The following is a 57671-nucleotide window of genomic DNA, read 5'->3' on the forward strand; positions in this document are numbered from 1 at the left end:
CTCCGGAATCGGTCGGGCCCACGAGACCCCCCGACCCGGTCGCGTCCCGCGAGCCTGCCCGCTTCGGGTCCGTCGTTCCCGTGCCTGCCGACCCCGGTTCTGCCAGCCCTGAGTTCGGCTTCCCCGGCTTCCCCGCCTCCGCCGCCGACTCCCACGTTTCCGCCCCGTCGCACCTCCGCCGGGTCGTTCCACTCCCCCGCTCGGCCGCCTCGGGGCCCTGCTCGGCCGCCTCGGGCCCCTGCACGGCCGGCGCGTGCCCCTGCCCAGCCGGCCCGTAGCCCTGCCCGGCCGCCCCGCTCCCCTGATCGGCCGCTCCGCTCCCTTGGGCAGCGGTGTTTCCGGCCGGTCCTGCCCCACATGCCGAACCGTGCGACTCGGGGCGCGTCCAGGGGCGTTCGCCGATGAGCGTCAGGCCCGTCTGGGCCAGGGCCGTCAGGTCACCGGTGCCGATCCCGCCGTACTCGTTGACGGCCGGGTGGACTCCCAGCCGAAGGGCGTCGGCGAGGGCGTCGATGAAGGCGGGCTGGATGCCGGAGCCGCCGGCGAGCAACTGGTTGGCGCGCACCGCGAGCATCGCGCGCACCTGGCGGGCGGGAAGCAGGGCCCCCGCGCCGCCCGCGTGGCTGCGCAGGAGGCGCAGGCCGTGCGCGGTCTCGTCGTCCTCCTCGACCGGCACCGAGCGCTGCGCGCCGACACCGGTGCCACGGCCGTACAGCCGCCCAGAGGCGGCGAGGCGCTGTGCGGTCCGCCAGGAGCGCTCGGCCCGGTCGCGCGCCTCGGGGGCGACCGTGGGCACGACTTCGCCGTCGGCGAGCGTGAGCAGCTCGACGACGGTGAGCCTGGTTCCGTCCAGGACGACCTGGGCGCCCTCTCGATTCGGGGACACCCGGGTCGGTCCGTTTGCGGTTGCGGTGACGTCCAACGGATCAGCAGTCCAGCGGTCCGGCAGCGAAGGAGTTCGGCGGCGGTAGCAGTGTGGCGGCGAGCGGCTCGGCGGTCCCGCAGATCGGCCGACCGGCGTATGGCTGATGCAGTGAGCCACTGGATCAGTGAGCCGCTCGGTCAGTGACCCACCGAGCCAGTGAACCGCCGAATCAGTGAGGCACTGGAACGGCGAACCTCCGGAACGGTGGAGCGCTCAATCACTGGCTCGGATCCCGAAGTCGGCCGATCCGGCCGATCCAGACCCGACCGACCCACCGGTCCAACCGACCCACCGGTCCAACCGACCCACTGGGCCGACGGACCCACTGGGCCGACCGACCGGCCGAGCCAACCTATCGCCCGACCTACCGACCCGACCGACCGACTGCGGAGTCGCGGAACCTCAGCCCAGGCCGGCCGACTTCAGCCAGGCCTTGGCCACGTCGAGCGGGTCCTTGCTCTGCAGCTGCACCTGGGAGTCCAGGTCGAGCAGGGTCTTCGTGTCGAGCTTGGCGGAGACGGCGTTGAGCGCGGCGACGCCGTCCTGCGAGAGCCCGCTCTTGTAGACCAGCGGGGTCACGTTCGCGAAGCCGAAGAGGTTCTTCGGGTCCTGGAGGACGACGAACTTCTCCTTGATGATGGTCGGGTCCGTGGTGAAGATGTCCGCGGCCTGCACGGTGTCCTTCTTCAACGCGGCCTGGGTCAGCGGGCCGCCCGCGTCGAGCGCCTTGAAGGACTTGAACTTCAGCCCGTACACCGAGTCGAGGCCGAGGAGTCCCTGCTGGCGGGTCTGGAACTCGGGGGATCCGCCGAGGACCAGCTTCGGCGCGACGTCCTTGAGATCGGCGAGCGTGGACGTCGCGGTGAGGTTGTACTTCTCCGCGGTCGCCGCGTTGACGGTGACGGAGTCCTTGTCCTCGGCCGGCGACGACTCCAGCAGCGTCAGCTTTGAGTCGAGCTTGGCCTTCACCGCGGCGTTCACGGTCGCGAGCGAGGTCTGCTCGGCCTTCGCGTCGAGGTAGGCCAGCAGCGAGCCGTTGTACTCCGGCAGAACGGTGATGGAACCGTTCTTGAGCAGGCCGTACGTGGTCTCCCGGCTGCCGATGTTGGGCTTGTAGGACACCTTGATGCCCTTGGCCTTCAGAGCCTCGCCGTAGATGTCGGCGATCAGGATGCTCTCGGCGAAGTTGTTGGAACCGACGACCACGGTGTCACCGGCCGCCTTGTCGCCGGCGAGCGGGTCGGAGGTGTCGTCGGATGAAGAGGAACATCCCGCCAGCAGGGCCGTCATAGCGGCGAGGGCGACGGCCGCCGCACCGGGGTGGTTCCTGAGGGACCTGCTGCTGTGGGCGTTGGAAGTCACGGTTCCCGTTCCGGCTGTGGGGTTGATGAGAACTCAAACACTCTGACCCGATCCAATCCATCCGCTTCTTGATCAGTCAAGAGCAGCAGGATCACCGATTGGCTTCGATCCGTGATCACTTGTGTGCGGATCGGGAGATCACCTGTGTACCTCCCGGAGATCGACGGAAGGGGGTTCGTAAGCCGCTTCGTAATGGATTCTTGACGTGGGACGACACGCTCGACCGTTCGGATAGGCGATAGTCTCGCCGGAGTTGGCCTCCGCCACAGCAGTCGGCGTCGGCCACAGCGGTGTACGGGGGCCGCTCCAGTGTCGTCACGCGAGGACACATGTGTGCGCAAAAATGCACACATGCGCGACCCCCTTGCACGCTTGCAACGCCCTCTCGAAGGAGGCCCGGTGTCCACGAAAGAGGTGGACGCGCCCGCCCGGTCGGCACCCTCGGCATCGTCCTCCGCCCGTCGGGGGCTGCGAGGCTTCGCCGACCGATGGCCCTTCCAGCGCAAGCTGAACGTACTGGTCGGTATCCCGCTCACGGTGATCGCCCTGCTGCTGACGTACCTCATCGTCGACCTGGTGCAGGAGTCCAACCGCGCGGAGGACGCCGCCCAGCTGGTGCGCGACAGCACCGAGGTCGCCCAGCTGGTCGCCGATCTGCAGGACGAACACCAGCAGGCGATCCTGCTCTCCGTCCGGCACGAGGCGGCCTTCGACTCCGGCACCCCCTCCAGCGACGGTTACCGGCAGGCTCAACTCACCGTTGACGCACAGGTGCAGAAGGTGCTCGACGCCTTCGGCGACCGGCTGCCGGCTTCGGAGGTCCAGGCTCTGAAGGAGGTCCAGGGCCTGGCAGGGCTGCGGTCCACCATCGAGCAGGGTTATCTTCCCGCGGACAACATCGACCCGGCCTACTCGGGAACGGCCGACGGTCTCATCGACGGTCTGAACCTGGACCGCAACTCCGCGCTGGCCACCACCTTCACCGGCAACCTCCTCGACTCGCTGCTGCGCGCCGACGCCGCGCACGGCGCCTGGGAGACCGGCGTGTTCTCCGCGCGCACCGGCGACAGCAACGCGCTCATCGAGTTCACCGGCGCGGTCGGCTCCTACGAGCTGTTCACCTACCAGGCGGAGCGCTTCGACCGGTTCGCCGACGAGGCGCAGTCCGAGGAGTTCGGCGGCATCGAGCACAACTCCTCGCAAGCGTCGATCAGCAAGGACTACGCCGAACTGGCCGTGGATCCCAGCGCGTTGCAGGCGGAGTCGAAGGCCGCGATCCGCGCCTCGTTCCGGGACGCGCTCGCCTCCTACCCCGACTACAGCTCGCAGGCCGCGGTCCGACTGAAGATCACCGCGTCGCTTATCGACCAGATCGCCGACCGGGCGGACGACACCGCTTCCAGCGCCCAGTGGCGCGCGAGCCTGCTGCTCACTCTGGCGCTGCTCTGCTTCGCCGTGTGGATCGCGTTCTCCATCCTGGTCCGCCGCTCCGTGGTCCGTCCGGTGCTGGCGCTGACAGGAGCCGCCCAGGAGGTCGCCGACGTCGCGGGCCGCGAGCTCGCCCGGGTCGCCGACGACGACGCCGAGGAGTCCGGCTCCCCGCGGCTGCGCGAGCTGCCGGTCACCGCCGACGACGAGATCGGCGAACTCGCCGAGGCCTTCAACAACGTCCAGACGACCGCGGCGGCGCTGCTGGAGCGCCAGGTGCTCAGCCGGCGCAACGTCGCCGAGATGTTCGGCAACGTCGGCCGCCGAGTCAGCAACCTGACGACACGTCAACTTGCCCTGATCGACGCGGTGGAGCGCGGTGAGACCGACCCGGCGCTGCTGGCACGTCTCTACTCCATCGACCACATCGCGGTGCGTCTGCGCCGCAACGCCGACAGCCTGATGCTGCTCGCGGGCATCCGCGAGACCGTTCTGGACGCCGGACCGACCGCGCTCACCAACGTCGTGCGCGCCGCCCTCGGCCAGATCGAGGGCTTCCAGCGGGTCCGGCTGCGGGCCGCGACCGACACCATGGTGGAACCCGACATCATCGGCGACCTGACGCTGATGATCGCCGAACTCCTGGAGAACGCGGTGTCGTTCTCGCCCGAGGGCAGCCCCGTCGAGGTGGTCGTGGGCGCCGACGACGACGGCGCGTCCATCACCGTCTCCGACCACGGCCTGGGCATGAGCGCCGATCGCCTCGCCGAGGAGAACGCCCGCCTGGTGCGCCGCGAACGCCTCGACGTCGTCCCGACGAAGGTCCTCGGCCTGTTCGTGGTCGGCGCGCTCGCCCGCCGCTGGGACGTCGACGTCACCCTGTCACGCACCCCTGGCGGCGGTGTGACGGCCGAGGTGATGATCCCCTCGACGCTGCTGGTGACGACGAGCGAGGTGGAGGCGGCCGGCAGGCCCGGCGCGCTCGGAACGTCCGCCGCCCGGTCCGCCGTCGCGCCGGCCGCCCCCTCGGCCCCCGCGGCCGGTCCCTCCCCGTCGGCCTCGGTCCCCTCCTGGGCCACGCACGAGGACGATCCGGCCGCGCTGCCTCGCCGGGTCCCCCGCCGTGACCCGTCCCCCGCCGACCGGGAGACCGAGCCCTCACCCACCGCGAAGGCCGGCGCCGGGGACCCGACGACCGGTGCTTCCAGCGCCGAGTCCCCGGCCCACCCGCGCACAGCAGAGCGCGCCGCCCACCCGCGCACCGCCGTGCCCTCCGCCCACAGCCGCACGGACGAGGCCGGGGAGCCCGCGCGCACGACCGAGGCCGACGACTCCGCTCGGGCGGCGGGCCGGTCCGAGACGGTCGCTGCTCCGAACCCGTCCGACGCCCGGATCGCCACCACGTCCACCGCGTCCACCACTTCCGTCACTTCCGTGCCGTCCGCCAGCGCCACCGCCGCCACCGCCGCCGACCCGAGTGAGGCCCCTGCCGAGCGGGCGACCGGGCCGCGAGGCGGGACACCCGGGCACGGCGTCCCGGCGCCCCGCACTCCCGAGTCGTCAGTCCACCGGCGCGCGGCGGCCGACCCGGCCGAAGTCGCCGAACAGGCCGAACTCGCCGAGCGAGCCGATCGGGCCGATCGGGCCGATCACCGTCCCGCGGGCCCCACCGCCCCCAAGGCTCCGATCGACACTCCCGCAACCCCGGTCGGCACTCCCACGGCCCCGTTCGGCGCCGCCGCATCCCGAGCGGTGTCCGAGGCCCTGGCGGCGGGGCCGTCCGCCCGCGCCGGCGGCGACGCGCCGACCGGCGGCGGCGACGCGGCCCGTCCCCTGCGGCGACGGGTACGCGGCGCCACGCTGCGGACGACCGCCGAGGCCGCCGCTCAGCAGACGGCACGCCGGGCGGCCCGCCCGGCCGACGCGGACGCCGTGCGCAGCGCGCTGGAGGAGTTCGAGGCGGCTGTCGCCCGGGCGCACCGGGACAGCGCCGGGGACACCGGCGAGCACCCGAGCCCCGCCGGCATCCGCGCGGACGCCCACCCCGTCGCCCCCACCGAAGACGCGGTCGGAGGCCGGACCGACGGCCGTCCCGACCATGGCGCCGATCAGCGCCCCGGCGTTCAGCCCGACCGGACCGACCGGACAGAGCCGTCCGACCCGTCCGACCCGTCCGACTCGCCCGACTCGCTCGACCGGACCGATCGGACAGTGCCGTCCGACCCGTCCACGCCGTCCGACCGGACGGACCCGATGGCCGACCCGATCGCCGTCCGGGACACACCGCGCCACCAGAACCACCTTCCGGAAGGAGCCGAGCAGTGAGCACGTCGACAGGTGAGACTCCCGCCGGAGACGCCAGGCCGACCGATCTGCGGGCCGCCGCAGCCGACTTCACCTGGCTGCTCAACCGTTTCGCCACGGAGACCGCAGGGGTCGTGGACGCCATCGCGGTGTCCTCCGACGGGCTGCTGATCGCCGTGTCGGAGCTGCGCGAGCACGCCGACTCCGAACGGCTGGCCGCGATCGTCTCGGGCATCACCAGCCTGGCCGCGGGCGCCTCCGGCAACTACGGCCTGGGGGGCCTGAACAAGGTCATCATCGACCTGGAGGGCGGTCACGTCCTGGTCTCCGCGATCGGCAGCGGCGCCGTGCTCGGCGTGGTCACCGACAAGGAGGCCAAGCTGGGCAACATCGCCTACGAGATGACGGTGTTCGCCAACCGCGCCGGCACCGCGCTCAGTCCGCAGCTCGTCCTGGAGCTGAAGAACAGCGTCGGCGTCACGCGTACGCGTTGACCGCGTGCCACCGTAGAGAAAGCGAACACCGATGGCGGACGGCCGCACCCCGCGCGGGGCCGGCGAGGACGGCGTCGCCCCCGTCGGGCCCGCGCCCGCCGTCCGGCCCTTCCTGGTCACCGCCGGACGGGTCGCGGGCGGCTCGGGCGAGGCGTCGTCCGGCCGGTCGATGCCCGTGGAGACCCAGTTGGTGGCCACCACCGACGGGATCGACGCGCTCGACCGGCTCTCGTTCGAGCAGCACGACATCGTCGCCGCCTGCCGCGTCCCGCAGTCGATCGCGGAGATCGCGGCCCGGCTGCGGCTGCACCTGAACGTGGTGCGGGTCCTCGCCGAGGACCTGCGGACGGCGGGGCAGCTGTCCGTGCACGTGCCCGACTCCGGCGTCACCCACGACGCGTCCGTCCTGCGCAGGGTTATCGATGGCCTGCGGGCCATCCCCGACTCCCGGGGAGTACTCCGTGACACCGACTGAACCGCTGGTCCGCGCCTCGGCCGGCCAGTCCGCCGTACGGCCGCCGCTGCCGGTGAAACTGGTGATCGCGGGCGGCTTCGGCGTGGGCAAGACCACAGCCGTCGGCTCGATATCCGAGATCGAGCCGCTGACCACCGAGGCGGCGATCACCGAGGTCGCGGCGGGTGTGGACGACCTCAGCCACACGCCCCGCAAGACCACCACCACCGTCGCGATGGACTTCGGCTGCATCACCATCGACCCGACCCTGAAGCTCTATCTGTTCGGCACGCCCGGACAGGAGCGGTTCGGGTTCATGTGGGACGACATCGTGGAGGGCGCGGTCGGCGGGCTGGTCATCGTCGACACCCGCCGACTCGACGACTGCTACGCCGCCGTCGACTACTTCGAGCACAAGCAGATCCCGTTCGCCGTTGCTGTAAACGCTTTCGACGGTCAGGTGGCGCACACGCTGGAGGATGTCCGCTGGGCCCTCGACGTCTCGGACGGCGTTCCGCTGCTGGTCTTCGACGCGCGCGAGCGCGGCTCGGTACGGGACGCGCTGCTCGTCGTGCTGGAACAGGCTCTGGCCCGTTCGGAGCGCTGACGAGGCGAACGCGCTCCGCACAGCCACATCAGAGCGATCGGAGCGATCAGAACGATCATCCCGACAAGCCCGAAGACAACGACAAGCCCGAAGACAAAGACGAGTACAACGAGTACGACGAGTACGACGAGAGCTCGTCAACGGAACCGCGGTGCGGGGAAACTCCTTTCCCCGCACCGCGGTTCCTCTTAGTTGCTCCTGCGCACCCCTGGTGAGACGGCTGCCTTGGTGGCCGCCCAGAACAGCGCGAGCGTCACCAGTGCGAGACCGGCGACCAGGGCGGCGCCGCCCACGACCTTCTCGTAGTCGTGCTGGTAGAGACCGTCGACGATGTAGCGTCCGAGGCCGCCGAGGCTGACGTACGCGGCGATGGTGGCCGTGGAGACGATCTGGATGGCCGCCGAGCGCAGACCGCCGAAGATCAGCGGCAGCGCGACGGGCAGTTCGACGCGCAGCAGGACGTCGGTCTCGCGCATGCCCATGCCACGAGCGGCGTCCACGGGCGACGGGTCGACGGAGCGCACCGCCTCGTAGGTGGTGACCAGGATCGGCGGGACGGCGAGAATGACCAGCGGGATCATCACCGGCAGCATGCCGAACCCGAGCACGATGGTCGCCACCACCAGCAGACCGAAGGTGGGCAGCGCGCGAGCCGCGGTGGCGACCAGAGAAAGGACGTTTCCGCCGCGTCCGTAGTGGCCGGTGACCAGGCCTACGGGGAGCCCGATGGCCGCAGCGAGTGCAAGCGCTTCCAGGGAGTACTGGACGTGTTCCCACAGGCGGGTGGGAATCCCGTCGTAACCGTGCCAGTGGGCGCTGTCGCTGAAGAAAGCGCTGACGAAATTGAGTACGTTCACCGGGCTGCGTCCTCCAGGGCTGGCACGGCCGTCTCTGGCCGGACGCCTGTGCCCCTGGACCTGCCGGCGCTACGACCGCTCGGCATCCACGGGGTGAGCAGGACGCGCACGACGACCAGGAGGGCGTCGGCCAGGACCGCGAGGGCGGCGCTGGTGAGCACGGAGTTCCAGGCGAGTTCGGGCCGGTTGTAGATCTGCGCGTCGTGCAGCAGGTTGCCGAGCGCGCCCTGGTTGCCGATCAGCATGCCCACGCTGACGAGGCTGATGCTGGACACCGTCGCCACCCGCAGACCGGCGATGATGGCGGGCACCGCGATCGGCAACTGGACCTGGACGTAACGGCGTACGGGGCCGAAGCCCATGGCGGTCGCGGCGGCCAGAGTCTCCTGCGGCACCGAGCGGACGCCGTCGACGATCGCCGGCACGAGCACCACGAGGGTGTAGATCGTGAGCGGGATCATCACCGTGAGCTCGGTCTGCCCGGTGTAGTCGATGAGGACGACGAAGAAGGCCAGGGACGGAATCGCGTAGAGCACGGTCGTCACCCACAGCACGGGCGGGTACAGCCAGCGCAGCCGCACGCACAGTTGCGCCAGCGGCAGCGCGAGCAGCAGTCCGGCCAGCACCGGCAGCAGGGCCTCGCGCAAGTGCAGCCCGATCAGGCCGAGCCAGTCGTGCTGGAGGTCGCTCGGGATGTCGAAGAAGCGGTTCACCGGATGACCTTCTGGACGCCGGCTCCGGTGCTCCGCGGTTCCTCGCGGCCTTCCGCGTGGGCGCCGCGGATGGCCTCGGCGATGGAGGCCTGCGAGACGACTCCGGCGGCCCGGCCCTCGTCGTCCACGGCGACGGCCCAGCCGGTGGGCGACAGGACGGCGCAGTCCAGCGCGGCCCGCAGCGAGTCCTGCCCGGCGACGAAAGGCCGCCCGCACGGCAGCAGTCGGCCGACGTCGATCTGCCCGGCCGTCAGCCGGTCTGGCTCGCTCCACCCGAGCGGACGGCCGTCCAGACCGGTGACGAGGGCGTAGGGGGCCTCGGTCGTGCCGCGGGCGGCGATCTGTTCGGCGGTGGCGTCGATCGCCACGACCGGGGCGGTGAGCAGGTCCAGGCCGGCGGAGGAGAAGAACGACAGGCGCCGGATGCCGCGGTCGGCGCCGAGGAAGTCCTCGACGAACGCGTCGGCGGGGTCGGAGAGGAGCTCGGCGGGCGGCGCGAACTGGGCGAGCCGTCCGCCTGTGCGCAGCACGGCGACCATCGTGCCCAGCTTGACGGCCTCGTCGATGTCGTGGGTGACGAAGACGATCGTCTTGCCCAACTCTGCCTGGATGCGCAGGAGTTCGTCCTGCAGGCCCTTGCGGACGACCGGGTCGACGGCGGAGAAGGGCTCGTCCATCAGCAGCACGGGCGGATCGGCGGCGAGCGCCCGGGCCACGCCCACGCGCTGTTGCTGGCCGCCGGAGAGCTGGTAGGGGTAGCGCTTGGCGAACGAGGCGTCGAGCCCCACCCGTTCCATCAGTTCGCGGGCCCTCGCGCGGGCCTTGTCCTTGCTCCAGCCGAGCATCCGGGGCACGGTGGCGATGTTGTCGACGATGGTGCGGTGCTGGAAGAGTCCGGCGTTCTGGATGACGTAACCCATGCCCCGGCGCAGGGTGTTGACCGACTGCTGCCGGCTGTCGACGCCGTCGATGAGGATCGCGCCCACGCTGGGCTCGACCATCCTGTTGATCATCCGCAGGGTGGTCGTCTTGCCGCAGCCCGAGGGGCCGACCAGGACGGTGATCGAACGGTCCGGTATGTCGAGGGAGAGCCGGTCGACCGCCACCGTGCCGTCCGGGTACCGCTTGGTGACTGAATCTATCCGTATCAAAACGCCGAATACCCTTCGGGTCTGGCAATTTCCGCCCGTACTCGACCGATCGAGTCCGAGTCATTGCGGGGAGAGTCTAGACCGCTTACCAGATCAGCAGTCCGCCGCCGACCCGACGGGCGTACCGCGCGCTCGCCCCGATGCCGTCCAGCCGGGCTTCGATGTGACAGCGGTGTTTCCGGTCCGTCCGATCGGACGGACAGGTCTGCTCCGCGAGCCCCTCGCAGCAAGCGCTACACCTGGGTGCGCCACGACTCGGGACCGGCCAGATCGGTCCCTTCGGGCCGCCCGTCCCGTTCCCCCGTCAGGATGTCGAGGGCTCCGCCTTCTCCCACCAGGAAGATCTCACTCGTCAGACTCACCCGAGCAAGGAATCACGTCGCCCATGCCGTGTGAACACGGTTTCCGCCTGTGCGCGACCTGTGAGTCCGCTGAATCTCACTCTTCCCTCAGGGACGGCTCAGGGTTCCCCCAGACAGGCCCCCGATCGTCAGGGCCATGAACGAGACGAAGGCGAGAGAGGTCCGGCAGCGCTCGGTCGAGGTCGTGGCGCCGGCGTCCGACGAGGCCCCTGCCCTCGCCGACAGCATCGGCCGTCTCCCCATCCGCCGCCTAGGGGCCAACACCCACCTGGAGTACGCGTCATGACGACCCTCGCCCCGCCGCCCGCTCCCGTCCGGGAGGACGACCACCGCCACCGGGCGGACCCGCCGTCCGGCGGAGGGCTCGCCTCCCGTGCCAGGCGTCTGCTCACCGGCGCTCCCGAGGACCCCCGCTGGGCCCGACCGGCCCTGTGGGCGATCCTCGTCCTGGCCACGGCCCTGTACGCCTGGAACGTCTCCTCGATCACCGGCAACACCTTCTACGACGCGGCCGTCTACAGCGGCACCAAGAGCTGGAAGGCGTTCTTCTTCGGCGCCCTGGACGCCGGCAGCTTCATCACGGTCGACAAACCGCCCTTCGCCCTGTGGGTGATGGGGCTGTCCGCCCGCGTCCTCGGCTACGGAACCTGGCAGATGATGCTGCCGATGATCGCCGCAGGTACCGGTTCCGTAGCCCTTCTGTACCGGCTGATCAAGGGGGACTTCGGCGCCGTGGCGGCGACGCTCTCCGCGCTGGCGCTGACCTTCACCCCCATCACGGTCGCCCTCACGCGCGACACCAACCCCGACCCGATCCTCGTCCTCCTGATGTTGCTGGCCGCGGCCGCGTTGCTGAAAGCGGTACGCACCGGCCGGCTGATGCCGCTGGTCTGGTCCGGTGTCGCCATCGGTTTCGCGTTCAACACGAAGATGATGCAGGCGTACGTCGTCCTGCCGGCGTTCTTCCTGGTGTATCTGTGGGCCGCACGCGCCTCGCTGGGCAAGCGCATACGCAACCTTGCCGTGGGCACGGTCGCGCTGCTCGTCTCCAGCGCCTGGTGGATGGTGGTCGTCGACCTGATCCCCGCCTCCTCCCGCCCCTACATCGGCGGCTCGACCGACAACACCGTCTGGGACCTGGTCATCGGCTACAACGGATTCGGCCGCATCTTCGGCGCGAGTTCGTCCGTGGGACAGCAGGGCAACGGTGCGAGCTTCGGCGGCGAGGCCGGCCTGTACCGGATGTTCAACGACATCATGGGCGGCCAGATCTCCTGGCTCATCCCCTTCGCGGCGATCGCCCTGCCCGCGGGACTGGTCCTGCGCGGCCGGGTGCCCCGCACCGACGCACGACGGGCCGCACTGATGCTGTGGGGCGGCTGGTTCGTCCTGCACTACCTGATCTTCGCCCTCGCCGAGGGCACCTTCCACCCGTACTACGTCACCGCCATGGCCCCCGGCATCGCGGCCCTGACCGGCGCGGGCGGTGTGATGCTCCACCAGGCCTTCCGGGACGGCGCTGCGGTGAGGTGGGGCTGGGTGCTGCCCGCCGCGGTCGCGGCCTGCTCGGTGTGGGCGGTCGTGCTGCTGCAACGGGTTTCCGGCTCCGGGACGCCGTACACGGTGGCCGAGGTCGTGGCGGGCGTGGCAGGCGCCGCGGCGGTGATCGGGCTGCTGGTCGGCCGGTTCACGAAGCGGCAGGGGCTGACGGCCGTGGCCGCGCTGGCGGCGATCGTGGCCCTGCTCGCCGGGCCGGCCGCGTACTCCGTCTCGGCCGCCACCTCCGCCACCAACGGCACCAACCCGACGGCCGGCCCGAACACCGGTGGCGTGGGCAGGATGGGCAGCATGGGCGGGGGCGACCAGCGGCCCAGCGGCACGAACGGCGACCCTGGCACGAACTCCGGCGAGATGCCGAGCGGTTCGGGCGACGGTGAGGCGATGGGCGGGCCGCCGTCGAGCAGCAGCGGCTCGACGAGCGGGAACTCGGCCACATCCGGCACGGCGGAGTCGGGCTCAACCGGACCACGTTCAGCCGAGGCCGGTTCACCCGAGACCGGTCCAGCCGGGTCCGGTTCGGCCGAGGCCGGGGCCGCTGACTCCGGGGCCGCTGCATCCGACGCCATTGAGTCCGACGCCACGGAGTCCGGGACGGGCGCATCCGGGACCGCCGACGGCCGCACCGGGGGCGGCATGGGCGGTGGCGCCGAGGTGTCGTCCGCGATGATCACGTTCCTGATGAAAAATCAGGACGGCGCGACCTGGCTGGTGGCTGTGGCCACCGACCAGACGGCCTCTTCGATCATCCTGGAGTCGGGTCAGCCGGTCATCTCTATGGGCGGCTGGTCCGGCAGCGACAACGCGATGACGCTCGCCAAGCTCAAGAGCCTCGTGACCGCGGGCAAGCTGCACTACGTCGTCATCGACGACAGCGGTCAAGGCTCCGCCGACTCGGGGATCTCCACCTGGGTCAAGGCGAACGGCACGGCCGTGTCCGACTACAGCGGTCTCTACCGCCTGGACGCCTCCGACGTCAGCTGAGAACCCCGGGTACGGAACGGCCGTACGCACAGAGGGCGGGTCACCGGTGTCACCGTCGGCCCGCCCTCCCTCCACTGGTGTCCAGGCGCTCCTGCGGTCCACTGTCTGCCGTGCGCTGCCCGCGGTCGGGATTCTGGCTGCTGCCGCAGCCGCGCCCGAGTGAGCCCGGCGCGGTGGCAACTCCTGGAAACCGGGCACTGAACGGAGGGGAACCGAGTGGACCGCAGACGCAGAAACAGCGCATCTGTGGGCCGCCGCATCAACTCCGCTCAATGGCAACGGCGTTGACGCGGTGGGGGCCGGCGTCCTCGGCCCGAGGTCCAGGCGACGACGGCCGCGCCCCATCCGAGGAGCCACACGGCCGCTCCCAGCGCCCCCGCTGCGACGCTCACGCGGCCGCCGCGTCGGCCGTCGGGAAGCCGCCGCTGCGCAGTACGCGCCCGCCGGGCAGTACGGCGTACACCTCACAGCCCTCCTGCGCCGCCGCCCACTCGACACCATCCGCGCCCAGGGCGAAGGCGGCCGTCGCGACGGTGTCGGCCTCGGTCAGGGTCGGGGCCACTACGGTGAGGCTGTCGATGCCGGTGACCGGCCTTCCGGTGCGGCCGTCGAGGATGTGGTCGCCGCGTTCGTAGCGTGCGGAGGTCGCGACCGCGGCGTCGGTGAGGTCGAGGACGGCGCACAGCCGGTCGGCGAGCTCGGGGTGGCGTACGCCGACCCGCCAGGGACCGCCGGAGACCACCACGTCACCGCCGGCGTTGAGGCAGAACCGGCTGAGACCGGCGCTGGTCAGCAGCTCGGCCGCGCGCTGCACGGACCAGCCCTTGACCACCGCGCAGGGGTCGAGTCCGCGGCCGGGCAGCCGGACGTCGAAGGCGCCGCCGGTGGCCGCCCGGTAACGCTCGCAGATGTCGAGGACGTGCACGAGGTCGGCGCTCAGCTCGTCGGCCGCCAGTTCGCCCCGGTCGTACCGGGACACCTCGCTGTCGGGCTTGAAAGGGCTGAACCGTTCGTCGACCGCGCGCAGCCAGGCGAACACGGCGTCCCCGGTCGCCTCGGCGGTCTCCTTGGCGGTCTCCTTGGCGGTCTCCTTGGCAGTCTCGTCGGCGACGACGGGGTCGTCGATCCGCAGGGAGACCGGGAACCCCATGACGTGCTCGACGCGCTGCACGTCAGGCGCCCTTCGCGTCGATCGCCGCCTGGAGGGACTCCTTGTAACCGTCGCTGGTGAGGGTCGCGCCGGAAACGGCGTCTATGTCCGCGCTCTGTGCTGTAAGCGTTTCCGCAATCAGTTTCGGCACCGCGGCCGTCGTCTGCGGATGGTTCGGCTGCTTCAGCATCTTCACAGCCGTGATCTTGTCGCCGTCGTAGGTGACCTGGACCTGCACGTCGCCCTTCTCCGTCGTCACGGTCGTGCCGGTGAAGACCGGCGACCCTGAGGCGGAGGTCGAGGACGAGGACGAGCCGGAGGAGGACGCGGGGGGCGTCGAGACGGCCTCGGTGGTGGAGGTCGTCCCCGTCGACGGCGCGTAGCGCCAGACCGGGATGAGGCCCGCCACGGACAGGACCAGGACAGGCAGTGCTCGCTTCACGTTGTCTCTCTCATCCCGCCAGGCTGAAGCGCTCGAAGTGGATCTGCGGCTTGGGCACGTCGAGCTCGCGCAGGGTGCCGAGGACCGCGTTCATCATCGGCGGCGGCCCGCACAGGAAGACGTCGCGCTGCGCGATGTCCGGTACGAGCGCGGCCAGTTCGCGAGGCGCCAGCCGGTCGGGGGCCGACGGCCCGGTGACCAGGTGGAGCTCGGCGCCCTTGGCGACCGCCAGCTCGCGCAGCTCGTCGTAGAGGACGGCGTCACGCTCGCCGGCCACCCGGTAGATGACGACCGTGTGCCCGTGGATCTCCTCCAGCAGCGCCCGGATCGGGGTCACGCCGACGCCGCCGGCGATGAGCACGGCCTCCGGGCGGGTGCGGTGCATCGCCGTGAAGGCTCCGTAGGGGCCTTCGGCGAAGACGCGGGTGCCGGGCGCCAGGTGGCGCAGGCTCGCGGAGCCGTCGCCGGCCGCCTTCGCGGTCAGCCTCAGCCGGGTGCCGTCGGGCGCGGCCGACAGGGAGAAGGGGTTCGCCTGCCACCAGCGGTCCTTGGTCAGGAACCTCCAGAGGAAGAACTGGCCGGCCCGGGCGGGCATCCGGTCCAGGTCGCGTCCGGTGATGTACACGCTGACGACGTTGTCGGCCTCGGGCACGACCGCCTCGACGCGCAGCTGGTGCCGCCAGTTCCGCCACAGGGGCAGGACGAGGCGGCCCAGCAGGACGGAGCCCAGGGCGACGCCCCACACCGCGTACCAGTAGGCCGTGGCCGCGGACGACGCGGTGAACGTCGTCCCGGCCGCGATCTGGTGGGTGAAGGCCAGCACCACGGCGACGTAGGCGTACAGGTGGATGAAGTGCCAGGTCTCGTAGGCGAGCCGGCGACGGGCCCAGCGGGCCGAGGCGCCGCCGATCACCAGGATCAGCCCCATCGCGACGACCGCGCGGAAAACGCCTTCGACGGTTTCGGCGAGGTCGACGACTTGGCTCACGGGGTTCATCGAGGAGGACTGGGAGTAGCCGAAGGCGATGAAGACCACGTGTCCGACCAGCGTCCACAGCAGGCCGAAGCCGGTCCAGCGGTGCCAGTTGGTCAGCCGGTCCATGCCGATGCGGCGGTCCAGCCAAGGCAGCCGGGCCACCAGCAACAGCTGGAACGCCATCAGCAGGGCGGCGTACAGGCCGGCGAACCGGCCGGTGACGACCAGTGCGTTGGAGGCGAAGCCCGCCTGCACGGCGAACCAGGTCACGACGGCGGCGTTCGCGGCCAGCACGGCGTACAGGCCGGTGCGGGCCACCACTTTCGGGCGTATCGCCGTGGGGGGCGCGGGAGGCGATTGGACGGTCGTCACGGACGGAAACTCCTAGATCGGGGCCTCATGACTCAGAGCTTCTCCGTGCTTTGCTGTCGTTTTCCTGTCGTACAACTTTCAAGAGCATATCGATGCGCGCGCAGGGCGGACGCGGGTCTGGCGCCGTGCAGCGGGTGGCGCACTATGAGCGGGTGGAAAAAGTACGACTCCTCGTCGTGGACGACGACCCGCCGATCGCCGACCTCGTGGCGACGGTCGCCCGTTACGAGGGCTGGGACGCGGTCACCGCGAACTCCGGAGAGGAAGCGCTGCGTCGCGCCGCCGACTTCCATCCTGACATCGTGGTGCTCGACCTGATGCTGCCCGACCTCGACGGCTTCGGGGTGCTCGACCGTCTGCGACGCTCGGGCACGATGGTGCCGGTCGTCTTTCTCACGGCGCGCGACGGGGTCGCCGACCGCGTGGCCGGGCTGACCCGGGGCGGGGACGACTACCTGGTGAAACCGTTTGCTGTGGAAGAGCTGATGGCGCGGCTACGCACCGTGCTGCGGCGCAGCGCCGGGCCCGGCTTCCAGCGTTCCGTGCTGCGTGTGGCGGACCTCGTCATGGAGGAGGACACCCGGGAGGTCCGGCGCGACGGAAAGCTCCTGACCCTGACCCCCACCGAGTACGAGGTGCTGCGCTATCTGATGCGCAAGTCCCCGAGCGTGCTCACCAAGGCGCAGATCCTCGACCATGTCTGGGAATACGGTTTCGGCGGGCGTTCCAACGTCGTCGAACTCGTCGTCAGCCGGTTGCGCCGCAAACTCGACGCGACGGGCGACGATCCGCTGATCCAGACGGTACGCGGTTTCGGATACGTCATCCGGCAGGCGGCCGAGTGATCGCCTGGCCCAAGCAGTCCTACCGCGGGCTGCGGCTCGGCACGCGGCTGGCGCTCGGTCTGGGCGCGCTGTCGCTGGTGGTGTTCGCGGTGGTCGGAACGGCCCTGACCACCTACATGCGCGACTATCTGTCGGCGCAGCTCGACGACCAGCTCGCGATCGCCCAGGTCGCCCAGTCCAAGAGCCTCGTGGACTCCGGCTCGCTGGCCGGGAAGAAGTACTGGGGCTGGTACTACGCCGTCTACGACGTACGCGCGGGCGAGCCCGTGCTGCGCAAGCCCGAGGAACCCGGTGACGTGCCCCAGGACGTCGACGAGCTCACCGCCCTGGCCAAGGCGCAGACGACCGCCGACGCCGAAATGCTGAGCACCGCGCACATCGCGGGGCAGGGCGAGTACCGACTGCGCGCCTGCGAGGTGGAGCCCGGGGTGGTGCTGGTCAGCGGCGCGCCCATGGACGATCTCGAAGACACGGTCGGTCAGTTGATCACGATCCAGGTCGTCACCTTCGGCCTGGCACTGCTGACGCTCGTGGTGTTCGGCCGGGCGCTGCTGCGGCGCGGGCTGAAACCGCTCAGCGACATGGCGCACACCGCGCACGGCATCGCCTCCCACGACCTGACCGAGTCGGCGTCCCGTGTCCCCCTGCGCGCCGACGCCCCCGGCGGCGGCCCCGAGGTGGAAGAGCTGCGCACCGCGTTCAACACGATGCTGGAGCACTTCGACGACTCGCTCGCCGTGCGCGCGGAGGCCGAGCAGCGGCTGCGGCGTTTCGTCGCCGACGCCTCGCACGAGCTGCGCACCCCGCTGATGTCAGTACGCGGTTACGCCGACCTTTTCCAGTACGCGGCCGCCAACGCGCCCGAGGAGCGTGACAAGCATCTGGCCCGGCTGCGCGCCGAGGCCGCCCGGATGGGCTTTCTGCTGGACGATCTGCTGTTGCTGGCCCGTCTGGACGCGGCCGAGGTGGAAACGCCGCTGCGGATGGAGAACGCCGACCTGGTGGAGCTGGTCGAGCATGCGGCCGACGCGTTTCGCGCGAGCCACCCCGGCCATCCGCTGACCATGACGCCGGGCCCCGCCGCCGTCCCCCTGCGGATGGACCCCCACCGCATCCGTCAGGTGCTGGACAACCTCCTCACCAACGCCGCCGTGCACACCCCGGCGGGCACGCCGGTCCACGTCGAGGTGACCGTCTCGCCGGACGCGGCGCGGGTCCACGTGGCCGACCAGGGCCCCGGCATACCGCCCGACGATCGTGACAGCGTTTTCGACCGTTTCTACCGCGTCGACAGGGCCCGCAGCCGCGACCGCGGCGGCAGCGGTCTGGGCCTGTCGGTCGCCCGCTCCCTGGTCCAGGCGCACGGCGGCTCGCTGGAACTGAGCCCCACGGCGAAGACCACGGTCTTCACGGTCACGCTGCCCCTGTGACGGGGGCGCGGCGCCGCCGGCTCCCGGGGCTGGGCCGGGTGGGCTTCGTCGGCTCCCGGGGCTGGGCCGGATAGGCGTCGTCGGCTCAGTGACGGGGGGGGCGCGGCGCCGTCGGCTCGCAAGGCTGGGCCGGGTGGGCTTCGTCGGCGCCGCGGGGTGAGTGAACGTCGGCGAGGGCCTGGGATGAACCGCGGGGTGCGCGGGCAGAAATGACACAGTCTCACCGCGCCCCTGCGTCACCGCTCCGCGGTCGCCCTTCGGCCCGCGCTCCGTCGGCTGCCGGACACCGCACCGTCACACCGGAGGGGAACCACTCCCCCGTCCCCTCCCCGGACTCGCCCTCGATCCGTCACGCCGCCGCCGCGCGGTCACGACGCGGAAGGACGACGTGCGCCGTGTCCCTGCTGCCCCTGGACGAGACCGCGTCCCCGCAACACCCGGTCGCGGACGTCCGCCGCCCCACACCGGGCGCGACCGCGGCCCGCCGCGCCCTCCGCCTGTTTCCGCTGCTGCTCCTCGCGGTGTGGGCGGCACTCGACTGGCGTGCCGTGCACGACGGCGCCGCCCGGCTCGCAGCCGCCGACCCTTGGTGGCTGCTGGTCGGACTGCTCTTCACCTACCTGGGTGCGGTCGCCGCCGCCTGCGTCCGTCAGGGCGCGATCACCGAGCGGCTGCCGCCCGGCCTGCTGGTGGCCTCTCAGATCGCCGCGGGCGCCGCGAACCACGTGCTGCCCGCGAGCATCGGCGCCCACGCGGTCACCGTCCGGTTCCTGACGCGCCAAGGCGTCCCGCTGCCCCGGGCCACTGCCTCGATCGCCCTGTACTCCCTGGTCAGAGCGGTGGCGAAGACGCCAGTGGTACTGATCTTCGTGCTCGCCGCACCCGCCGCCGCGCCCCCTGTCCGGCTTGTCCCGGAGGGTCGCACGCTGGTCCTGGCCGCCGTCGGCCTCCTGCTGGCGCCTGCGGCGGCCGCGGGGCTCTACGTGCTCGTGCGGCCCCTGCGCCGACCCGCCCTGGACTTCGTCCGTACGGCGCTCACCGACGCCCGGCGCCTGCACAGCCGTCCCGCCCGCTTCCTGCCCCTGTGGGGCGGAGCGGTCGCGGCCCCGCTGATCCAGGCGAGCGTGGTGGCCTCGGTGGGAACGGCGCTGGGCCTGCCCCTGTCGTGGCCGCAGCTGCTGTTCGCGTTCCTCGCGGCGAGCACCGCGGCCGGCGCCGTGCCCGCGCCGGGCGGCATCGGCCCGGTCGACGCGGCCCTGGTCTTCACCCTGGCCGGCTACGGAACCCCGTTGCCCCTGGCCACGGCGACGGTCATCGGCTACCGGGTGCTGACGGTCTGGGTGCCGCTGCTGCCGGGGATGCTGGTGCCGTCGGCGCTGGTGCAGCGAAAACTGCTGTGAGCGCCGACACCCGTTGAACGTCAGACATCAGCGGTCAGACATCAGCGGTCAGACGGCAGCGGTCAGACGGCGGCGTTCAGACGTCAGCGTTCAGCCGGTACCGAGACCCGTCGTCGCCGCCGTCAGCCTCCGGACGTCCACCCTCGGCTCTGGGCGTCCGCCCTCAGCTCAGGACGTACGCCCTCGGCTCTGGACGTGTGGCGTCAGCTCCGGTCGTCCGGCGTCAGCTCTCGCTGTCCAACGTCAGCTCTGATCGTCCGCCGCGAGCCTCAGCGAGATGCTGTTGATGCAGTACCGCTGGTCGGTCGGGGTCGCATAGCCCTCGCCCGCGAACACGTGTCCGAGGTGGGAGCCGCAGCGGGCGCAGCGCACCTCGGTGCGCACCATCCCGTGCGTGCGGTCCTCGATCAGCTCCACCGCGTCGGTGTCCTTGGGGTCGAAGAAGGACGGCCAGCCGCAGTGGGACTCGAACTTGGTGTCGGAGGTGAACAGTTCCGCGCCGCAGGCCCGACAGGAGTAGACCCCCTTGGCCTTGGTGTCGGTGTACTCACCGGTGAAGGCGGGCTCGGTCGCCGCCTGACGCAGGACGGCGTACTCGGCGGGCGTCAGCTCCGCCCGCCACTGCTCGTCCGGCTTTTCGACGTCGTACGACATGAGCCTCAGCTCCTCACTGCGAAAGACGGTCCAGGATGCGCGGGCCCAGGTCGGTCACATCTCCCGCGCCCATGGTGAGAACGAGATCACCGGCCTTCGCCATTCCCGCGATCACGGACGGCGCCTCGTCCTTGTCGTGGACGGCCGTCACGTCGGCGCCCGCCGCGCGTGCCGCGTCGATGATCAGCTCGCTGGTCACGCCCGGGATCGGGTCCTCGCGGGCCGGGTAGATGTCGAGGACGACGGAGGCGTCCGCCAGGGCCAGCGCCTGTCCCATCTCCGTGCCGAGCTCCTGGGTGCGGGAGAAAAGATGCGGCTGGAAGAGGACGAGGATGCGGGCGTCGCCGACCGCAGCGCGCATCGCCTCCAGGTCGGCCGTCATCTCGGTCGGGTGGTGGGCGTAGGAGTCCACGACCTGGACGCCCGCCGCTTCGCCCTTGAGCTGCAGCCGGCGCTTGACGCCCGTGTACGCGGCGAGAGCCGGGGCGAGCTCCGCGGCCGGGACGCCCAGGGCGACGCCCGCCGCCAGCGCGGCCACGGCGTTGTGCGCGTAGTGGCGGCCGGGCACCGAGACCGCGAAGGTGAGCTCTTCGCCGTCCAGGACGACCGTCACCTCGCTCTTCAGTCCCTGCGGGACGACGGAGAGGACCCGTACGTCGGCGTCCGCGGCCTCTCCGTACGTCACCACCCGCACGCCCTCGACGCGCCGGGTGAGTTCGCGGGCGCCCTCGTGGTCGGCGGTGATCACCAGCGTGCCGCCGGGCACGATCTTCCCGGCGAAGGTCTCGAAGGACTCGTAGATCTCGTCCATCGAGGCGTAGTTGGCGTGGTGGTCGAGTTCGACGTTGAGGACGATGGCGACCTCGGGCGCGTACTTGTGGAAGCTGCGGTCCGATTCGTCCGCCTCGGCGACGAAGATCTCGCCCTCGCCGTGCCGGGCGTTGGAACCGGGCGCGTCCAGGTCGCCGCCGATCGCGTACGAGGGGTTCAGCCCGAGCTCGGAGAGCGACACCGCCAGCATGGACGTGGTGGTCGTCTTGCCGTGCGTGCCGGCGACGGCGATGGGACGCAGTCCGTCCATAAGCCGGGCGAGCGCGTCCGAGCGGTGGACCACCGGGATGCCGAGCTCGGCCGCGCGGGCGAGCTCCGGGTTGTCGGCGCGGATCGCCGACGACACGACGACGCAGCTGGCGTCGTCGGCCAGGTGCCCGGCCGCGTGCCCGATGTGCACGGTCGCCCCGAGCGCCCGCAGCGCCGCCGCCGTCTCCGACTCCTTGGCGTCGCTGCCGGCCACCTTCGCCCCGCGCTGGGCCAGGATCTTCGCGATCCCCGACATTCCGGCCCCGCCGATGCCGATGAAGTGCGGTCGGTCCATGGCGGTAGGAAGGCCGGGTGCCATGTGCTGTCTCCCAAGGTGCGCTACGACGGTCCAGTGCGTCCCCACCCTATGGGGCGAGCGCCGCGGCGGCCGACTCGGGCCGCGAGGAGCCGCGCCGCACCCGCCCCGTCGGCCCACCGATCCCCCGCACCTGCCTCGTCGGGCACCGCACGTGACTTCCGCTCGGCACCGCACGTGACTTCTCGCCTCGGCTCGGCTCGGCACCGCACCGCACCGCACCTGCCCAGCCGGGCTCCCGACCCGACACCGCACGTGACTTCGGGTGCGGGGCGGTCGGCGGGCCGGCGAGCGGCGCGGGCGCTTCGGCCGCCCGATTGCCTCGGCTGCCTGGGCCGCCTCGGCCGCCCCGGCCGTCTCCGGGCTTGAGGCCGTCCCGGCCCGCTCCCTATGCCTTGCTGTGCGAGAACAGTTTCAGCACCGGCACGCCCACCTTGTGCCGTGCCCGGGAGGCCCAGTCCCGGTGGAAGAACTCCTCCACGTAGTGGGGGTCGGTCAGCACGATCACCTCGTCCGCCTCGACCTCCGCGACCAGGGACTTCAGCGCGTCCAGTGGATGGTCCTCCACCAGCCGGCCCACCGCCGGGCTGCCGGAGGCCTGCAGCGCCTGGAGGGAGACCTCCAGCGCCCGCACGCCGAAGCCCTTGGCCTCGTCGCCCTCCGGCGTCTCGTTCTCCCGCGTCGCCTCGTCCAGTTCACCGAGGGCCACGTCGTCGATGGCCCGCAGCAAGCGGTCCGCCTGGTCGCCCCGCGGCTGGAGCAGCACGTGGAAGGAGACCGGATCGTCCCCGTGCAAGGTGGTGACGAACTCCACGTCGGCGGACGTCAGGGCCTTCTCGATCATCAACACGCTTGTGAACACCAGCGCCCCATTCTCCTTCGAGGACCCCCGTGGCCCTCTGTCCTCCGTGGGCCGTTCACGGCCCTGCGGAAACCATCCTTCCCCGTGCTCGCACGGGAGGCTGTGAAACTCAGTGTGCCCGTCGGAGGCCAAGCGGAATGGTTGATTCCGCCGATTCGGGGCTCCTGCGCCGATACGAACCCATATCCGACGTCAGGGCCGCCGGTACCTGCCGAACAGGAAACCCTCCTCCTCCAGGAGGGACGCCAGCGCGAACCGCTGCGGAACCGCGAGCGACGGTCCGCCCGCGATCCGCTGCGCGTCGCCGACGGTGAGCATCGGCGAGACCGTCAGACAGAGCTCGTCGAGCACCCCGGCGGCGACGAACTGCCCCAGCAGCCGGGGACCGCCCTCGGTCAGCAGCCGGGTGTGTCCGAGGTCGGCGAGGGCGCGGACCGCCCGGGCCGGATCGACGCCCATGCCGTCGCCGGCGATCACCACGCGCGCGCCCGCGCGTTCCGCGGCCGCGACCTTGTCGGGCGCGGCCGCGGCGCCCGTCAGGATCAGGGTGGGGACCAGGGGCGAGGTGAAGAGCGGGAGCGAGAAGTCCAGGTCGAGGCCGGCGGTGACGACCGCGACGGCCGGCGCGGGTCCCTGCCCGGCCGCCTCGCGCCGCCGAGCGAACTCCGCACGCGCGCGTGCGGGACGGTAACCCTCCAGGCGTACCGTTTCCGCACCGACGACGACCACGTCCGCGAGCCCTCGCAGCGTGCCGAAGATCCGCATGTCGGCGGCGGTGGAGATGGGCTGCGAGCGCCCTTCGTGCTGGGCCGCGCCGTCGAGCGTGGACACCATGTTCGCCCGCAGCCAGGGGCGCCGCTCCCCGGGGCCGGGCTCCGAAGCGGTACCGGGGCCAGGCTCCGGAGCGGTACCGCGGCCGGACTCCGAAGAGGAAGAAGAGGAACCGGAGCCGGGCTCCGGGTAGGCGTAGGCGTCGGCGAGCTCGTCGAGGCTCCACTCGCGGTCCCGCTCAGGGTTCCTCTCGCGGTCCCGCTCAGGGTTCCTCTCGCCGTCCCGCTCACGATCCTGGGCCGCGTCACCCCCCTCGCCGCGGGCCCCGAGCGGACTCCCGCCGGAGTGGGTCGGCACTGTCTGGTCGGTCACAGGGAACAGCCGTCGCATGTCAGGCAGTCTGGCACGCCCCGTAGCATGGGGAACCGTGTCGTCCTCCTCCCTCGCCCCCGGTCTCAGTCCGATAGCCGACCTGGCTCCGGTGTCCCTCTGCACCCGTCAGCCGCATGTCCCCGCGGACCGGCTGGTGGCCGAGATGGTGCCGCCTCCGCGCTTCGACTCGGTCCGCTTCAGCACCTATGTCCCGGACCCGAACCAGCCCAGCCAGACCGAGGCGGTCGGCGTGCTGGAGACCTTCGCGGCCGGACTGGGCGGGGCGCACGCGACGGGCGCCGCCAGGAAGGGGTTCTTCGGCTTCGGCCGGGCGAAGGCGCCCCGGACGCCCGCCGGACCGCGCGGCGTGTACCTGGACGGCGGCTACGGCGTCGGCAAGACGCACCTGCTGGCCTCCCTGTGGCACGCCACCCCGGCCGAGCCCGCGCTCAAGGCGTTCGGCACGTTCGTCGAGCTGACCAACCTCGTCGGCGCCCTGGGCTTCCAGCAGACGGTGCGCACCCTGTCCGGGCACCGTCTGCTGTGCATCGACGAGTTCGAGCTGGACGACCCGGGAGACACCGTTCTCGTGTCGACGCTGCTCGGGAAGCTGGTCGAGGCCGGCGTCGCGCTCGCCGCGACCTCCAACACCCTGCCCGGCAAGCTCGGCGAGGGCCGGTTCGCGGCCGCCGACTTCCTGCGCGAGATCCAGGGGCTGTCGGCGCACTTCCGTGCCCTGCGCATCGACGGCGAGGACTACCGCCACCGCGGCCTGCCCGAGGCGCCGGCGCCGTTCTCGGACGAGCAGGTGACCAGGGCGGCGTACGCGGCCGAGGGCGCCTCGCTCGACGACTTCCCGCATCTCCTGGAGCACCTCGCCAAGGTCCACCCGAGCCGTTACGGCGCGCTGACCGACGGCCTGAGGGCCGTCTGCCTCACGGACGTGGGACCGGTGCCCGACCAGTCCACGGCGCTCAGGCTGGTGGTCCTGGCCGACCGGCTCTACGACCGCGAGGTCCCGGTCCTCGCGTCCGGGCTCCCCTTCGACCGGCTGTTCAGCGAGGAGATGCTGAACGGCGGTTACCGCAAGAAGTACTTCCGCGCGATCTCCCGGCTCACGGCGCTGGCCCGCGACGCCAGGCCGCTCGTCGAGGCCCAGTAGACGATCGCTGAACGATCATGGGTTCCGGGTCAAGAGCCGGTTCTCGCCACTCATCCCTCTTTTTTGAGGCGCACTTCATCTGGAAACGTGGAGTTAACCCTGCAAACAACGTTGCAGGGTTAACGTGTTTCTTGACCAGTCATTGACCAGACAATGGCCTGGACTAGAGACGCGAAGTGCGAGGAGGGAGGCGCATGTTCCGTGGTACGACGGCCCGGGCCGTGATCTCGACCCTCGCCGCCCTCCTGCTGGCCCTCCCGTTCTTCGCACCCACACCTTCCTTCGCACACGCGCATACGATGCGTCACGCCGAGGCCATGGCCAAGCCCGGAATCAAGCCCTCGGTCAAGGCGGTGCGTGAAGAGACCGTCACGCACCGCGACTGCGACCGCTCCGGCGGGCCCGCCGACCCCCTACGCACCCGCGACAGAAACCGCGCCACCACGAGTTCCTGTGCCGCGTCGACGCCCCAGGAGCCCGAGCGCACGCTGCTGTCGCTGGATCCCGCGGCAGCGCACCAGCCGGCCCGGCCCGGCGACGGTCATGATCGGCCGTCGAGATCCTCGACGGCCCACTCCCCGGCGGGTCTTCAGGTCTTCCGCTGCTGAGCGAGCAGAGCAGAACAGCACCTCCCCCACCTGTCCTGTGTCCTGCACATCCGACGCGCCCCCACGGCGCGCCAGGAGGAGTCACCACGTCATGCAGCCCCTCATCGACAACGCCCGCACGTTCGGACAGCGCCCTGAGGAGTTCGCCAAACTCGCCGAAGGCCAGTCCCCGCAGGTCCTGTTCATCACCTGCTCCGACTCGCGCGTCGTTCCCGCCCTGATCACGGGCGCCCGCCCCGGCGAGCTCTTCGAACTGCGCACCGCGGGCAACATCGTGCCCCCCTACGTCTCCGACCGCCCCACCGGCGAGGCAGCCACCATCGAGTACGCCGTGGAGGTGCTGGGCGTCCGCGACATCGTGGTCTGCGGCCACTCGCACTGCGGCGCCGTCGGCGCGCTGGTGCGCGGCGACGACCTCGACGGCGTCCCGGCCGTACGCGACTGGCTCGCGCACGCCGCCGACGAACCGGGGGCCGCCGACCCCGACGACCCGACGGTCATGCGGGCGGTGCAGAACCACGTGCTCGCCCAGCTGCTGCGGGTGCGCTCCTACCCCTGCGTGGAGAAGCGGCTGGCCGACGGCCGGATCCGGGTCCGCGGCTGGTACTACGAGGTGCACACCGGCGCCGTACGCGAACACCGCGTCGACACCGACGGCTTCGAGGCCCTGTGAGCGCCGCGATGAACAACGACGCTTCCGGGCGAATATCCCGGTTCCCCCACCTCAAGCAGGACTTCGCCGCTTCTCTCGTGGTCTTCCTGGTCGCGCTCCCGCTGTGCGTGGGCGTGGCCGTGGCCTCCGGCGTGCCGGCCGAGCTCGGGCTCGTCACCGGCATCGTCGGCGGCATCGTCACCGGTCTCCTGCGGGGCAGCTCCCTGCAGGTGTCCGGTCCCGCGGCCGGTCTGACCGTGCTGGTCTACGAGGCGGTGCAGGAGTTCGGGCTGCCCGCCCTCGGAGTGATCGTCCTCGCCACGGGCGTGCTGCAGCTCGCCATGGGCGCCCTCAAACTGGGCCGCTACTTCCGGGCCATCTCGGTCTCGGTCGTCGAGGGCATGCTGGCCGGAATCGGCCTGGTGCTGATCGCCGGACAGCTGTATTCGATGGTCGGCGGCAAGGCTCCCGAGTCCGGTCCGGAGAAGATCGCCGGACTGCCGGAGGCGCTCGTCGACGCCGTCGGCGACACCGCCGCGTCCGCCTCCCTCCTGCTCGGCGCCGGCACCATCGCGGTGCTGGTGTTGTGGAAGCGGTTGCCGGCGACAGTGCGCACCGTGCCGGGCCCGCTCGCCGCGGTGGGCCTGGCCACGCTCGCCGCCCTGCTGCTGGACCTGCCGGTCGCCACCGTCGAGGTGCAGGGCCTGGTGGGCTCCCTCCAGCCCCCGCCGCTCAGCGCCTTCGGCGACCTGGCGAGCATCGGCCTGCTGGGCACGATCGTCGCGTTCACCCTGATCGCGTCCGCCGAGTCGCTGTTCAGCGCCGCGGCCGTGGACCGGCTGCACGACGGCCCCCGCACCGAGTACGACAAGGAACTGATGGCTCAGGGCGCGGGCAACACGATCTGCGGGATCCTCGGCGCGCTGCCGATGACCGCGGTGATCGTGCGCAGCGCCGCCAACGTGCAGGCGGGCGCGCGCACGAAGGCGTCCCGGGTACTGCACGGCGTGTGGCTGCTGCTCTTCGCGGCCCTGCTGCCGAGCGCGCTGGCCTACATCCCCATCCCGGCGCTGGCGGGCATCCTCGTGCATGCAGGCACCAAGCTCGTGCCCGTGCGGACGATCGCGGGACTGTGGCGCGAGCACCGCGGCGAAGCGCTGATCCTCGTCGTCACGGCCGTGTCGATCGTCGCGGTCAGCATGTTCGAGGGCGTCCTCATCGGTCTGGCGCTGGCCGTGGTCAAGACCGCCTGGGAGGCCTCGCACCTCAAGCTGGAGATCGTCGACAAGGGCGCCGGCCCGGTCCAGGCGTATCTGTCGGGCAACGCGACCTTCCTGCGCCTGCCGAAGATCCTCGACAGCCTGGAGGCCCTTCCCCAGGACCGCCCGGTGGAGGTGGACCTCTCCGGCCTGCACCACCTCGACCACGCCTGCCGTACGGCCCTCGAGACATGGGCGGCACGGCACAGCGCGGTCGGCACCGCGCCGGTGAAAGTGACGGAGCCTGCGCTGCTCACGGACGCGGTGAAGGCCGGGCGACCGGTGACGACGGTGTAGCGCGCCTCGCGCCGACAGAACCCGCTGTGCGGTGCGGTCCGGGGCACGGGGGCGTGGCCCCGGACCGGACAGCGGGCATATCGTTGGCAGGAGCAGACAGAACGGCTGTCACGAACCTCTGGTCGAGGGGGTCGTCATGCTCCAGGAGTTGCTGGGCGCGGCCGCGGCGGTCGCCGCCGGAGCCGCCGTGTACTTCGGCGCCGCCGCACGGGTCGTCAAGCAGTACGAGCGCGGAGTGGTCCTGCGGCTCGGCCGGCTGCACGGCGACGTCCGCGCACCGGGGCTCACCCTCGTCGTCCCCGCCGTGGACCGGCTGCGCAAGGTCAACCTGCAGATCGTCACCATGCCCATCCCCGGCCAGGAGGGCATCACCCGCGACAACGTGACCGTGCGGGTCGACGCCGTCGTGTACTTCCGGGTGGTGGACGCGGCGGCCGCGATCATCAACGTCGAGGACTACCGTTTCGCCGTCTCACAGATGGCCCAGACGTCCCTTCGCTCGATCATCGGCAAGAGCGAGCTGGACGATCTGCTGTCGAACCGGGAGAAGCTCAACGAAGGCCTGGAGCTGATGATCGACAGCCCCGCCGTCGGCTGGGGCGTGCAGATCGACCGCGTCGAGATCAAGGACGTCTCCCTGCCCGACACCATGAAGCGCTCCATGGCCCGCCAGGCCGAGGCCGACCGGGAGCGGCGGGCCCGGATCATCAACGCGGACGCCGAGCTCCAGGCCTCCAAGAAGCTCGCCGAAGCGGCCAAGCAGATGTCCGAGCAACCGGCCGCCCTGCAGTTGCGCCTGCTCCAGACGGTGGTGGCGGTCGCCGCAGAAAAGAACTCCACCCTCGTCCTGCCGTTCCCGGTAGAACTGCTGCGCTTCCTGGAGAAGGCCCAGCAACCGGGGCAACCGATGCAACCGATGCAGTCTGCACAACAGGCGCAACCGGTGGCCCCTGCGCAACAGGCGCAGCCGGTGGCCCCTGCGCAACAGGCGCAGCCGGTGGCCCCTGCGCAACAGGTGCAGCCGGTGGCTCCTGCGCAACAGGGGCAAGGGGTGCAACAGGACCAGCCGGTGCAAGGGGTGCAACCGGCCCGACAGGCCGAGCCGACCCAAACGCCGCAACCGGCCCAGCAGGCTGATCCGACCCAAGCGGTGCAACCGGCCCAACGGGCTCAGCCGGTGCAAGCGGTGCAGCAGCAGCCGTCGGGGACGATGCAGGAAGCGGTACCGCAACAACCACCGGGGCAAGTGACGGAAGCGTTCGTGGAGCGGGGTCCGGTAGGGGCGCCGGTGCGGCAGGCTTCGGTCGCGGAGCCAGGGGTTGAGGGGGCGCCAGTGCAGCAAGCGCTGACGCAAGAGTTTCTTGAGGGGGCGAAGAGAGCGGTTTCGCAAGGGCCGTCGGAGGGGGTGCGGCAACCGGTATCTCCTGGGCGCGCGGAGAAGTTGCAGAAACCGGTGTCGCAACAGACGGCGGAGGGGCAGAGGTAACCGCCTTCGCAACCATCACCGCGGGCGGGGCCAAGTGACGGCAACGGCGCCCATCACGTCTTCGGCGTGACCAGGGCCGGCGAGGTGTACGCCATGGCGGGGGGCCGTCAGGACATCGGAACGCCTGAAGCCCCCGAGTGGGGCGAGTTCGCGGGCGTCACCTTCTCTCGTCGATGCCGCGAGCGGCCGGGCGGGTGACACCGCCGAGACGCGGTCATATATCAACATGAATGCCGAGGCATTCCTCATATCTTCATACGGTGATCACTCCCGCATGTCGCCGCCTGGCCGCCATCTGCGCGCTCGGTACCGCTCTCGGAGCCCTCGCCGCCTGCGGCACCTCTGAGCCACCCCGGACTCCACGTCCGACGGCCTCGACCTCCGCTTCCGCCGCCCCCAGCCACCCGTCCGCGCCCTCTTCCCACACCCCCGTCGCCCCTTCCAGGCCCCCGACCCTCGCGCCCGGACCGGCCGGTCTCACCCCTGTGTTCCGCAACGCGCCCCATGACGCCGGCAAGACGGTCGCGCTCACCTTCGACGCCGACATGACCGCTGACCAGGGTGGCCGAGCGGCCGCGGGCGAGCACTTCGACAACCCCGGGCTGATCGCAGCGCTGCGGACGCTGAAGGTGCCGGCCACCGTGTTCATGACGGGCCGCTGGGCGGAGGAATACCCGGACCAGGCCCGCTCCATCGGTCGCGACCCTCTGTTCGAGGTGGCGAACCACTCCTACAGCCATTACGCCTTCACCGGCGACTGCTACGGCCTGCCGACCGTCCCCGAGGACCGGATGCGGGCGGATGTGGAACGCGCGTACACCGCGTTTCGCAAGGCCGGCGTGCCGAACGCGATGCCGTATTTCCGTTTCCCCGGCGGCTGCTACGACCGGCGGGCGCTGCGCGCGGTGAGCGGCACGGGTGTGACCGCGGTGCAGTGGGACGTGGTGAGTGGAGACGCTTTCGCAACGGATGCCGACGCCGTGGCGCAACAGGTGCTGCAGGGTGTGAAGCCCGGCTCGGTGGTCGTCATGCACTGCACCCGCAGCGCAGCGCCGACGACCGAACAGGTGGTGCGCACGGTCGTTCCGGAACTGCGCCGCCAGGGTTACCGGTTCGCGAAGGTGTCGGAACTGATCGGCACAACGAGCACGCGACGCTGATTCGTGCGGCCCGTGCGGCCCGTGCGGCTCGTACGGCCCGTGCTGCCCGTGCGGCCCGTGCGGCCCGTGCTGCCCGTGCGGCTCGTTCGCCTACATCTCACAGTCCGATCTCATGGACGGACCTCATGCACCGACCTCGAGGGCGGAGCCGCTTTCGTACGCTGGAGGCATGAGTGACGACACCGACCGGCATTACTGCCTGATCGACGCGACGACTCCGCCCGAGGCTGACGGGCCGCCGTACGCGGAGTGCGTGCTATGCAGGAAAGTCACCCAATATCCGGAGTCGTACAAGGGGATCACGTTGTGCCCGGTGTGCGAGTGGCAGGAGGCGCAGCGGACCGCCTGCTCCGGGTAATCACTTCCAGCGTATTTACTTTACGTAACCGCTCTCAGCCGACTGCTGCGCGCAACCGCGTTCCATGCCCGTTTCTTGCGTAACCGTTTGCTTTCAACGTAACTATTCGTAACCGCTTACTCGGGTGCCCCGCGCCCACCCCTCCACCTTTCGCACCCCTCCCGCACCCCTCAAGGTGATCGTCGGGAGGTGAGTGCGCAAGCCGCGGCGATTGCGGCGGCACTCAGCAGGGCCGCGGCGGCCAAGGGCAGGACCGGCGTGTGGACCGTCGCCGTGTGGGAGCCGCCGACCAGGCCGCTGGCGGCAGCGTGTGCAGGAGAACCGCTCACGACCAGCGCCAGCAGAGCCGCCAGCAGAAGCGCGGGTACCGCCCGGCCGGTCGAGCGCAGCACGGGCCAGGCGGTGAGGGCGCCGACGGCCACGCCGAGCAGCGCACAGGTCAGGACGGCGAGCAGTCCGGCGCCGACGGCTTCGGGGACGGGAACGCGTTTCTGGTGGTCGCTGCTGACAGGGTCGCTGATCAGGGCGACTATCACTGTCGTGATCGTGCCGAGCGCGGAGGCCGAAGACAGTGCGACCAGCACGGAGGCCAGGTGTGCCCGGGCGGGACCGGCCGCCGCCGCGACCACGGCGCGGGCGGCCGGGGGTTCGTTGGCGACGCAGTTCCGCACCAGCCAGGCGGCCACGGGCAGCAGAAAGGCGGCGGCGTAACCGAGCGAGTCCAGGAGTGGCTGGCCGCCCTGCAGGCCGATGCCCAGGAACACGGCGTACAGCAGGAACGGGGGCAGCCAGCGCTGCGACCGCACCAGCAGGGCGGTCTGGTAACGCAGAAGGGCGGTCATCCGTGGCCCTCGTCTCGGCTCACGTCTCGGCTGACTGAGCTCGTATCTCGGCTCTCGTCTGGGATCGCATCTCGGCTCTCGTCCGGGCGGACGCCGGCCACGTGCCATGGCGGGCGGGCGGTCAGCAGAGCGCGGAGCAGGAGGTCGGAGTGGGAGGCGCGGACAGTGAGCCGGTGCGTCCGTTCGGCCGTCTCCTCGGCCACGACGGCCCGGCGGAGCACCTCCGCGGGGAGTGCGGCGGTCGCGCCGTGCACCTCGATGATCATGCGCGGTCCGTCGGGGGCGACGGTCGGTTCCTCCCCGGTACGGCGGTGGAGACCGCCGTCGCGCACTGTGTAGACGGTGTCCGCGACGCCGGCGAGACGGCGCGGGTCGTGGTCGACGAAGACGACGGCCGAGCCGGCCGCCGTTCGCTCGGCGACCGCTCGTTCCAGTTCGGCCCGCGCCTGGGTGTCCAGGCCGGTCCAGGCCTCGTCCAGGACCAGCAGCTCGGGCTCGGCAAAGAGCGCCTGGGCGACGGCGACCTTCTGGCTGCTGCCCTTCGAGAGGCGGGTCATGGGCGTGCGGGCGTAGGCGGCTGCGCCGAAGCGGTCGAGCCACGCGTCTGCGGCCCGCTCGGCCGAGGCTCGTGGCAGGCCGTGCACAGTGCCCAGGTGGGTCAGGTAGCCGAGGGCGGTGAAGGGAAGGGCGGCGGGGAAGCGTTCGGGGACGTACGCGGTGCGGGGGCGGCCGGTGACCGTGCCCTCCGTGGGGGCGTCGATTCCGGCGAGGAGCCGGAGAAGAGTGGACTTGCCGCTGCCGTTGGGGCCGTCTATGCGCGTCAGGCTGCCGGGGGCCAGTTCCAGATGCACGTTGCGCAGCACCCACGGGCCTCGTAAGCCATAGCGGCGGCCCACATCGTCCAGGCGTAGATCGCGTTCCATGGGACCCCATCTTTTCGTAGGGACCCATCATTTCGTGTGCCGACCGCGTCCCAGGCAGCGGGGAAACGGGCGAATGCGGTTACTGCGGACCCTGACGTCCCGGCCCGGCCGGGAGGCAGTCCGCTGGGGGCCACGAGCAACACCGCAGAAACGCAGAAAACCAGAACCGCAGAAAACGTTAGAAGACGTAGAAGACGTAGAAACACGGCACCACCGGCCGCTGCGGATGTGACCGATCGCGGCAGACACGGCCGGCCGCTGCGCAGAAGGCCGGGTCAAGTAGCCTGCGCCTGTGAGCGAAAGTCCCTTTCAGACCGAGCCGAACCCTCGCGACCAGGCTCCGCAGTTCGTGTTGCCGCTCGTCGTGCGGATAGAGAAGTCCGCGCCCCCGGCCCGAACCGACGCCCTCGAGACCGCTGCTCGGGCCGTTCTCGTGATGCTCGGCGACGAGCGGTCCGTAGGGGAAGGCGAGTGGGCGCAGATCATGCGGGACTGGCAGGACGCCCGGATCCGCAAGGTCGTCCGACGGGCCCGGGGGGCCGAGTGGCGACGAGCCGGGGAGTTGCCGGGGATCACGGTCGCCGGGAAGTCGGCGGAGGTGCGGGTGTTTCCACCGGTGCCGTTGGACGGGTGGCCGAAGGAACTGGCGAAGCTGCAGGTTTCTGGAACCGATCTCGACGATCCGGATCCCCCTGCGGACGTCGAGCCGGGGACCGTCGTGCTGTGGATGAGTCCGGACGTCGAGATGTCGGCGGGCAAGGCGATGGCCCAGGCCGGGCACGGCGCGCAACTCGCCTGGTGGGAACTGTCGGAGGACGAGCGGGACGCCTGGCGCGAGGCGGGATTCCCGCTCGCCGTGCGGACCGCGGATCGGCAGCGGTGGCTTGAACTGACGTCGAGCGGGCTGCCGTTGGTGCGGGACGCCGGCTTCACCGAGATCGCCCCGGGCAGTTGCACCGTCGTCGCGGAGCATCCGGCCCTGCGCACCCGCTGATCACTGCCCCCGCCCTCCCCGTACCTGTCCCGTCCCCCCTCTCACCTGTCCCAGCCCTTCCCGCGCCCGAACCTCAAATGTTGCTCTGAAGGGGGGTGCCGGGCGGTTCGGCGGACGGCGGCGGGGCCATACCACCGTCACCACGCAGGGGGAACGAAGGAGGCGGGGACCATGATGCGACTAGGGACGGGGATAGGCTGGCGGCCGGAGATCGCGGACGCCGTGGAGCGGATTCCGGGCATCGACTGGGTCGAGGCCGTGGCCGAGAACGTCTGCCCCGGGCATCTGCCCGATTCCCTGGTGCGGCTGCGCGAGCGGGGGATCACCGTAGTCCCGCACGGCGTCTCGCTCGGGCTCGGCGACGCGGAGCGGCCCGACCCGGGGCGGCTGACCGCCCTCGCCGAGCGGGCCGAGGCGCTGGGCTCGCCGCTGGTCACCGAGCACATCGCGTTCGTGCGCGCGGGCGGCCCCCTGACGGCGTCCCCGCGGCTGGAGGCAGGTCACCTGCTGCCCGTGCCGCGAACCCGGGACGCCCTCGACGTGCTGTGCGAGAACGTGCGCATGGCGCAGGACGCGTTGCCCGTGCCGCTCGCCGTCGAGAACATCGCCGCCCTCGTGGCCTGGCCGGGCGAGGAGATGACCGAGGGGCAGTTCCTGTACGAGCTGGCCGACCGTACCGGCGTACGGCTGCTCATCGACGTGGCCAACCTGCACACCAACCACGTCAACCGGGGCGAGGATCCCGCCAGGGCGCTCGCCGAGCTGCCTCTGGAGGCCATCGCCTATGTCCATGTGGCGGGCGGTTTCGAGCGGGACGGCGTCTGGCACGACAGCCACGCCCATCCGGTGCCTCGGCCGGTCCTCGACATCCTGACCGACCTCGCTTCCCGGGTGTCACCGCCGGGAGTGCTGCTGGAGCGCGACGACAACTTCCCCGAACCGACCGACCTCGAAAGGGAGTTGGCCATGATCCGGGAAGCCGTCGAGGTCGGGGCAGCCCAAGGCTCGGGCACACGGATCTCATCCAGCGCAGAACCGCTCGGCGTGACGCGCGAGCCGGCAACCGCTGTCGCACTCGCCACTCCTGCCGCCCTCACCACCTCAGTCGCCGTCGCCGCCCCTGCCACCCTCACCACCTCAGTCGCCGTCGCCGCCCCTGCCACCCTCGCTGCCCCAGTGACCCTCGCCGCCCCTGCCGAGCCCGTCGGCCTGAGGCACGAGACCCCGCCCCACACCGCGCAGACACAGATACAGATACAGACACAGACGCAGTCACCGCCACGGCCGCAGCCACACGAAGCCGCGCAGACGGCGACGCAGTCCTCCCTGCATCAGCGCCCCCGTCCGGGCACCTTCGACGAGGCCGCCCGCCAGCGTCTCGGGCTCGCCCAAGCGGCGCTGCTCTCCGCGCTTGTCGCCGGGACGCCGGTTCCCGAGGGATTCGACCGGGTGCGGCTCGGTGTGCAAGCGCGGGCGCTGGCGGCGAAGCGGGCGGACGTGGTGGCGAAGGTCGCACCGGAGCTGCCGCTGATCCTCGGAAACGGTTACCGGACCGCGTTCATCGCCTACGCCCAAGGGCACCCGATGCGCGGCGGCTACCGGCAGGACGCCCTCGACTTCGCCGAGAAGACACTGCTGGGTGACCGGGCGGCACAGGGCCGGTCCCGTCGTGAGCTGCGCCGCTGGTGGCTGGACCGCTCGGGTCCCGCGCCACGGCGGACGTCACGCCTGGGCCGGGTGGGACGTGCGCTGATCCGCCGCTGACGACCGCGGGACGGCCGCCCCGCCCGGAATGTGCCGGGATTAACACCGTGCTCGCGGCGGAACCCGCAGCAACCATCGCAACCGTTTACCGCTGTTTCATCCGGATTAACCCGCCATTCCACCTCCCCCTTTTAGACCGATATGCGGATGATGCAACACTTCACCCCTGTACGGCAGTTGGGGGTACCGGCGCAGTAATATGCCAGTCCCGCAACCGAAGCGCACTAGTGTGCAGTGCCGCGAGCAGGAGGCACCATGCGCCCGCGACCCCCGATCCAGGGCAGAGGCATCTTCAGTGGCACCGGGCTCATCATCACCGGCCTGGCGGCGACCCTCGCGGCGCTGATCTTCCCGGTCTGGTCGTACTCCGGCCAGCCGGCCGCCGCCCCGGACGTACTGAAGGCGGAGGCGGTGGCGACCCAGTACGGGCCGCTGTCCGCGCTGGACCAGGAGTTCATCGCCAAGGTCCGGCTGGCCGGGCTGTGGGAGCTGCCCGCAGGTCAGCAGGCGCAGACGAAGGGCACGACCGAGGCGGTGCGGACGGCGGGCCGGCACCTCGTCGAGGGGCACGCCTTCCTGGACCAGCGGGTGCGCACCGTCGCCTCCCAGTTGGGTCTCACGCTGCCCAACGAGCCCAACGACCAGCAGAAAGGCTGGCTGGCGCAGCTGGACGCGGCGCACGGCGTGGAGTACGACCGCGCTTTCGCCAACATTCTGCGCCTCGCGCACGGCCGGGTGTTCTCGCTCGTCGCCCAGGTTCGGGCCGGCACCCGCAACTCGCTGGTGCGCGAGCTCGCCGACGACGCCAACACCACCGTGCTGGACCACATCAAGATCCTCGAGGCCACCGGGTACGTCGACTTCGACGCGCTGGCCCAGGACCTGGCCACCGGCAGCACACCGCCGACCCCCGGTTCCCCTGTCTCTCCCGCCGCCCCCCTCTCTCCCGGCGCCCCCGTCTCTCCGGGTTCGCTCGACTCGTCGACCGCCTCGGCCGGACCCGGGCCGGTCGTGCCGCTCACGGTGTCGCCGTCCCCCACCTACACGCTCCCGCCGGCGGCCGCGAGCCCGCCGCCCGGCTCCTGAGCCCTCGTCCCGGCGTCCGGTCCGTGTGCGGCGGAAGGTCACGCACGCGCGATGCCGCTCGGTCCGGATAGTGAAAAGGCATGGCCTTTTCCGGTGCTCATGACATAGAAACACGGCATGGTCTGGGTGTTTCTGCTGTTGCTGGCGTGGGCCGTCGCGGGCGCGGCGTGCACGCGCCTGTGCCTGGCCGCCGTCCGTGCGGCGAGCGTCGACGAGAACGCGGAGCAGGTTCGTGATCTGACCTTGTACGAGGCGGCCTTCCTGTCCGGCGGCCCGGGTCGCGTGGCCGATCTGACGATGGTGTCCATGGCGCGTCAGCAGCGGTTGCTGTTGGCCAGCACCGGCTGGGCGACCGTCGTGGACCCGCGCGGGCGGGACGAGATGGAGCGGTCGGTCATCGGAGCCATCGGGCCCGAGGGTCAGTCCCGGATCGCTCCGGTCCGGGCCGCGGCCGCGGCCGCGGACGCCGTGGGCGGCCTCGCCGAGCGGCTCGTCGGCGCCGGTCTCGCGGTGACCGACGGCACCCGTACGACGGTGGCCGCCGGGGTGCGTCAGGTGCGGGCAGCCAGCCTGGTCGTCCTCGCCCTGGGGGTCGTCGCGTTGCTGTTTCCCGCCACCCCGGACCTGCCCCGCGACCTCGTGGCGCTCTGGTTCGCGCTGCCCCTCGCACTCACCCTGAGCTGCCTGGCCATAGCGCGGGTGGAGGTGCATCCGTACTCGCGCTGGGCGTCCCCGGCCGGTCAGCGGCTCCTGGCCGCGCTGGCGCGGCGCGCCGCCAGCGCGGGCGCGGGCGCGGGCACCAGCACCGGCACCGGCAGTGGCGACGACCGTACGTATCTGACCTTCGTGGCCGTACGGGGGATCCGTGCGGTCGGCGAGCCGGACCTGCGGGCCGCCTTCGCGCATCGCGAGCAGCGCGGGCGCGACTGAGCCGGGGCCGGGCCGGGGCCGGGCGCGGCCCATCGCCGGGGGGCGCACGGGGGCATTGGGGCCGACACCCGTCGATGGTGCTTGCCTTCCCGCCAGGCCGAACCAAACATCCCTTTTGTCGCCGCCGTGCACCGAAGGGACACCCGATGCGAGCCGCCGTCCTCCATTCGGCCGCAGGAGCCCTGCTCCTGACCGCCCTCGCCGCCGTCCCGGCAAGCGGCGTCCCCCATGCCGACGCCCTCGGCGTCCCGATCACCCGGGACCGTTTCGTCGCCCCCGGCAAGGCACTCGCTGCCGACGAGGCGCTCGCCGCAGGCAAGGCCCTCGTCCCCGGCAGAGCGCTCGCCCCCGGTGTGGCGCTCGCCGCCGCACGGGCCGCCGCGGAGGGCGTCGACTTCGGGAAGTGCTCCGACGCGCAGGACCTGCCCGGCGCCATGCAGTGCGGCACCGTCTCCGTCCCCCTCGACTACGCGCACCCCGACGGCCGGCAGATCAAGCTCTCCGTCAGCCGGGCTCCGGCCACCCACCGGGACCCGCACAACAGCAAGCGGCGGGTGCCCCGGCAGGGCGCGCTGGTGTTCAACCCGGGCGGTCCCGGCGGCTCCGGCCGGTACTTTCCGCTGATCGGGCTGCTGCCGGAGTGGAAGCGCATCGCCGCCGCGTACGACCTCGTCGGCTACGACCCCCGCGGCGTCGGCCGGTCGGCACCCCTGTCCTGCCAGGATCCCAAGCGCTTCTTCAAGGGTCCCTCCCCCGCCCCGGCCCACCCTTCGGAGTCGTACAAGAAGGAGCGCATCGCGCAGGCGAAGGCCTACGCGCGGGGCTGCGCAAAGAGGGCGGGCAGCGCCCTGCGGCACTTCAACTCGCTCAACAACGCCCGTGACCTGGACGTGCTGCGGGCGGCGCTGGGCGAGGACCGGCTGACGTTCATGGGAGCGTCGTACGGCACGTACTTCGGGGCGCTGTACGCGACGCTGTTCCCGTCGCACGTGCGGCGGATGGTGTTCGACGCAGCCGTGGACCCGGACCCCGCGCAGATCTGGTACCGCAACAACCTCGGCCAGTCGGCGGCGTTCGAGAGCCGCTGGACCGATCTGCGCGAGTGGATCGCCGCGCACGACGACGTGTACGGCCTCGGCGGCACGGCGGACGAGGTGCTGAACAGCTACGAGCGGGCCCGCGCCCGGCTGGCCGCGGAGCCGGCCGGCGGCAAGGTGGGGCCCGGTCAGCTGCAGGGCGCGTTTCTGCAGGCCGCCTACTACGACGACTACTGGCCCGGTCGGGCGCAGGCGCTGTCGGAGTATCTGAAGGGCGATCCGAAGCAGTTGATCGCGCAGGCCGCCCCGGTGCGGGAGGCGGCCGCCGAGACGGAGAACGCCAACGCCGTGTACACGGCCGTGGAGTGCAACGACGCGCCCTGGCCGACGGACTGGAAGGTGTGGGACCGCGACAACACGCGGCTCGCGCGGGTCGCGCCGTTCGAGACGTGGGACAACGTGTGGGCGAACCTGCCGTGCGCCTACTGGCCGGCGCGCCGGCAGCAGCCGCTCGACGTGCGGACGGGCCCGGGCGAACTGCCGCCGACGCTGATCCTGGCCGCCGAGCGGGACGCGGCCGCGCCGTACTCGGGGGCCCTGGAGATGCACCGGCGGCTGTCGGGCTCGGTGCTGGTGACGGAGCGGGACGCGGGCACCCACGGCATCGCGGGCGGGCCCAACCGCTGCGTCAACGGGCATCTCGACGCGTACCTGCTGGAGGGGCGGCTCCCGGCCCGGCGCGCGGCCTGCGCGGGACGCCCGGAGCCGAAACCCGTGCCGGAGCCGAAGGCGATGCCGGAGCCGAAGTTTGAGCCGAGCACTGCGCGCTGATGCCGTGCCGGACGTCGAGGGCGCCGAAGCGGGGAACGGCGTGATCGGCCGCGATCGGCCGGTCACGCCGTTCCCCGCGCTCCCGGCCGGGGCTCAGGCCAGCTCGGCGACCAGGTCGGCCACCGACTTGCGCCGCCCGGTGTAGAACGGCACTTCCTCGCGGACGTGCATACGGGCCTCGGAGGCACGCAGGTGGCGCATGAGGTCGACGATGCGGTAGAGCTCGTCGGCCTCGAAGGCCAGGATCCACTCGTAGTCGCCCAGCGAGAACGACGCGACGGTGTTGGCCCGGACGTCGGGGTAGCCGCGGGCCATCTTGCCGTGGTCGGCGAGCATGCGGCGGCGGTCCTCGTCGGGCAGCAGGTACCAGTCGTAGGAGCGCACGAAGGGGTAGACGCTCACGTAGTCGCGGGGCGTCTCGTCGGCGAGGAACGCCGGGATGTGCGAGCGGTTGAACTCGGCGGGTCGGTGCAGCGCCATGTTCGACCAGACCGGCTCCAGCGCGCGGCCCAGCCGGGTGCGGCGGAACAGGTTGTACGCCTCCTGCAGCTGGTCGCTGGTCTCCGCGTGCCACCAGATCATCAGGTCGGCGTCGGCGCGCAGACCGGACAGGTCGTAGGTGCCGCGGATCGTCACGTCCTTGGCGGCGAGCTGGTCGAACAGCTCCTGGACCTCGTCGGCGTAGCCCGCGCGGTCCTCGGGGAGCACGTCCTTCAGCTTGAAGACGGACCACAGGGTGTAGCGGATGACCTCGTTGAGGTCCTTGGCCAGCTTGCCCTTGTTCGGGATCCTGCCGGGCTCGGTGGTGGAGGCGTCGTCACTCATGCCTCTCATTCTCCCGCTCCGCCGTGCAGACTCTGCACCGGGTCGGCCATGAGCCGCGCCGCGGTGCTCGGATCCCCGCCGAGCCGGTCCACCGCGGCATCGGCGCTCGCGACGCAGGCGGGGATGCCCACACCGTCGTACGCCGCGCCGCACACCGCGAGGCCGGGAAGCGCGTCGAGGTGCTCACGGATGCGGGCCACGCGCGCGTGGTGGCCGACGGGGTACTGGGGCAGGCCGTCCGTCCACCGGGTGACGCGGGTCTCGAGGGGGGACGCGGTCAGGCCGGTGGCTTCGCGCAGGTCGTGCCGGGAGACGGCGACGAGGTCGGCGTCGTCCTTGTCGAGGATCCGCGTCTCGCCGTGGCGGCCCACGGAGGTGCGCAGCACGACCGTGCCGGGGTCCTCGTCGGCGATCCAGCCCCACTTCTGGGAGGCGAAGGTGGACGCCTTGATGGTGTGTCCGTCGACCGGCGGCACGAGGAAGCCGCTGCCGTCGGGCAAGGCGGTGTCGGCGCGCCGGTAGGCGAGGGTGACCAGGGCCATGGAGGCGTACTCCACCGTGCGCAGCTCGGCGGCGGCCGCGGGGGAGGCGGCGGCGAGCAGGGCGGCGGCGGCCGGCGCGGGGACGGCGACGACCACGGCGTCGGCCCGCAGCTCGCGTTCGCCGGCCGTGACGCGCCAGCCGCGCGCGGGGTCGCGTCGCAGTGCGGTGACCGGCATGCGCGTGTGGATCTCGCCGCCACGCGCCTCGACGGACGCGGCGACGGCGAGCGGCAGGGAGCCGACCCCACCCTGGACGCCCATGAAGACGGGCCCGGTCTGCTGGGCGGCCGCAGCCTTGCGCTGGATCTCGCGCACGGCCTCCGTCAGCGAGGTGTGCGTGCGTGCGGCCTGGAAGAGCTGGGGGACGGCCGAGCGCATCGAGATGCGGTAGGCGTCGCCGGCGTAGACGCCGCCCAGCAGGGGTTCGACGAGGCGGTCGACGACCTCGCGGCCCACGCGCGCCGCCACGTACTCGCCGACCGCCACGTCGTCGCCGAACTCGGTGGGGGGCAGGTCGGCGTCGCGCTCGACACGGGCGAGGCCCTCGTCGGACAGGACGCCGGAGAGGGCCGCCGCGGTGCCGGGGACGCCCATGACGTGGCCCTTGGGCATGGGTCGCAGAGCGCCGCGCGTCCAGATCGAGGCCGAGGCGGTGGCCGGCGGCTGCAGGCGGTCGGCGAGGCCCACCTCGCGCGCGAGGGCGACCGCCTCGGGCCGGCGGGCCAGCATCGACTCGGCGCCGAGGTCCACGCGCACCCCGGCGATCTCGCCGGGCAGCAGCTTGCCGCCGACCCGGTCGGACGCCTCCAGCACGGTCACCCGCGCCCCGCGCTGCAGCAGCCGGTGGGCGGCGGCCAGCCCCGCGATCCCGGCACCGACGACGATGACGTGCTGCCCGGTGACCGTACCCGTTGCGCTCATGCCCCCACTCTCTCAGACCCCACTGACACTCCCACGGGACCGGGTGTGACTCCCGCGGGACCGCGTGTCCTGTCCGCGTCCCGACCGTGACCCGTTCGGAACCGATCCCGGCCAACGTCCCGGCCCGCCCGGGCGTCGAAGGAGCGTCAGTAGCCACCACCCTCGGGGGGACACCCAGATGCGCACACCACAACACTCCACACGACCGGCCGGGCGTCCCGCGTGGCGCAGCGCGCCCCCGCCGCGGTCTGCCGCACGTCCCGCCCACGCGCTGGCCGTGGTTGTGCTGGCCGCGGCCCTCGCGCTCACCGGCTGCGCCGGCGCGGACGACAAGGGCGCGAGCAGCTCGGCCGACAAGGCCGCCGTCGGAGAACCCGCCGCAGGGGACGCCGGCGCCGCCCAGGATGCCAAGGAGGGGGCGGGCGCGAGCGGTTCCAAGGCGACCGGGGCGTCGAAGCCCGGGCTGGTGACCGAGCGCGTCATCCGCACCGCCGCTCTCACCGTCCAGGTCAAGAACGTGCCCAGGGCTCTGGACGAGGCCCGGGCGACCACCGACAACGCGGGCGGCTACGTCGGCGACGAGACGACCGTCCGGGACGAGGACGGCGCCGAGCACACGCGCGTGGTGCTGCGGGTCCCGGTCCAGAAGTACGACGACGTCCTGACCGCCCTCCAGGGCGCGGGCAAGCTCCTGGAGCGCACGGCGAAGGCCCAGGACGTCACGGACCAGGTCGTCGACGTCGAGAGCCGTATCGCTTCGCAGCGCGCCAGCGTCGCGCGGGTCCGCGAGCTGATGGACCGGGCCACGAAGCTCGGTGACGTCGTCACCCTGGAGGGCGAGCTCAGCAACCGGGAGGCCGACCTGGAGGCGCTGCTCGCGCAGCAGGCGTCCCTGAAGGACCGCACGAGTCTGGCGACGGTCACACTGACCCTGTCCGAGAAGCCGGTGGTGCGGGCCGCCGAGGACGACGACCCGGGGTTCGTCGACGCGCTGGCGGGCGGCTGGAACGCGTTCGTGACGACGGTGCGGTGGATCGCCGTCGCGATCGGCGCGGTGCTGCCCTTCCTCGCGGCCGCGGCCCTGCTCCTGCTGGCGTGGCTGCGGCTGGTGCGTCCGCGGCGGCGGGCGGCACGGGCGGGCGCGTCCGAAGCGGCCGGGCATCCCGGACAGCCGGGACAGCCGGGACAGCAGGGACGGCCGGATCAGCCGGGACAGCCGGGACAGCCGGGACAGCCGGGGCAGGATTGAACTGGGAGTGCCCCGTAGCGTGTTCGCATGAGCATCGAGCGACTGGTCGTGATCGGCGGGGACGCCGCGGGCATGTCCGCGGCGTCCCAGGCCCGCCGGCTGAAGGGGCCCGAGGAGTTGGAGATCGTCGCGTTCGAGCGCGGCCACTTCACCTCCTACTCGGCATGCGGCATCCCGTACTGGGTGGGCGGTGACGTCGACGCGCGGGACGATCTGGTCGCCCGTACGCCGCAGGAGCACCGCGCGCGGGGGATCGATCTGCGGTTGCGCACGGAGGTCGTGGAGATCGACGTGGGCGGGCGACGGGTACGCGCGCGTGAGGTGGAGTCCGGGGCCGAGTCCTGGACGTCGTACGACAAGCTCGTCATCGCGACCGGGGCGCGCCCGATCCGGCCGGACATGCCCGGCGCGGACGCGGCGGGCGTGCACGGGGTGCAGACCCTGGACGACGGTCAGGCGCTGCTGGACTCACTGGCACGCGCGCGGGGCGAACGGGCCGTGGTCGTGGGGGCCGGTTACATCGGCGTGGAGATGGCCGAGGCGCTCATCAAGCGCGGTTACGAGGTGACGGTCGTCAACCGGGGCAGCGAGCCGATGTCGACCCTCGACCCGGACATGGGCCGGCTGGTGCACCGGGCCATGGAGGGCATGGGCATCACCATGGTGAACGACGCCGAGGTCACCGAGGTCCGCACCGGCGAGGACGGCCGGGTGCGGTCGGTGCGGACCGCGGACGCCGAGTATCCGGCGGACGTGGTGGTGCTCGGCATCGGAGTCCGCCCGGAGACCGGGCTCGCGCGAGCCGCCGGGCTGCCGGTGGGCGTGCACGGCGGGCTGCTCACCGACCTGGCGATGCGGGTGCGCGGCCCCGTGGCCGACGGGCGGGTGTGGGCCGGCGGCGACTGCGTCGAGGTCCTCGACCTGGTGTCCGGCCGGGAACGGCACATCGCGCTGGGCACCCATGCCAACAAGCACGGCCAGGTCATCGGCGCCAACGTCGGGGGCGGGTACGCCACGTTCCCCGGTGTGGTGGGCACCGCCGTCAGCAAGGTCTGCGACGTGGAGATCGGGCGAACGGGCCTGCGGGAGAAGGACGCGCACCGGGCCGGTCTGCAGTTCGAGTCGGTCACCGTCGAGTCCACCAGTCGCGCCGGCTACTACCCGGGGGCCTCGCCCATGACGGTGAAGATGATCGCCGAGCGTAGGACGGGCCGACTGCTCGGCGTCCAGATCGTCGGCCGGGAGGGCGCGGCCAAGCGCGTCGACGTCGCGGCCGTGGCGCTGACGGCCGGCATGACGGTCGAGGAGATGACGGCCCTGGACCTCGGGTACGCGCCCCCGTTCAGCCCGGTGTGGGACCCGGTGCTGGTGGCGGCCAGGAAGGCCACGGCGAAGGTGCACGGCGGAGCGCGGTAGGAACGCGGAACGGCCCCAGAGTCGCGGAACGGCCCCAGAGTCGCGGAACGGCCCCAGAGTCGCGGGACGCGGCAGAGCCGCGGAACGGCCCCAGAGTCGCGGCACGCGTTCGCGGCTCACCGGCGAACGCCGACCGTGCCGGCCGCCGAACACCGGCGGCCGGCCACGCGCCCCACGCCACGCGCCGCCCCGCGCCCGCGCCTCGGTCCGCCGCCCCTGCCGCGTCCCGCGGGGCGGCTACGCGGTCCCGGTCAGGCGCGGCAGCGCGGAGACCGGCGCGGCGGCGGTCTGCTCGGCGGGCTTCGCGTGCGCCGCGGCCGCCGGCCGCGACCGCAACCGGTTGCTGACGGCTTCGTCCAGGGTCACCGGGCGCTGCATCTGTGAAGCGAGTCGCCCGGCCTCCTGGCCGAGTCGTGCCACGTCCTCCCAGGGCAGCCTGATCACCAGGGAGATCTCTGCCTCGCCGTCGGGGGTGGCGTGCATGGGGGGAGTAACTCGGTCGTTCATTCGCCTGTTCCTCACGTCGTCCCCGCGACCCGCCTTCCTCGTGCCGCGAGCGGTTGCCGGTTCATACGCAGTGGTGGGGAGGCGCGTTCACCGATTCGCCGAACGGATCGTGGGCACAACTTCCTTGTGGTCATCCCCGTGCATGACGTGAACCCCGCGCGCCGCACCCCGGTGGTGACGTACGCGCTGATCGGCGCGAACGTCCTCGTGTTCTTGTTCATGCCCGGCCTGTCCGGTTCCGTGGCGGGGGACAGCAGTCTGGCCCAGACGTGCCATCTGCACGCCTTTCTGGAGCATTACGCCGCCGTGCCACGCGAGTTGATGCACCATCAGCTCGCGCAGCTGGTGCCCACAGGGGAGGTGCGCGGCGCCGGATGTCAGCTGGGCCCCCCGGACTACGTCAAGTCGCCGGTGCTGAGCGTGTTCACCGCGATGTTTCTGCACGGTGGCTGGCTGCACCTGCTGGGCAACATGTTGTTTCTGCTGATTTTCGGAAACAACATCGAGGACCGCATGGGGCACGTCCGCTTCGCACTGTTCTACGTGATCTGCGGGTATGCGGCTTCGTACGGTTTCGCGGTGTTCAACGCCGAGTCCACCGATCCGCTGATCGGCGCGTCCGGGGCGATCGCAGGGGTCCTCGGGGCCTATCTGGTGCTGTATCCCAAGGCCAGGGTGTGGGTGCTCGTCCCGTTCCTGGTGTTTCTGCCGCTACGGCTGCCTGCCTGGCTGGTGCTCGGCTTCTGGTTCGGGCTGCAGGCCGTGTACTCGTCCGGCGAGGGCGTCTCCGGCGAGGGCACCGTGGCGTACGCGGCGCATGTGGTCGGCTTCCTCGCGGGCATGCTGCTCGCCTGGCCGCTCAAGCCGGGCACACCTCCGCCGCCGGAGCCGCGCGGCCTGCTGTTCGGCAGGCGAGCGCGCCCCCGGCACACCTGGTGACCCGGCCCACTTGACGACCCCGTTCGTGCGGTGACGGGCCTTGCGCCGCCGGCGACGGAGCTGTTTCGCGTGAGGCCCGGTGCAATCGTTGCATCCGGTGAATCTGGTGCCACTCGATGAACCCGGTGCACCCGGTGCACCCGGTGCACCCGGTGACAGTGCACCCCCGCGGGTCAGCGGGCCGTCTGCGTGTGGACGTACTCCACCAGGCGGGTCAGCGCGTCCGGGTCGGTGGACGGCATGACGCCGTGGCCGAGGTTGAAGACGTGGCCCTCCAGTGCGGCGGCCGCGTCGAGGACCTCTCGGGCCTTGGTCTCGACGGCCTCGGCGCCGGCGAACAGGACGGTGGGGTCGAGGTTGCCCTGGAGCGCCTTGCCGGGGCCGATCCGGCGCACGGCCTCGTCGAGCGGGACGCGCCAGTCGACGCCGACGACGTCCGCGCCGGCCTCGCCCATGAGCTGCAGCAGCTCGCCCGTGCCCACGCCGAAGTGGATGCGCGGGACGCCGTAGCCCTCGACCGCGCGGAAGACCTTCGCGGAGGCGGGCAGCACCGAGCGGCGGTAGTCGGCCGGTGCGAGGGCTCCGGCCCAGGAGTCGAAGAGCTGGACGGCGCTCGCGCCCGCCTCGATCTGCACCTTCAGGAAGGCGGCCGTGATCTCCGCGAGGCGGTCGAGCAGGTCGGCCCAGAGCTCGGGGTCGCCGTACATCATCGCCTTGGCGTTCTCGTACGTGCGCGACGGACCGCCCTCGACGAGGTAGCTCGCGAGGGTGAACGGAGCTCCGGCGAAGCCGATGAGGGGGGTGGCGCCGAGCTCGGCCGTCAGCAGGCCGATGGCCTCGGTGACGTAGGAGACGTCCTCGGGGGTGAGGTCGCGCAGCTGGGCGAGGTCGGCGCGGGTGCGGATCGGTCGTTCGACGACGGGGCCGACGCCCGGCTTGATGTCGAGGTCGATGCCGATGGCCTTGAGCGGGACGACGATGTCGCTGAAGTAGATCGCCGCGTCGACGTCGTGCCGGCGCACCGGCTGCAGGGTGATCTCGGTGACCAGCTCGGGCCGCATGCAGGACTCGAGCATCCCTACGCCCTCGCGGACCTTGCGGTACTCCGGCAGCGAGCGCCCCGCCTGCCGCATGAACCACACGGGCGTGTGCGGCACGGGCTCGCGCCTGCACGCCTTCAGGAAGGCACTGTCGTACGTCGCTGTCGGCTGCCGGCCCGCGGGGCTCTCGTTCGCGCTCACGACGGCAAGTCTCGCACGGCGCCACAGGCCGCCGGGCCGCCCCCCGCGCCGCCGCCGTCGCCCTCCCCGCGCCCCCGTTGCACCCTGGGCAGCGTCCGGGCCGCTCCTCTTGGGTGCCTCTTGCGTGCCTCCTGCGTGCTGATTCCGTGCCCCTGCCGTGCCTCTGCCGTGCCTGCCCCGTGCCTCTCCCGTGCCCATTTCGTGCCCCCGTTCGCGCTCCTCTGCTCTAGCTCCGTCCCCTTCGCTCCCCCTCCCTCCCCCTCGTCCCGTCCTGTGCCGCTCGTTGCACGGCGCGCACGTCCCTCTTCCGTGGCGCCGCAGGGGCGTCGGTCCGTGCGCCTGTTCGCCCAACGCGCACTCGTCCGCAAGCCGCGCGCGGGTGTCTTGCCCTGCACGAAGGCCCCGTTCCCCTTAATCTTCCCCGCATGGCTGCGGCTCAGGGACGACTGTCGGACGACGCTGGCGGGATGGATGACGGGAATGAGGGGGACCGGGATGGGAGTACATCGGCTCCGCTGCCCTTCCGGGCCGCGGTCGACGCACTGAGGACGGCCCGGCTGCGGCCGCAGATCGAGGTCGAGCAGACGCCGGCCCCGAAGCGGCTCGCCCCGTTCGCCCACGCACTGGAGGCGACGGTCGTGGACGGCGATCAGGACCTGGCCGACGGCCGGCTGGTGCTGCTGCACGATCCGGCCGGGCACGACGCCTGGCGCGGAACGTTCCGGCTGGTCACCCTCGTGCGGGCCGAGCTGGAGCCGGAGATGGCCGCGGACCCGCTGCTGCCGGAGGTGTGCTGGTCGTGGCTGACCGGCGCGCTCCAGGCGCGCGGACTGACCTACGGGGAGCCGAGCGGGACCGTCACGCGCGCGAGTTCGCACTACTTCGGCGGGCTGGCGGAGCGCCCGGCGGCCTCGCAGATCGAGATCCGGGCCTCCTGGACGCCTCGCGAGGGGCTCGGCGGGATTCCGGACGCCGGGGCGCACCTGGCGTCCTGGTGCGATCTGCTGGCACAGGTGGCGGGGCTGCCGCCGGCCGGGCCGGGGGACGCCTCGGTGGTGACGCTGCCGCAACGCAGGGGGCCCCAGTCACGTTGACCATCTCTTTGTCGATACGACCATTTTCGGTCCCGTAAGACACCCACTTAAACCGACTCGATCTTCGGATGATCGATCGCGTGTCCGAATTGCACGTATTGTTACTCACTAGATCGTGATCATTCTCTAAAGGACCCCGGGTTCGCTGCCGAAGACGACTGTGACCTTGAAAGCACGGTTCGTCCCGGCTTCCTCCCCGCAAGCCCCACGAGCCGGCCCCCCGTCCCCCATCCAGGAGGCCTGGTGTCCGTTCTCCTCGAGCAGCCCGCAAGCCTGGTCGCCTACCGCCCGAACAAGCCCACCGCCATGGTGGTCGTGGCCGACCCGCGCGTCCGCTCCACCGTCACCCGCCATCTCTGGGCGCTCGGTGTGCGCGACGTCATCGAGGCCTCGTCCATCGCGGAGGCTCGTCCCCGCATCGGCAACCCCCGCGACATCTGCGTCGCCGACGTCCACCTGCCCGACGGCTCCGGCCTCACCCTCCTGTCGGAGACCCGCGCCGCGGGCTGGCCCAATGGGCTCGCACTGTCCGCCGCCGACGACATCGGCGCCGTGCGCAACGCCCTCGCGGGCGGCGTCAAGGGCTACGTCGTCACCGGCACCCGCACCAACCTCGGCCTCCCCAGCCGGCCCGGTGCGGCCCCCCTCGGCTCGGCCGCCCGTCTGCACCGCCGCCCCCCGGGCGCCCCGAGCCACCCGGGCGGCTACCGCGAGCTCTCCGGCCGTGAGGTCGAGGTGCTGCGGCTGGTCGCGGAGGGCCAGTCGAACAAGGCCATCGGCGTCTCGATGGGCCTGTCCGCACTGACCGTCAAGAGCCACCTCGCCCGCATCGCCCGCAAGCTCGGCACGGGCGACCGGGCCGGGATGGTGGCGGTGGCCCTGCGGACCGGCATCATCCACTGACCACGACGCCCCGTCGCCGTCACCCCCGCCCGTCACGCCTCACCCTTCCCACGCCCCACTCACTCCGCCTACTCCCCCGGCCCTTCTCTTTTCCCTTCGGCCCCCGGCCCCCCGGCCCCCCGGCCCACGGGCCCTCGCCGGTCGGCCGTCCGCCTCGGTCATTCACCGGCCTGACTGGTTTACGACCCCCCGGCACCCGCCGACGGAACGTTCCGTCGGCGGGTGCCGTCGATACACAGATACCCTTGACAGGTGACCGACGCCCAAGAAACCGCAGCAGCCAGTTCACTGCGAACCACCGGAGGCGCCCCTCCGGACGACGGCGGATCTACTGCTTCCGGGGCGCCGACACCTCTGCTGGAACCGCGCGAGGGCATTCCGCCCGTGATCGCCGACGAGGCCTCCCTCGCCGAGGTGATCGCCGCGTTCGCCGCCGGCTCAGGCCCCGTCGCCGTCGACGCCGAGCGCGCCTCCGGCTACCGCTACGGCCAGCGCGCCTATCTCGTGCAGCTGCGTCGAGAGGGCGCCGGGAGCGCGCTCATCGACCCCGTGGCCTGCCCGGACCTGTCCGCGCTCGGCGACGCGCTGTCCGACGTGGAGTGGGTGCTGCACGCGGCCACCCAGGACCTTCCGTGTCTGCGCGAGATAGGCATGATGCCGACGCGGCTGTTCGACACCGAGCTGGCCGGACGGCTGGCCGGGTTCCCGCGGGTCGGCCTCGGCGCGATGGTCGAGGGCGTGCTGGGCTTCGTGCTGGAGAAGGGCCACTCCGCGGTGGACTGGTCGACAAGGCCGCTGCCCGACCCGTGGCTGCGCTACGCCGCCCTGGACGTCGAGCTCCTGGTCGACCTGCGCGACGCGCTGGAGAAGGAGCTGGACCGGCAGGGCAAGCTGGAGTGGGCCCGCCAGGAGTTCGACGCGATCGCCTCCGCCCCGCCGCCCGAGCCCCGCAAGGACCCGTGGCGCCGCACCTCCGGCATGCACAAGGTGCGCCGCCGGCGGCAGCTGGGCGTGGTGCGGGAGCTGTGGCAGACGCGGGACCAGATCGCCCAGCGTCGTGACGTCTCACCGGGCAAGGTCCTGTCGGACGCGGCCATCGTGGAGGCGGCGCTCGCCCTTCCCGTGAACGTGCACGCGCTGTCCGCGCTGAACGGGTTCGGGCACCGGATGGGACGGCGACAGCTGGAGCAGTGGCAGGCCGCCGTCGACCGGGCGCGGGCGCTGAGCGAGTCGCAGCTGCCGCAGCCGGGGCAGCAGGTGGCGGGGCCTCCGCCGCCCCGCGCCTGGGCCGACAAGGACCCCGCGGCGGCGGCCCGGCTGTCCGCGGCACGGTCCGCGGTGTCCGCGCTGGCCGAGGAGCTGAACATGCCGCAGGAGAACCTGATCGCTCCGGACGCGGTGCGGCGCGTGTGCTGGGAGCCGCCGGCCGCCGACCGGGAAGCGGTTGCCGGTGCGCTGACCGGATACGGGGCGCGGCCGTGGCAGGTGGAACAGGTCGCGCCCGTCCTCGCCGCGGCCCTGACGGATCCGTCCGCCTAACCGCATCCGACTGCCCGGCTAGATCCGGCTGCCTGGCTACGTCCGGGCTGCCTGGCTACGTTCAGGCCGCCCGGCCTCGTACAGGCTGCCCGGCTGCCGCATCCGACCGCTTGCCCGCCTGGCGGCGGCGTCCGACCGCCTGGCCGCTTGCCCGCCTGGCCCGGCCGCCCGGCCGCCGCAGCACGCTCCGTCGCGCGGCGGCCCTCGGGAAGGCGTTTCGTAAGCGGTCACCAGCCGGTTTCACCACCGCACTGCCCGCCTGTTGCGTAAGCGGTTGCCACGTGGTTTCACCCACCGCGCCACCCGCCCGTTGCGCAAGCGATTCCCGCGTGGTTCCGCCAGCGCGCTGGGCCGTCTGCTTCGTAAACGGTTACCTCGTCGCTCCTCTCATGAAACCGTTGTAGATGTATTTCTGGAGGGCGAGGAAGACGATCAGCGTCGGCAGGATGACCAGGACGGCTCCTGCCGAGATCGTTTCCCAGTGGGCGGAGTAGGGCCCCTTGAAGCGGAACAGCGACGTCGAGATCACGCCAAGATCTTGAGAGGGCATGTAGAGGAACGGGATGTAGAAGTCGTTGTAGACGGCTATCCCCTTCACGATCACGACCGTCGCGATCGCCGGTTTCAGCAACGGGAAGATGATCTTCCGGTAGATCGTGAACGCGTTGGCGCCGTCGAGGCGGGCGGCCTCGTCCAGCGAGATCGGGATCGATCGCACGAACTGCAGAAAGATGTAGATCGAGACGATGTCCGTGCCCATGTACAGGGCGATCGGCGCCCAGCGGGTGTCGAACATGCCGAGGCTGTGGACGATCTGGAAGGTGGCCACCTGGGTGGTCACCCCGGGGACCAGCGCGGCGATCAAGAACAGGGCGACCACCAGTTTCCGGAAACGGAAGGTGAAACGGTCGATCGCGTAGGCCGTCATGGAGCCGATGAGAACGGTCCCGCCGACGGAGACGACGAGGATGAAGGCGGTGTTGCCGAACGCCGTGAGCATCCCGCCGTCCCGGAACGCCGTCGCGTAGTTGTGGAGGTTGAGCGGGTGGTGCGGCAGCGTGAGCGCTCCGCTGCCGTCGGCCGTCTCCTTCTCGGTCTTCAGGGACGTCAGCAGGACGACGCCCAGTGGAAGCAGTACGACCAGCGTCGCGCCGATCAGCGACAGGTACACGAGCGTGCGGGCAATGACTCGGCGTGTCATACGAGGTCCACCCTGTCGTCCGGGACGAGGCGGCGCTGCACCCAGGTGACCAGCAGGATGATCAGCAGCAGCACGACGGCCGCCGCCGAGGCGAGCCCCGTCTTGTTGAACTGGAAGGCCAGTTTCACGGTCTGGATCACGAAGGTCTCGGTGCCGGTCGCGCCGCCGGTCATGATGTACGGGATCTCGAAGGCCGACAGTGAGCCGGAGACCGAGAGGATCACCGTCAACGTCAGCACTGGTCTGATGCCGGGCAGGATGATGTAGCGGAACTGGTGCCATCGGCCCGCGCCGTCCAGCTCGGCCGCCTCGTACAACTCCCCGGGGACGGACTGGATCGCGCCCAGGAACAGGACGAAGTTCATGCCGAGGTAGCGCCAGACCGAGACTCCGGCGAGGGAGATGTTCGCCGAGACCGGGGTGCCCAGCCAGGCGTGGTCGGTCTGGTACCCGAACAGGCTGAGGACCGTGTCGAAGGTACCGCCGTCCTGGAAGAAGTAGAGGAAGACGAAACCGATGGCCACGCCGTTCACCAGGGACGGGAAGAACAGCACGCCCTTGAAGAAGTTACGGAAACGGACGCTGAAACTCAGGATCGTCGCGAAGTAGAGGGCGGCGACGATCTGGATCACCGAGGCGGCCAGGTAGTAACCGCTCACCCAGAACACCTGGAAGAGATCCTCCCTGGTGAAGATCTCCGCGTAGTTCTCCGCGCCCGTGTAGTGCAGTTCGGGGCTCACGCCGTCCCAGTCGGTGAAGCTGTAGGCGACCATGTTGGCGATCGGCGCGTAGGTGAAGGTGATCAGCAGGGCGAGCGGGGCGAGCAGGAACAGCCAGGGGGTCAGCAGCCGCCGGGCACGCACCCGGCGAGGGGCCGGCGGGCGCGCTGCGCGCCGAGTGCCGCTCTTCGAGCCCAGCCCCCGGGCGCCCGCCCCGGCCTCCATCGGGCTCTGCGCCTGGACCCGCGCCTGGGCTTGGGCTCGGGCCTGGGCCTCGGTGTTCCTCGACGCCTTCCCGGCGCCTTGTGCGACGGCGTGCGGGTGCGGGTGCGCGCGCGCCATCAGTGACTCACGTTCTTCTGCGTGCCGGTCCACTTCTCGCCGAGACCGCCGAGGAAGTCGTCCAGGCTGCCCTTCTTGGCGCCGCGCGCCAGGTCGACCAGGTCCTGGCGGTACTCCGGCTTGTAGATGCCGACCTCGGACCGGTCGTCGATCAGCTTGACCTTCGCGCCCGCGGAGTCGTCCAGCTCGATGAGCTTGACGCCCGCCTCCTCGTACGGCTTGAGCACGTCGGGCATGGGCGCGCTCTTGAGCGGGGAGATGGCGAGGTTGTCCTTGTCGTACCCCGACTTGTCGGTGAACCAGTCGATCCAGGCGCGCGCCGCCTCCTTGTGCGGGGAGTGGACGTTGACGGCCTGGTTGTAGTCGGGGCCGACGGTCGCGCAGAACGCGCCGTTCGTCCGGGCGGGAAACGGCATGAAACCGATGTCGTCGGGGTTCACGCCGGCTTTCTTCGCCGCGTCCTGGAACTGGATGATCGCCCAGGTGCCGAGCCATTGCGTGGCGATCTCGCCCTTGGCCGTGCGGGGCTTGGACTCCTCCCAGTTGCTCGTGGTCGGGTCCTTCTCGGCGAGGCCCTGCTTGACGATGTCGTACAGCAGGGTGTCTCCGACGCGCAGGTCCGAGCCCTCCGCCCAGGGGTCGCCCTCGGCGAGTTTCGTGGTCGCCCGGGGGTCGCAGTGGACCGAGCCGTCGACGTACGTCCACGAGGTGAGCGGCCACTGTGCGGCGAAGTTGGTGTAGTAGGGGATCGCGTCGGTCTTCGTCTTGATCGCCTTCAGGTCGGCGAGGAACTCGGCCGGGCTGGTGGGCCACGCGGTGATGCCGGCTTCCTTCCAGACCCGCTTGTTGTAGACGAAGCCGGGCATCACGCCGACCGGGCTCTGGCCGTAGACCTTGCCGCCGACGGTGGTGAAATCGGTGAAACGGTATTTCTTGCTGCGTTCTGCCTGGGTGCCGAGGGAGGCGAAGAACTTCGGGTAGTCGTCCTTCTTGATGACCGCGGGGATCAGCAGGACGTCGCCGTAGTCGTCCGTGTTCATCCGGATCTTGATCTCGGCCTCGTAGTTGGTCAGGGCCTGGAACTCCACTTTGACCTTGGGATAGGTCTTGTTGAACTCGGCGGCGTACTTCTTCATCGTGCCGTCCTGCACGAGGTCGGTCCGCACGGTGAGGACCGTGATGGTTCCGCTGACCTTCGCGGGGTCGTCGGGCGCCTTGGCGTCCGCACCCTTCGCGCTGCCTCCGGTGCCGGTGCAGCCGGGGAGCAGCAGGGCGGCTCCCGCGACGGCGGCGAGGGCCTGGGCTGTACGACGGTTCATGTGCGTCACTTCCGTTCTCGGGGCGTTCGCGGGACGGACGAGCACGTGCGGGGTGGTCGAACACGCGTGGGCTGGTCGGGCCCGATCGAGGTGGTCGGGCCCGATCGAGGTGGTCGGGCCGACCGGGCTGGTCATGCACGACCGGGGTGGTCATGCACGATCGGGTTGGCTGATTCGGCACTCTGACAGCGCTTTCCTCAACCGGTAAAGTCCGATTCTCGCCAACGATGCAGAAGTGGCGCTCAGTTGTGGGCTTGACCGGTTTAGGGAGTGCGCATGCTGGAGGCCTCACCGCTCGACGACGGATGGAAGCTGCGGCACGAGGGGAAGACGCTCCCGGCCGTGGTGCCGGGCTGTGTGCACACCGACCTGCTCGCCGCGGGGGTGATCCCCGACCCGTTCCTCGGCCTGGGCGAGAGCGAGGTCGCGTGGGTGGGACGGCGCGAGTGGACGTACGAGACGCACCTGCCGGCCGTGCCGTCCGGGCACGAGCAGACCGACCTGGTCTTCGACGGTCTCGACACGGTCGCGGAGATCACACTGAACGGTCGGCTCCTGGGCCGGGTCCGGAACATGCATCGCTCGTACCGCTTCGACGTGACGGGGCTCGACGGGCCGCTGTCCGTGCGGTTCGTCTCGGCCTACGCCGAGGCGGAGGCGGTACGCGGGAAGGTCGGCGACCGGCCGGGGGCCTACGCCGAGCCGTACCAGTACCTACGCAAGATGGCCTGCTCCTTCGGCTGGGACTGGGGGCCGACCCTGGTGACGGCGGGAATCTGGCGTCCGGTGCGGGTCGAGCGCTGGTCGACGGCCCGGCTGGCCCGGGTGCGGCCGCTGGTGACGGTCGAACAGGGCGTCGGAGTGGTCGAGTTGCGGGTCGATGTGGAGCGGACCCGGGTGGAGGCCGGGCTCACGCTGGAGGCCCGGGTGGGGGACCGGCGGGTGAGCGCCGCCGTCGTGGGCGCCACCGGTGTCGTGCGGGTGGAGGTGCCCGACGCGGAGCTCTGGTGGCCGCAAGGCTACGGCGAACAGGCCCTGTACGAGGTGGAATTGACGCTGCGTCACCATGGCACCCCGCTCGACGTGTGGCGGCGGCGCGTCGGTTTCCGCCGTGTCGAGCTGGACACCTCCGCCGACGCGCGGGGAACCGGTTTCACACTCGTCGTCAACGGAGAGCGGCTGTTCGCGCGCGGCGTGAACTGGATCCCGGACGACGTCTTCCCGTCCCGGGTGACGCGGGAGCGTTACCGCAAGCGGTTGCGACAGGCGGCCGACGCGGGTGTCGACCTGGTCCGGGTGTGGGGCGGCGGCCTCTACGAGAGCGAGGACTTCTACGACGCGTGCGACGAACTGGGCCTGCTGGTGTGGCAGGACTTCCCGTTCGCGTGCGCCGCCTATCCCGAGGAGCAGCCGCTGCGGGGCGAGGTGGAGGCGGAGGCCCGGGAGAACGTCGTACGGCTGATGCCGCACCCGTCGCTCGTGCTGTGGAACGGCAACAACGAGAACCTGTGGGGTTTCCGGGACTGGGGGTGGGAGGAGCGGCTCGGCGGGGACTCCTGGGGCGAGGGGTACTACCTGGGCCTGCTCCCCCGTGTGGTCGCCGAGCTGGATCCGACGCGGCCGTACACGGCGGGCAGTCCCTGGTCGGGTTCGTGGGGCCGGCATCCCAACGACCCGGCGCACGGGACGCACCATTCGTGGGAGGTGTGGAACCGGCGGGACTACGCCGAGTACCGCGACGAAGTCCCGCGGTTCGTCGCCGAGTTCGGCTGGCAGGCCCCGCCCGCCCACGCGACCCTGCGGCGGGCGCTGCCGGGCGAGGAGCTCGCGGCGGACTCCCCCGGCATGCTGCACCACCAGAAGGCCGAGGACGGCAACGGCAAGCTCGAGCGCGGGCTGGCCCGCCACTTCGTCGTGCCGGACGCGGACTTCGACCGGTGGCACTACCTCACCCAGGTCAACCAGGCGCGCGCCGTGGCCACCGGAATCGAGCACTGGCGGTCCCACTGGCCGGTGTGCGCGGGGACGATCGTCTGGCAGCTCAACGACTGCTGGCCGGTGACCTCGTGGTCGGCGATCGACGGGGACGGCCGGGAGAAACCGCTCTACCACGAGTTGCGGCGCCTGTACGCGGACCGGCTGCTCACCGTGCAGGAGCGGGACGGGCGGCTGGTGGTGGCCGCCGTCAACCAGTGCGCCGAGCGGTGGGAGGGCACGCTGACGCTGCGACGGCTGTCCGTCCAGGGAGGTGAGCTCGCCGCGGCGACCGTGGAACTGGGCGTCGGCGCACGGGAGATGGGAGAGGCGGCGGTGCCGGCCGGGCTGGAGCCGGCCGGCGCCGAGGAGTTCCTGGTGGCCGACGCACGGGGCTCCCTCCGCGCGGCCGGAGCGGGGAGCGGGGAGCGACTGCGGGCCGTGCACTTCCCGGTGCCGGACCGTGAAACCCCCTATCCGCAGCCGGAGTTCGAGGTGGCCGTGGCCCCGGGGGCCGTGATCGTCACCGCGCACACCCTGGTCCGGGACCTGCTGCTCCAGGCCGACCGGCTGGACCCGGGCGCCCGGGCCGACCGCGGGCTGGTGACGCTGCTGCCCGGGGAGCGGGTGACCATCGGGGTCGAGGGCTGGGAGACTCCGGACGCCGCCGCCGCCCGGGCCGCGCTGTACTGCCAGGAGCCCGCTCGATGACAGCCCTGCCGTCGCCCCGCGTCACCATCAAGGACGTCGCCGCGCGCGCCGGCGTGTCCAAGGGCGCGGTGTCCCTCGCCTTCAACCGCAAGCCGGGTCTGTCGGAGGCGACACGGGACCGGATCTTCGCCGCGGCCCGGGAGCTCGGCTGGGAGCCGAACCTGACGGCCCGTTCGCTGTCGAGTTCGCGGGTGGACGTGGTGGGTCTCGCGATCTGCCGGCCGGCGCGGATGCTGGGTCTGGAACCGTTCTACATGGAGTTCGTCTCCGGGGTGGAGAGCGTGCTGACCGAGCATTCCTGCTCGTTGCTGCTGCGGCTGGTGCGCCACGTCGAGGAGGAGGTGGGGCTGCAGGAGTCCTGGTGGCGGGGCCGGCGGATCGGCGGGGCCGTCCTGGTGGACTTCCGGGCCGACGATCCCCGGGTGGCGGCGGCCGAGCGGCTGGGGATGCCGGTGGTGGCGGTGGGGCACCCCTCGCTCACCGGGAGCTTGACGTCGGTGTGGACGGACGACGCGACGGCGGTGACTGAGGCGGTGCGCTATCTCGCCGCCCTCGGACACCGGCGCATCGCGCGGGTGGGAGGCGCGGCCGCGCTCGGCCACACGATGATGCGGACGGCCGCCTTCGACGCGGCGGCGCGCAGTCTCGGGCTGGCCGGGGCGTGGCAGGTCGCCACGGACTACTCCGGGGAGGCGGGGGCGCGGGCCACCCGGTCGATGCTGACCGCCGCCCCGCCGGACCGGCCCACCGCAATCGTTTACGACAACGACATCATGGCGGTGGCCGGACTGGGGGTGGCGGCCGAGATGGGGCTCGGCGTGCCGGGTGACGTCTCCCTGCTCGCCTGGGACGACTCGCAGTTGTGCCGGCTCACCCACCCGACGCTCTCCGCGATGAGCCATGACGTGCACGGCTTTGGGGCGGAAGCGGCGCGTACGCTGTTCGGGGTGATCACCGGGTCCGGTCCGGGGT

General features: G+C 71.5%; 50 protein-coding genes and 2 pseudogenes (2 of these 52 only partly in view). 30 read left to right on the plus strand and 22 right to left on the minus strand.

The window, feature by feature from the left end; all coding sequences use genetic code 11:
* Positions 1 to 886 carry the start of an aromatic amino acid lyase gene (locus Sri02f_RS42695; RefSeq protein ID WP_245970605.1) on the minus strand. The gene continues 1382 nt to the left of window position 1, outside the view, so only the first 886 of its 2268 coding nucleotides appear in the window; its start codon is at positions 884 to 886; its stop codon lies beyond the left edge, outside the window.
* A gap of 441 nt (positions 887 to 1327) precedes the next feature.
* Positions 1328 to 2287, minus strand: coding sequence for an ABC transporter substrate-binding protein (locus tag Sri02f_RS12155; protein ID WP_109001155.1), 960 nt, complete (start codon positions 2285 to 2287; stop codon positions 1328 to 1330).
* 399 nt (positions 2288 to 2686) lie between these two features.
* Between Sri02f_RS12155 and Sri02f_RS12160 the strand changes: the two genes are divergently transcribed.
* Genes Sri02f_RS12160 through Sri02f_RS12175 form a run of 4 tightly spaced genes read left to right on the plus strand, consistent with a single transcriptional unit; the run spans position 2687 to position 7574 of the window.
* A complete protein-coding gene (locus Sri02f_RS12160; RefSeq protein ID WP_174855634.1) occupies positions 2687 to 6040 on the plus strand; it encodes an ATP-binding protein in 3354 nt (1117 codons plus the stop codon).
* A complete protein-coding gene (locus Sri02f_RS12165) occupies positions 6037 to 6513 on the plus strand; it encodes a roadblock/LC7 domain-containing protein (RefSeq protein ID WP_069767594.1) in 477 nt (158 codons plus the stop codon). The genes Sri02f_RS12160 and Sri02f_RS12165 overlap by 4 nt, the downstream gene beginning before the upstream one ends.
* Before the next feature lie 31 nt (positions 6514 to 6544).
* On the plus strand, positions 6545 to 6988 hold the full coding sequence (locus Sri02f_RS12170; protein WP_109001156.1) for a DUF742 domain-containing protein: 444 nt from the start codon (positions 6545 to 6547) through the stop codon (positions 6986 to 6988).
* On the plus strand, positions 6975 to 7574 hold the full coding sequence (locus Sri02f_RS12175) for a GTP-binding protein (RefSeq protein WP_109001157.1): 600 nt from the start codon (positions 6975 to 6977) through the stop codon (positions 7572 to 7574). The genes Sri02f_RS12170 and Sri02f_RS12175 overlap by 14 nt, the downstream gene beginning before the upstream one ends.
* 188 nt (positions 7575 to 7762) lie before the next feature.
* Here the strand turns inward: Sri02f_RS12175 and Sri02f_RS12180 are convergent, their stop codons facing one another.
* The 4 genes from Sri02f_RS12180 to Sri02f_RS43620 all read right to left on the minus strand — a co-directional run bounded on the left by Sri02f_RS12180 (position 7763) and on the right by Sri02f_RS43620 (position 10657).
* Positions 7763 to 8431 carry an ABC transporter permease gene (locus Sri02f_RS12180; RefSeq protein WP_109001158.1) on the minus strand — a complete coding sequence of 223 codons (669 nt, stop codon included), beginning with the start codon at positions 8429 to 8431 and terminating at the stop codon, positions 7763 to 7765.
* On the minus strand, positions 8428 to 9144 hold the full coding sequence (locus tag Sri02f_RS12185; RefSeq protein ID WP_109001159.1) for an ABC transporter permease: 717 nt from the start codon (positions 9142 to 9144) through the stop codon (positions 8428 to 8430). Before Sri02f_RS12185 ends, Sri02f_RS12180 begins: the two co-directional genes overlap by 4 nt.
* Positions 9141 to 10295 carry an ABC transporter ATP-binding protein gene (locus tag Sri02f_RS12190; RefSeq protein WP_167467531.1) on the minus strand — a complete coding sequence of 385 codons (1155 nt, stop codon included), beginning with the start codon at positions 10293 to 10295 and terminating at the stop codon, positions 9141 to 9143. The genes Sri02f_RS12185 and Sri02f_RS12190 overlap by 4 nt, the downstream gene beginning before the upstream one ends.
* Before the next feature lie 233 nt (positions 10296 to 10528).
* Positions 10529 to 10657 (minus strand): hypothetical protein, encoded by a 129-nt coding sequence (locus Sri02f_RS43620; RefSeq protein ID WP_281261891.1) that lies wholly within the window; start codon positions 10655 to 10657, stop codon positions 10529 to 10531.
* A gap of 136 nt (positions 10658 to 10793) precedes the next feature.
* Here Sri02f_RS43620 and Sri02f_RS12195 point away from each other — a divergent pair, with 136 nt between their 5' ends.
* Both Sri02f_RS12195 and Sri02f_RS12200 read left to right on the plus strand, forming a co-directional pair.
* Positions 10794 to 10943, plus strand: a complete 150-nt coding sequence (locus Sri02f_RS12195) for a hypothetical protein (protein WP_174855635.1) — start codon at positions 10794 to 10796, stop codon at positions 10941 to 10943.
* Entirely contained in the window at positions 10940 to 13198 is a 2259-nt protein-coding gene (locus Sri02f_RS12200; protein WP_109001161.1) for an ArnT family glycosyltransferase, read from the plus strand. The genes Sri02f_RS12195 and Sri02f_RS12200 overlap by 4 nt, the downstream gene beginning before the upstream one ends.
* Before the next feature lie 388 nt (positions 13199 to 13586).
* Here Sri02f_RS12200 and Sri02f_RS12205 read toward each other — a convergent pair whose 3' ends face one another.
* The 3 genes from Sri02f_RS12205 to Sri02f_RS12215 all read right to left on the minus strand — a co-directional run bounded on the left by Sri02f_RS12205 (position 13587) and on the right by Sri02f_RS12215 (position 16138).
* Complete coding sequence (locus Sri02f_RS12205) at positions 13587 to 14369, minus strand: FAD:protein FMN transferase (protein WP_167467532.1); 783 nt, start codon at positions 14367 to 14369, stop codon at positions 13587 to 13589.
* Between the two features lies 1 nt (position 14370).
* The gene (locus Sri02f_RS42700; RefSeq protein ID WP_245970606.1) at positions 14371 to 14607 is read right to left on the minus strand and encodes an FMN-binding protein; all 237 of its coding nucleotides are present in this window, start codon (positions 14605 to 14607) and stop codon (positions 14371 to 14373) included.
* A gap of 193 nt (positions 14608 to 14800) precedes the next feature.
* Positions 14801 to 16138: a ferredoxin reductase family protein gene (locus tag Sri02f_RS12215; protein ID WP_174855636.1), complete on the minus strand. Its 1338-nt coding sequence runs from the start codon at positions 16136 to 16138 to the stop codon at positions 14801 to 14803.
* A gap of 92 nt (positions 16139 to 16230) precedes the next feature.
* On the opposite strand from Sri02f_RS12215, the gene Sri02f_RS12220 reads away from it, so the two are divergent.
* The 3 genes from Sri02f_RS12220 (at position 16231) to Sri02f_RS12230 (ending at position 19813) form a co-directional block, all read left to right on the plus strand.
* A complete protein-coding gene (locus Sri02f_RS12220) occupies positions 16231 to 16983 on the plus strand; it encodes a response regulator transcription factor (RefSeq protein WP_109001164.1) in 753 nt (250 codons plus the stop codon).
* On the plus strand, positions 16980 to 18413 hold the full coding sequence (locus Sri02f_RS12225) for a sensor histidine kinase (RefSeq protein ID WP_109001165.1): 1434 nt from the start codon (positions 16980 to 16982) through the stop codon (positions 18411 to 18413). The genes Sri02f_RS12220 and Sri02f_RS12225 overlap by 4 nt, the downstream gene beginning before the upstream one ends.
* Positions 18414 to 18808: 395 nt before the next feature.
* Positions 18809 to 19813, plus strand: coding sequence for a lysylphosphatidylglycerol synthase transmembrane domain-containing protein (locus Sri02f_RS12230; RefSeq protein ID WP_109001166.1), 1005 nt, complete (start codon positions 18809 to 18811; stop codon positions 19811 to 19813).
* A gap of 243 nt (positions 19814 to 20056) precedes the next feature.
* Here the strand turns inward: Sri02f_RS12230 and msrB are convergent, their stop codons facing one another.
* The 4 genes from msrB to Sri02f_RS12250 all read right to left on the minus strand — a co-directional run bounded on the left by msrB (position 20057) and on the right by Sri02f_RS12250 (position 23886).
* Entirely contained in the window at positions 20057 to 20467 is a 411-nt protein-coding gene (gene msrB / locus Sri02f_RS12235; RefSeq protein ID WP_109001167.1) for a peptide-methionine (R)-S-oxide reductase MsrB, read from the minus strand.
* Positions 20468 to 20480: 13 nt separating this feature from the next.
* The gene (gene murC / locus Sri02f_RS12240) at positions 20481 to 21866 is read right to left on the minus strand and encodes a UDP-N-acetylmuramate--L-alanine ligase (protein ID WP_109001168.1); all 1386 of its coding nucleotides are present in this window, start codon (positions 21864 to 21866) and stop codon (positions 20481 to 20483) included.
* A 385-nt stretch (positions 21867 to 22251) separates the two neighbouring features.
* Positions 22252 to 22725, minus strand: a complete 474-nt coding sequence (locus tag Sri02f_RS12245; protein ID WP_174855638.1) for an indole-3-glycerol phosphate synthase — start codon at positions 22723 to 22725, stop codon at positions 22252 to 22254.
* Between the two features lie 192 nt (positions 22726 to 22917).
* On the minus strand, positions 22918 to 23886 hold the full coding sequence (locus Sri02f_RS12250) for a pyrimidine reductase family protein (protein ID WP_109001247.1): 969 nt from the start codon (positions 23884 to 23886) through the stop codon (positions 22918 to 22920).
* A 37-nt stretch (positions 23887 to 23923) separates the two neighbouring features.
* Here Sri02f_RS12250 and zapE point away from each other — a divergent pair, with 37 nt between their 5' ends.
* From zapE to Sri02f_RS12290, 8 genes and pseudogenes are all read left to right on the plus strand, one after another.
* Positions 23924 to 25030: a cell division protein ZapE gene (gene zapE / locus Sri02f_RS12255; protein ID WP_109001170.1), complete on the plus strand. Its 1107-nt coding sequence runs from the start codon at positions 23924 to 23926 to the stop codon at positions 25028 to 25030.
* 194 nt (positions 25031 to 25224) lie between these two features.
* Positions 25225 to 25638 carry a hypothetical protein gene (locus Sri02f_RS12260; RefSeq protein ID WP_109001171.1) on the plus strand — a complete coding sequence of 138 codons (414 nt, stop codon included), beginning with the start codon at positions 25225 to 25227 and terminating at the stop codon, positions 25636 to 25638.
* Positions 25639 to 25729: 91 nt separating this feature from the next.
* Positions 25730 to 26311 (plus strand): carbonic anhydrase, encoded by a 582-nt coding sequence (locus tag Sri02f_RS12265; RefSeq protein ID WP_109001172.1) that lies wholly within the window; start codon positions 25730 to 25732, stop codon positions 26309 to 26311.
* A gap of 8 nt (positions 26312 to 26319) precedes the next feature.
* Positions 26320 to 27846 carry a SulP family inorganic anion transporter gene (locus Sri02f_RS12270; protein ID WP_109001248.1) on the plus strand — a complete coding sequence of 509 codons (1527 nt, stop codon included), beginning with the start codon at positions 26320 to 26322 and terminating at the stop codon, positions 27844 to 27846.
* A gap of 136 nt (positions 27847 to 27982) precedes the next feature.
* Positions 27983 to 28757, plus strand: a pseudogene (locus tag Sri02f_RS12275) (slipin family protein); the annotation flags it as partial.
* 611 nt (positions 28758 to 29368) lie between these two features.
* Positions 29369 to 29500: pseudogene (locus Sri02f_RS42710) on the plus strand (Tat pathway signal sequence domain protein); the annotation flags it as partial.
* 62 nt (positions 29501 to 29562) lie between these two features.
* On the plus strand, positions 29563 to 30492 hold the full coding sequence (locus Sri02f_RS12285; protein WP_109001173.1) for a polysaccharide deacetylase family protein: 930 nt from the start codon (positions 29563 to 29565) through the stop codon (positions 30490 to 30492).
* Positions 30493 to 30661: 169 nt separating this feature from the next.
* Positions 30662 to 30850, plus strand: coding sequence for a hypothetical protein (locus Sri02f_RS12290; protein WP_109001174.1), 189 nt, complete (start codon positions 30662 to 30664; stop codon positions 30848 to 30850).
* 170 nt (positions 30851 to 31020) lie between these two features.
* Here Sri02f_RS12290 and Sri02f_RS42715 read toward each other — a convergent pair whose 3' ends face one another.
* Complete coding sequence (locus tag Sri02f_RS42715) at positions 31021 to 31692, minus strand: ABC transporter (protein ID WP_245970607.1); 672 nt, start codon at positions 31690 to 31692, stop codon at positions 31021 to 31023.
* Positions 31689 to 32615 (minus strand): ATP-binding cassette domain-containing protein, encoded by a 927-nt coding sequence (locus tag Sri02f_RS42720; protein WP_245970608.1) that lies wholly within the window; start codon positions 32613 to 32615, stop codon positions 31689 to 31691. Before Sri02f_RS42720 ends, Sri02f_RS42715 begins: the two co-directional genes overlap by 4 nt.
* Positions 32616 to 32907: 292 nt before the next feature.
* Between Sri02f_RS42720 and Sri02f_RS12300 the strand changes: the two genes are divergently transcribed.
* From Sri02f_RS12300 to Sri02f_RS12320, 5 genes are all read left to right on the plus strand, one after another.
* Entirely contained in the window at positions 32908 to 33609 is a 702-nt protein-coding gene (locus Sri02f_RS12300) for a peptidyl-tRNA hydrolase (RefSeq protein WP_109001175.1), read from the plus strand.
* Between the two features lie 171 nt (positions 33610 to 33780).
* The gene (locus Sri02f_RS12305) at positions 33781 to 35373 is read left to right on the plus strand and encodes an MbnB/TglH/ChrH family RiPP precursor modification enzyme (protein WP_109001176.1); all 1593 of its coding nucleotides are present in this window, start codon (positions 33781 to 33783) and stop codon (positions 35371 to 35373) included.
* 255 nt (positions 35374 to 35628) lie between these two features.
* Positions 35629 to 36459: a DUF4142 domain-containing protein gene (locus Sri02f_RS12310; protein WP_109001177.1), complete on the plus strand. Its 831-nt coding sequence runs from the start codon at positions 35629 to 35631 to the stop codon at positions 36457 to 36459.
* Between the two features lie 117 nt (positions 36460 to 36576).
* Positions 36577 to 37389, plus strand: a complete 813-nt coding sequence (locus Sri02f_RS12315; RefSeq protein WP_109001178.1) for a TIGR04222 domain-containing membrane protein — start codon at positions 36577 to 36579, stop codon at positions 37387 to 37389.
* 146 nt (positions 37390 to 37535) lie between these two features.
* Positions 37536 to 39257, plus strand: a complete 1722-nt coding sequence (locus Sri02f_RS12320; RefSeq protein ID WP_109001179.1) for an alpha/beta hydrolase — start codon at positions 37536 to 37538, stop codon at positions 39255 to 39257.
* Positions 39258 to 39350: 93 nt separating this feature from the next.
* Here Sri02f_RS12320 and hemQ read toward each other — a convergent pair whose 3' ends face one another.
* Positions 39351 to 40082, minus strand: coding sequence for a hydrogen peroxide-dependent heme synthase (gene hemQ, locus Sri02f_RS12325; RefSeq protein WP_069767571.1), 732 nt, complete (start codon positions 40080 to 40082; stop codon positions 39351 to 39353).
* 5 nt (positions 40083 to 40087) lie between these two features.
* Positions 40088 to 41545, minus strand: coding sequence for a protoporphyrinogen oxidase (hemG, locus tag Sri02f_RS12330; protein WP_109001180.1), 1458 nt, complete (start codon positions 41543 to 41545; stop codon positions 40088 to 40090).
* A 277-nt stretch (positions 41546 to 41822) separates the two neighbouring features.
* Between hemG and Sri02f_RS12335 the strand changes: the two genes are divergently transcribed.
* On the plus strand, positions 41823 to 42794 hold the full coding sequence (locus Sri02f_RS12335; RefSeq protein ID WP_373865091.1) for a DUF4349 domain-containing protein: 972 nt from the start codon (positions 41823 to 41825) through the stop codon (positions 42792 to 42794).
* A gap of 27 nt (positions 42795 to 42821) precedes the next feature.
* Complete coding sequence (locus tag Sri02f_RS12340; RefSeq protein ID WP_109001182.1) at positions 42822 to 44210, plus strand: FAD-dependent oxidoreductase; 1389 nt, start codon at positions 42822 to 42824, stop codon at positions 44208 to 44210.
* Between the two features lie 237 nt (positions 44211 to 44447).
* Here Sri02f_RS12340 and Sri02f_RS12345 read toward each other — a convergent pair whose 3' ends face one another.
* Complete coding sequence (locus Sri02f_RS12345) at positions 44448 to 44717, minus strand: hypothetical protein (protein WP_109001183.1); 270 nt, start codon at positions 44715 to 44717, stop codon at positions 44448 to 44450.
* A gap of 126 nt (positions 44718 to 44843) precedes the next feature.
* On the opposite strand from Sri02f_RS12345, the gene Sri02f_RS12350 reads away from it, so the two are divergent.
* The gene (locus Sri02f_RS12350) at positions 44844 to 45656 is read left to right on the plus strand and encodes a rhomboid family intramembrane serine protease (RefSeq protein WP_109001184.1); all 813 of its coding nucleotides are present in this window, start codon (positions 44844 to 44846) and stop codon (positions 45654 to 45656) included.
* Positions 45657 to 45829: 173 nt separating this feature from the next.
* Here Sri02f_RS12350 and hemE read toward each other — a convergent pair whose 3' ends face one another.
* Positions 45830 to 46897: a uroporphyrinogen decarboxylase gene (gene hemE / locus Sri02f_RS12355; RefSeq protein WP_109001185.1), complete on the minus strand. Its 1068-nt coding sequence runs from the start codon at positions 46895 to 46897 to the stop codon at positions 45830 to 45832.
* 425 nt (positions 46898 to 47322) lie between these two features.
* Between hemE and Sri02f_RS12360 the strand changes: the two genes are divergently transcribed.
* From Sri02f_RS12360 to Sri02f_RS12370, 3 genes are all read left to right on the plus strand, one after another.
* A complete protein-coding gene (locus Sri02f_RS12360) occupies positions 47323 to 47991 on the plus strand; it encodes a DUF3000 domain-containing protein (RefSeq protein ID WP_109001186.1) in 669 nt (222 codons plus the stop codon).
* Between the two features lie 243 nt (positions 47992 to 48234).
* The gene (locus Sri02f_RS12365; RefSeq protein ID WP_109001187.1) at positions 48235 to 48894 is read left to right on the plus strand and encodes a helix-turn-helix transcriptional regulator; all 660 of its coding nucleotides are present in this window, start codon (positions 48235 to 48237) and stop codon (positions 48892 to 48894) included.
* A gap of 252 nt (positions 48895 to 49146) precedes the next feature.
* Positions 49147 to 50433 carry a ribonuclease D gene (locus tag Sri02f_RS12370; RefSeq protein ID WP_109001188.1) on the plus strand — a complete coding sequence of 429 codons (1287 nt, stop codon included), beginning with the start codon at positions 49147 to 49149 and terminating at the stop codon, positions 50431 to 50433.
* 370 nt (positions 50434 to 50803) lie between these two features.
* Here Sri02f_RS12370 and Sri02f_RS12380 read toward each other — a convergent pair whose 3' ends face one another.
* The 3 genes from Sri02f_RS12380 to Sri02f_RS12390 form a co-directional block, all read right to left on the minus strand.
* Positions 50804 to 51634, minus strand: a complete 831-nt coding sequence (locus Sri02f_RS12380; RefSeq protein ID WP_109001189.1) for a carbohydrate ABC transporter permease — start codon at positions 51632 to 51634, stop codon at positions 50804 to 50806.
* Entirely contained in the window at positions 51631 to 52578 is a 948-nt protein-coding gene (locus tag Sri02f_RS12385; protein WP_109001250.1) for a carbohydrate ABC transporter permease, read from the minus strand. Before Sri02f_RS12385 ends, Sri02f_RS12380 begins: the two co-directional genes overlap by 4 nt.
* 116 nt (positions 52579 to 52694) lie before the next feature.
* The gene (locus Sri02f_RS12390; protein WP_109001190.1) at positions 52695 to 54014 is read right to left on the minus strand and encodes an ABC transporter substrate-binding protein; all 1320 of its coding nucleotides are present in this window, start codon (positions 54012 to 54014) and stop codon (positions 52695 to 52697) included.
* 276 nt (positions 54015 to 54290) lie between these two features.
* Between Sri02f_RS12390 and Sri02f_RS12395 the strand changes: the two genes are divergently transcribed.
* Both Sri02f_RS12395 and Sri02f_RS12400 read left to right on the plus strand, forming a co-directional pair.
* Positions 54291 to 56699 carry a glycoside hydrolase family 2 protein gene (locus Sri02f_RS12395; RefSeq protein ID WP_109001191.1) on the plus strand — a complete coding sequence of 803 codons (2409 nt, stop codon included), beginning with the start codon at positions 54291 to 54293 and terminating at the stop codon, positions 56697 to 56699.
* Positions 56696 to 57671, plus strand: the 5' portion of a protein-coding gene (locus tag Sri02f_RS12400) for a LacI family DNA-binding transcriptional regulator (protein WP_109001192.1). It continues 62 nt past the right edge of the window; the window shows 976 of its 1038 coding nt (coding positions 1–976); it begins with the start codon at positions 56696 to 56698; its stop codon lies off the right edge, out of view. Before Sri02f_RS12395 ends, Sri02f_RS12400 begins: the two co-directional genes overlap by 4 nt.

The sequence above is a fragment of the Streptomyces rishiriensis genome (assembly GCF_003112535.1).
GTDB lineage: Bacteria > Actinomycetota > Actinomycetes > Streptomycetales > Streptomycetaceae > Streptomyces > Streptomyces rishiriensis.

Coding starts and splice junctions, on each gene's coding strand:
- Sri02f_RS12170 (WP_109001156.1), top strand. CDS start 6,545: ATGGCGGACGGCCGCACCCCGCGCGGGGCCGGCGAGGACGGCGTCGCC.
- Sri02f_RS12195 (WP_174855635.1), top strand. CDS start 10,794: ATGAACGAGACGAAGGCGAGAGAGGTCCGGCAGCGCTCGGTCGAGGTC.
- Sri02f_RS12200 (WP_109001161.1), top strand. CDS start 10,940: ATGACGACCCTCGCCCCGCCGCCCGCTCCCGTCCGGGAGGACGACCAC.
- Sri02f_RS12220 (WP_109001164.1), top strand. CDS start 16,231: ATGCGCGCGCAGGGCGGACGCGGGTCTGGCGCCGTGCAGCGGGTGGCG.
- msrB (WP_109001167.1), bottom strand. CDS start 20,467: ATGTCGTACGACGTCGAAAAGCCGGACGAGCAGTGGCGGGCGGAGCTG.
- murC (WP_109001168.1), bottom strand. CDS start 21,866: ATGGCACCCGGCCTTCCTACCGCCATGGACCGACCGCACTTCATCGGC.
- Sri02f_RS12250 (WP_109001247.1), bottom strand. CDS start 23,886: ATGCGACGGCTGTTCCCTGTGACCGACCAGACAGTGCCGACCCACTCC.
- Sri02f_RS12260 (WP_109001171.1), top strand. CDS start 25,225: ATGTTCCGTGGTACGACGGCCCGGGCCGTGATCTCGACCCTCGCCGCC.
- Sri02f_RS12265 (WP_109001172.1), top strand. CDS start 25,730: ATGCAGCCCCTCATCGACAACGCCCGCACGTTCGGACAGCGCCCTGAG.
- Sri02f_RS12270 (WP_109001248.1), top strand. CDS start 26,320: ATGAACAACGACGCTTCCGGGCGAATATCCCGGTTCCCCCACCTCAAG.
- Sri02f_RS12285 (WP_109001173.1), top strand. CDS start 29,563: ATGCCGAGGCATTCCTCATATCTTCATACGGTGATCACTCCCGCATGT.
- Sri02f_RS12290 (WP_109001174.1), top strand. CDS start 30,662: ATGAGTGACGACACCGACCGGCATTACTGCCTGATCGACGCGACGACT.
- Sri02f_RS42715 (WP_245970607.1), bottom strand. CDS start 31,692: ATGACCGCCCTTCTGCGTTACCAGACCGCCCTGCTGGTGCGGTCGCAG.
- Sri02f_RS42720 (WP_245970608.1), bottom strand. CDS start 32,615: ATGGAACGCGATCTACGCCTGGACGATGTGGGCCGCCGCTATGGCTTA.
- Sri02f_RS12305 (WP_109001176.1), top strand. CDS start 33,781: ATGATGCGACTAGGGACGGGGATAGGCTGGCGGCCGGAGATCGCGGAC.
- Sri02f_RS12310 (WP_109001177.1), top strand. CDS start 35,629: ATGCGCCCGCGACCCCCGATCCAGGGCAGAGGCATCTTCAGTGGCACC.
- Sri02f_RS12315 (WP_109001178.1), top strand. CDS start 36,577: ATGGTCTGGGTGTTTCTGCTGTTGCTGGCGTGGGCCGTCGCGGGCGCG.
- Sri02f_RS12320 (WP_109001179.1), top strand. CDS start 37,536: ATGCGAGCCGCCGTCCTCCATTCGGCCGCAGGAGCCCTGCTCCTGACC.
- hemQ (WP_069767571.1), bottom strand. CDS start 40,082: ATGAGTGACGACGCCTCCACCACCGAGCCCGGCAGGATCCCGAACAAG.
- hemG (WP_109001180.1), bottom strand. CDS start 41,545: ATGAGCGCAACGGGTACGGTCACCGGGCAGCACGTCATCGTCGTCGGT.
- Sri02f_RS12340 (WP_109001182.1), top strand. CDS start 42,822: ATGAGCATCGAGCGACTGGTCGTGATCGGCGGGGACGCCGCGGGCATG.
- Sri02f_RS12345 (WP_109001183.1), bottom strand. CDS start 44,717: ATGAACGACCGAGTTACTCCCCCCATGCACGCCACCCCCGACGGCGAG.
- Sri02f_RS12360 (WP_109001186.1), top strand. CDS start 47,323: ATGGCTGCGGCTCAGGGACGACTGTCGGACGACGCTGGCGGGATGGAT.
- Sri02f_RS12380 (WP_109001189.1), bottom strand. CDS start 51,634: ATGACACGCCGAGTCATTGCCCGCACGCTCGTGTACCTGTCGCTGATC.
- Sri02f_RS12385 (WP_109001250.1), bottom strand. CDS start 52,578: ATGGAGGCCGGGGCGGGCGCCCGGGGGCTGGGCTCGAAGAGCGGCACT.
- Sri02f_RS12390 (WP_109001190.1), bottom strand. CDS start 54,014: ATGAACCGTCGTACAGCCCAGGCCCTCGCCGCCGTCGCGGGAGCCGCC.
- Sri02f_RS12395 (WP_109001191.1), top strand. CDS start 54,291: ATGCTGGAGGCCTCACCGCTCGACGACGGATGGAAGCTGCGGCACGAG.